The sequence below is a fragment of the Rhodocaloribacter sp. genome (assembly GCF_056451265.1).
Map to the genome: position 1 here is coordinate 57672 of NZ_JBWOPL010000019.1, position 57671 is coordinate 115342.

The 57671-nt window shown below is 65.8% G+C and carries 49 protein-coding genes (1 of these 49 only partly in view); 15 read left to right on the forward strand and 34 right to left on the reverse strand.

The window, feature by feature from the left end:
- Positions 1-275 precede the first annotated feature (275 nt).
- The gene (locus tag AC1HIY_RS02305; RefSeq protein ID WP_479575085.1) at positions 276-881 is read left to right on the forward strand and encodes a carboxypeptidase regulatory-like domain-containing protein; all 606 of its coding nucleotides are present in this window, start codon (positions 276-278) and stop codon (positions 879-881) included.
- A 3-nt stretch (positions 882-884) separates the two neighbouring features.
- Here AC1HIY_RS02305 and AC1HIY_RS02310 read toward each other — a convergent pair whose 3' ends face one another.
- From AC1HIY_RS02310 to AC1HIY_RS02330, 5 genes are all read right to left on the reverse strand, one after another.
- Complete coding sequence (locus AC1HIY_RS02310; RefSeq protein ID WP_479575086.1) at positions 885-4133, reverse strand: carboxypeptidase-like regulatory domain-containing protein; 3249 nt, start codon at positions 4131-4133, stop codon at positions 885-887.
- A 143-nt stretch (positions 4134-4276) separates the two neighbouring features.
- On the reverse strand, positions 4277-4426 hold the full coding sequence (locus AC1HIY_RS02315; RefSeq protein WP_479575087.1) for a hypothetical protein: 150 nt from the start codon (positions 4424-4426) through the stop codon (positions 4277-4279).
- 123 nt (positions 4427-4549) lie between these two features.
- On the reverse strand, positions 4550-5029 hold the full coding sequence (locus tag AC1HIY_RS02320; protein ID WP_479575088.1) for a hypothetical protein: 480 nt from the start codon (positions 5027-5029) through the stop codon (positions 4550-4552).
- Between the two features lie 238 nt (positions 5030-5267).
- Entirely contained in the window at positions 5268-6554 is a 1287-nt protein-coding gene (locus tag AC1HIY_RS02325) for a RagB/SusD family nutrient uptake outer membrane protein (RefSeq protein ID WP_479575089.1), read from the reverse strand.
- 89 nt (positions 6555-6643) lie between these two features.
- Positions 6644-9853: a SusC/RagA family TonB-linked outer membrane protein gene (locus AC1HIY_RS02330; RefSeq protein ID WP_479575090.1), complete on the reverse strand. Its 3210-nt coding sequence runs from the start codon at positions 9851-9853 to the stop codon at positions 6644-6646.
- A 719-nt stretch (positions 9854-10572) separates the two neighbouring features.
- Here AC1HIY_RS02330 and AC1HIY_RS02335 point away from each other — a divergent pair.
- Entirely contained in the window at positions 10573-11109 is a 537-nt protein-coding gene (locus AC1HIY_RS02335) for a dihydrofolate reductase (protein WP_479575091.1), read from the forward strand.
- On the opposite strand, the gene AC1HIY_RS02340 is transcribed toward AC1HIY_RS02335, so the two are convergent.
- Positions 11043-11888, reverse strand: a complete 846-nt coding sequence (locus AC1HIY_RS02340) for a peroxiredoxin family protein (RefSeq protein WP_479575092.1) — start codon at positions 11886-11888, stop codon at positions 11043-11045. The genes AC1HIY_RS02335 and AC1HIY_RS02340 overlap by 67 nt on opposite strands.
- Positions 11889-12096: 208 nt before the next feature.
- Between AC1HIY_RS02340 and AC1HIY_RS02345 the strand changes: the two genes are divergently transcribed.
- From AC1HIY_RS02345 to AC1HIY_RS02355, 3 genes are all read left to right on the forward strand, one after another.
- On the forward strand, positions 12097-12486 hold the full coding sequence (locus tag AC1HIY_RS02345) for a cupin domain-containing protein (protein ID WP_479575093.1): 390 nt from the start codon (positions 12097-12099) through the stop codon (positions 12484-12486).
- Between the two features lie 63 nt (positions 12487-12549).
- Entirely contained in the window at positions 12550-13971 is a 1422-nt protein-coding gene (locus AC1HIY_RS02350; protein WP_479575094.1) for an esterase/lipase family protein, read from the forward strand.
- 62 nt (positions 13972-14033) lie between these two features.
- A complete protein-coding gene (locus AC1HIY_RS02355; RefSeq protein WP_479575095.1) occupies positions 14034-16616 on the forward strand; it encodes a BamA/TamA family outer membrane protein in 2583 nt (860 codons plus the stop codon).
- A gap of 73 nt (positions 16617-16689) precedes the next feature.
- Here the strand turns inward: AC1HIY_RS02355 and AC1HIY_RS02360 are convergent, their stop codons facing one another.
- The 16 genes from AC1HIY_RS02360 to obgE all read right to left on the reverse strand — a co-directional run bounded on the left by AC1HIY_RS02360 (position 16690) and on the right by obgE (position 34332).
- Positions 16690-18363 carry a DEDD exonuclease domain-containing protein gene (locus tag AC1HIY_RS02360; RefSeq protein WP_479575096.1) on the reverse strand — a complete coding sequence of 558 codons (1674 nt, stop codon included), beginning with the start codon at positions 18361-18363 and terminating at the stop codon, positions 16690-16692.
- A 112-nt stretch (positions 18364-18475) separates the two neighbouring features.
- A complete protein-coding gene (locus AC1HIY_RS02365; protein ID WP_479575097.1) occupies positions 18476-19009 on the reverse strand; it encodes a response regulator in 534 nt (177 codons plus the stop codon).
- A gap of 182 nt (positions 19010-19191) precedes the next feature.
- Positions 19192-19635 (reverse strand): hotdog fold thioesterase, encoded by a 444-nt coding sequence (locus tag AC1HIY_RS02370; protein WP_479575098.1) that lies wholly within the window; start codon positions 19633-19635, stop codon positions 19192-19194.
- A gap of 31 nt (positions 19636-19666) precedes the next feature.
- Positions 19667-20680 carry a quinone oxidoreductase family protein gene (locus AC1HIY_RS02375; RefSeq protein WP_479575099.1) on the reverse strand — a complete coding sequence of 338 codons (1014 nt, stop codon included), beginning with the start codon at positions 20678-20680 and terminating at the stop codon, positions 19667-19669.
- A 36-nt stretch (positions 20681-20716) separates the two neighbouring features.
- Complete coding sequence (locus AC1HIY_RS02380; protein ID WP_479575100.1) at positions 20717-21649, reverse strand: MBL fold metallo-hydrolase; 933 nt, start codon at positions 21647-21649, stop codon at positions 20717-20719.
- 51 nt (positions 21650-21700) lie between these two features.
- A complete protein-coding gene (locus AC1HIY_RS02385) occupies positions 21701-22594 on the reverse strand; it encodes a haloalkane dehalogenase (protein ID WP_479575101.1) in 894 nt (297 codons plus the stop codon).
- Positions 22595-22668: 74 nt separating this feature from the next.
- Complete coding sequence (locus AC1HIY_RS02390) at positions 22669-23508, reverse strand: NUDIX hydrolase (RefSeq protein WP_479575102.1); 840 nt, start codon at positions 23506-23508, stop codon at positions 22669-22671.
- A gap of 33 nt (positions 23509-23541) precedes the next feature.
- Positions 23542-24939, reverse strand: a complete 1398-nt coding sequence (locus tag AC1HIY_RS02395) for a pyridoxal phosphate-dependent decarboxylase family protein (protein ID WP_479575103.1) — start codon at positions 24937-24939, stop codon at positions 23542-23544.
- A gap of 68 nt (positions 24940-25007) precedes the next feature.
- Positions 25008-26231, reverse strand: a complete 1224-nt coding sequence (locus AC1HIY_RS02400) for a T9SS type A sorting domain-containing protein (RefSeq protein ID WP_479575104.1) — start codon at positions 26229-26231, stop codon at positions 25008-25010.
- A 177-nt stretch (positions 26232-26408) separates the two neighbouring features.
- The gene (locus AC1HIY_RS02405; RefSeq protein WP_479575105.1) at positions 26409-27353 is read right to left on the reverse strand and encodes a prolipoprotein diacylglyceryl transferase; all 945 of its coding nucleotides are present in this window, start codon (positions 27351-27353) and stop codon (positions 26409-26411) included.
- Positions 27354-27404: 51 nt separating this feature from the next.
- Positions 27405-28718: a histidine--tRNA ligase gene (gene hisS, locus AC1HIY_RS02410; RefSeq protein ID WP_479575106.1), complete on the reverse strand. Its 1314-nt coding sequence runs from the start codon at positions 28716-28718 to the stop codon at positions 27405-27407.
- Positions 28719-28793: 75 nt separating this feature from the next.
- Complete coding sequence (locus AC1HIY_RS02415) at positions 28794-29267, reverse strand: PTS sugar transporter subunit IIA (RefSeq protein ID WP_479575107.1); 474 nt, start codon at positions 29265-29267, stop codon at positions 28794-28796.
- Between the two features lie 282 nt (positions 29268-29549).
- Positions 29550-30641, reverse strand: coding sequence for an RluA family pseudouridine synthase (locus tag AC1HIY_RS02420; RefSeq protein WP_479575108.1), 1092 nt, complete (start codon positions 30639-30641; stop codon positions 29550-29552).
- A 39-nt stretch (positions 30642-30680) separates the two neighbouring features.
- Positions 30681-31826 carry an aminotransferase class V-fold PLP-dependent enzyme gene (locus tag AC1HIY_RS02425; RefSeq protein WP_479575109.1) on the reverse strand — a complete coding sequence of 382 codons (1146 nt, stop codon included), beginning with the start codon at positions 31824-31826 and terminating at the stop codon, positions 30681-30683.
- A 272-nt stretch (positions 31827-32098) separates the two neighbouring features.
- Positions 32099-33247 (reverse strand): DNA-processing protein DprA, encoded by a 1149-nt coding sequence (gene dprA, locus AC1HIY_RS02430; RefSeq protein WP_479575110.1) that lies wholly within the window; start codon positions 33245-33247, stop codon positions 32099-32101.
- 68 nt (positions 33248-33315) lie between these two features.
- Entirely contained in the window at positions 33316-34332 is a 1017-nt protein-coding gene (gene obgE / locus AC1HIY_RS02435; protein WP_479575111.1) for a GTPase ObgE, read from the reverse strand.
- A 192-nt stretch (positions 34333-34524) separates the two neighbouring features.
- On the opposite strand from obgE, the gene AC1HIY_RS02440 reads away from it, so the two are divergent.
- The 4 genes from AC1HIY_RS02440 to AC1HIY_RS02455 all read left to right on the forward strand — a co-directional run bounded on the left by AC1HIY_RS02440 (position 34525) and on the right by AC1HIY_RS02455 (position 37646).
- Positions 34525-35457, forward strand: a complete 933-nt coding sequence (locus tag AC1HIY_RS02440; RefSeq protein WP_479575112.1) for a patatin-like phospholipase family protein — start codon at positions 34525-34527, stop codon at positions 35455-35457.
- Positions 35458-35610: 153 nt separating this feature from the next.
- Entirely contained in the window at positions 35611-36045 is a 435-nt protein-coding gene (gene rnhA / locus AC1HIY_RS02445) for a ribonuclease HI (protein ID WP_479575113.1), read from the forward strand.
- Between the two features lie 71 nt (positions 36046-36116).
- Positions 36117-36590 (forward strand): hypothetical protein, encoded by a 474-nt coding sequence (locus tag AC1HIY_RS02450; RefSeq protein WP_479575114.1) that lies wholly within the window; start codon positions 36117-36119, stop codon positions 36588-36590.
- 399 nt (positions 36591-36989) lie between these two features.
- Positions 36990-37646: a hypothetical protein gene (locus AC1HIY_RS02455; protein ID WP_479575115.1), complete on the forward strand. Its 657-nt coding sequence runs from the start codon at positions 36990-36992 to the stop codon at positions 37644-37646.
- A gap of 23 nt (positions 37647-37669) precedes the next feature.
- Here the strand turns inward: AC1HIY_RS02455 and AC1HIY_RS02460 are convergent, their stop codons facing one another.
- The gene (locus AC1HIY_RS02460) at positions 37670-38242 is read right to left on the reverse strand and encodes an IMPACT family protein (RefSeq protein WP_479575116.1); all 573 of its coding nucleotides are present in this window, start codon (positions 38240-38242) and stop codon (positions 37670-37672) included.
- A 238-nt stretch (positions 38243-38480) separates the two neighbouring features.
- Here AC1HIY_RS02460 and AC1HIY_RS02465 point away from each other — a divergent pair, with 238 nt between their 5' ends.
- The 3 genes from AC1HIY_RS02465 (at position 38481) to AC1HIY_RS02475 (ending at position 42919) form a co-directional block, all read left to right on the forward strand.
- A complete protein-coding gene (locus tag AC1HIY_RS02465; protein WP_479575117.1) occupies positions 38481-40997 on the forward strand; it encodes a DUF5916 domain-containing protein in 2517 nt (838 codons plus the stop codon).
- Between the two features lie 140 nt (positions 40998-41137).
- Positions 41138-41566, forward strand: a complete 429-nt coding sequence (ndk, locus tag AC1HIY_RS02470; RefSeq protein WP_479575118.1) for a nucleoside-diphosphate kinase — start codon at positions 41138-41140, stop codon at positions 41564-41566.
- A 96-nt stretch (positions 41567-41662) separates the two neighbouring features.
- The gene (locus AC1HIY_RS02475; RefSeq protein WP_479575119.1) at positions 41663-42919 is read left to right on the forward strand and encodes an exo-beta-N-acetylmuramidase NamZ family protein; all 1257 of its coding nucleotides are present in this window, start codon (positions 41663-41665) and stop codon (positions 42917-42919) included.
- An 18-nt stretch (positions 42920-42937) separates the two neighbouring features.
- Here the strand turns inward: AC1HIY_RS02475 and AC1HIY_RS02480 are convergent, their stop codons facing one another.
- The 6 genes from AC1HIY_RS02480 to AC1HIY_RS02505 all read right to left on the reverse strand — a co-directional run bounded on the left by AC1HIY_RS02480 (position 42938) and on the right by AC1HIY_RS02505 (position 47910).
- Positions 42938-43540 carry an NADPH-dependent FMN reductase gene (locus AC1HIY_RS02480; protein ID WP_479575120.1) on the reverse strand — a complete coding sequence of 201 codons (603 nt, stop codon included), beginning with the start codon at positions 43538-43540 and terminating at the stop codon, positions 42938-42940.
- Between the two features lie 33 nt (positions 43541-43573).
- Positions 43574-44371, reverse strand: a complete 798-nt coding sequence (locus AC1HIY_RS02485; protein ID WP_479575121.1) for a pirin family protein — start codon at positions 44369-44371, stop codon at positions 43574-43576.
- A 111-nt stretch (positions 44372-44482) separates the two neighbouring features.
- A complete protein-coding gene (locus AC1HIY_RS02490) occupies positions 44483-45202 on the reverse strand; it encodes an aspartyl/asparaginyl beta-hydroxylase domain-containing protein (RefSeq protein WP_479575193.1) in 720 nt (239 codons plus the stop codon).
- A gap of 200 nt (positions 45203-45402) precedes the next feature.
- Positions 45403-45798: a peptide-methionine (R)-S-oxide reductase MsrB gene (gene msrB / locus AC1HIY_RS02495; RefSeq protein ID WP_479575122.1), complete on the reverse strand. Its 396-nt coding sequence runs from the start codon at positions 45796-45798 to the stop codon at positions 45403-45405.
- Positions 45799-45821: 23 nt separating this feature from the next.
- Entirely contained in the window at positions 45822-46571 is a 750-nt protein-coding gene (locus AC1HIY_RS02500; RefSeq protein WP_479575123.1) for a phosphocholine cytidylyltransferase family protein, read from the reverse strand.
- 13 nt (positions 46572-46584) lie between these two features.
- Positions 46585-47910 carry an inositol-3-phosphate synthase gene (locus AC1HIY_RS02505; protein WP_479575124.1) on the reverse strand — a complete coding sequence of 442 codons (1326 nt, stop codon included), beginning with the start codon at positions 47908-47910 and terminating at the stop codon, positions 46585-46587.
- A 480-nt stretch (positions 47911-48390) separates the two neighbouring features.
- On the opposite strand from AC1HIY_RS02505, the gene AC1HIY_RS02510 reads away from it, so the two are divergent.
- Positions 48391-50793, forward strand: coding sequence for a DNA polymerase domain-containing protein (locus tag AC1HIY_RS02510; RefSeq protein ID WP_479575125.1), 2403 nt, complete (start codon positions 48391-48393; stop codon positions 50791-50793).
- 63 nt (positions 50794-50856) lie between these two features.
- Here the strand turns inward: AC1HIY_RS02510 and AC1HIY_RS02515 are convergent, their stop codons facing one another.
- Both AC1HIY_RS02515 and AC1HIY_RS02520 read right to left on the reverse strand, forming a co-directional pair.
- On the reverse strand, positions 50857-52089 hold the full coding sequence (locus AC1HIY_RS02515) for a sialidase family protein (RefSeq protein WP_479575126.1): 1233 nt from the start codon (positions 52087-52089) through the stop codon (positions 50857-50859).
- A 39-nt stretch (positions 52090-52128) separates the two neighbouring features.
- Positions 52129-53262 carry a pyridoxal phosphate-dependent aminotransferase gene (locus tag AC1HIY_RS02520; protein WP_479575127.1) on the reverse strand — a complete coding sequence of 378 codons (1134 nt, stop codon included), beginning with the start codon at positions 53260-53262 and terminating at the stop codon, positions 52129-52131.
- Positions 53263-53500: 238 nt separating this feature from the next.
- On the opposite strand from AC1HIY_RS02520, the gene AC1HIY_RS02525 reads away from it, so the two are divergent.
- A complete protein-coding gene (locus AC1HIY_RS02525; RefSeq protein WP_479575128.1) occupies positions 53501-54079 on the forward strand; it encodes an O-acetyl-ADP-ribose deacetylase in 579 nt (192 codons plus the stop codon).
- Between the two features lie 249 nt (positions 54080-54328).
- Here the strand turns inward: AC1HIY_RS02525 and AC1HIY_RS02530 are convergent, their stop codons facing one another.
- The gene (locus AC1HIY_RS02530) at positions 54329-55738 is read right to left on the reverse strand and encodes a M28 family metallopeptidase (protein WP_479575129.1); all 1410 of its coding nucleotides are present in this window, start codon (positions 55736-55738) and stop codon (positions 54329-54331) included.
- A 108-nt stretch (positions 55739-55846) separates the two neighbouring features.
- Complete coding sequence (locus AC1HIY_RS02535) at positions 55847-56620, reverse strand: TIGR00266 family protein (protein ID WP_479575130.1); 774 nt, start codon at positions 56618-56620, stop codon at positions 55847-55849.
- A 182-nt stretch (positions 56621-56802) separates the two neighbouring features.
- On the opposite strand from AC1HIY_RS02535, the gene AC1HIY_RS02540 reads away from it, so the two are divergent.
- Entirely contained in the window at positions 56803-57084 is a 282-nt protein-coding gene (locus AC1HIY_RS02540) for a TfoX/Sxy family protein (RefSeq protein ID WP_479575131.1), read from the forward strand.
- 16 nt (positions 57085-57100) lie between these two features.
- On the opposite strand, the gene egtD is transcribed toward AC1HIY_RS02540, so the two are convergent.
- Positions 57101-57671, reverse strand: partial view of an L-histidine N(alpha)-methyltransferase gene (gene egtD, locus AC1HIY_RS02545; RefSeq protein WP_479575132.1) — the 3' portion only. 401 nt of this gene lie beyond the right edge of the window; 571 of the gene's 972 nt are visible here — the last part of the coding sequence; the start codon falls outside the window, past its right edge — the gene reads right to left on this strand; its stop codon occupies positions 57101-57103.

A 57671-nucleotide genomic window follows, 5' to 3' on the forward strand; every position in this document is an offset into this window, starting at 1 on the left:
GTTACCTTGTCCAGGGTCCACGACCTTGCGCGAGAGGCTTCCGATGAACCCTCACGCGAGGCGTCCTGCGGCGTGCGACAGAAGCCCGGCCCGGGCGTTCGAAGCAGCCCTGTTCTCAGGTCCCCGCACCGTTGTCCGCGGACCGTATAGGGGCGTATCGCGTATGAGGTGTAATGAAAGAGCAGACCCGACAACTCAATGGGTAACCCGGGCGGAAGAAGCGACGGACGCCTCCTCCGCCCTTACCGTGTATCCCTTTTCCCCAAGGATTCCTTATGCTCAAAAAGCTACTGTTTCTCCTGAGCTTCGTCATGCTCACCTTCTCCGCGCTCGCCCAACAGGGGCAGAGCATCCGCGGGGTGATTGTCTCCGGTGGTCAGGGCGTAGAAGGGGTGACGGTGGAGCTTTCCGGCGCGAAGGCAGACACGACCGTCACCGACGCCGCGGGCAACTTCGAGTTCGCCGACCTCACTCCCGGCGACTACACCATCACCCCTCGAAGCGACAGCCTCACCTTCAATCCGGAGAGCCTGAGCGTCACCCTTTCGGGGGCGAGCGTCCTCCTGCCCGTCTTCGAAGCCGTGGTGGTCACCGCCACCGAAGCATCGCCGCCCGCCCACACATCGACGCTTTTTCAGAATTACCCGAACCCCTTTGCCGCATCTTCCGAGATCCGCTTCGAACTTGCCGCGGCCGGACCCGTCCGGCTCGAAGTCTATGATATGCTCGGGCGGAAGGTCGCCACGCTCGTTTCGGGGGTGCTCGGGCCGGGCGTCCATCGGGCGCGCTTCGAGGCGGGCGCACGCCCGAACGGGCTGTACGTCTATCGCCTGGAAACCCCGTCCGGTCCTCTCACGCGAACGATGACCCTCATGCGTTGACGCTCATCGTTCGAGCGTGAAGTCAAGCGCGCGCTCGACGGTGCGATGGTTGACCTCGTCGATGACGCGGACGATGATCCGGAGCGGGCCTTCGTCGATGCTCCGAAGGTCTACGCCGATGAACTCCTTCGCGGTGGTGGACGCCCCGGCGTATTCGGTATGAGCCGAGGTGCGTTTCTCTCCCCGACGTTCCGGATCGATCACGACCTCGTATTCGACCGCGTAGTGCACCCGGTCGTCCGCACCGAACGCGAGGTGGTATACTTCGAATTCGAGGCCGAGCGCCATGTCGGGCCGGAGCGTGGCAAACGGGAACGGCACGCTCGACGACGGATCGTCCGCGTTCTGGAACCGGACGATGCTGCCCTCCTCTTCGATGTAAACGGGCTTGAGGTCGCTCATCTCCAGCGTGAAGGGATCGCTGTTGAGCGGCATGAGATTATCATATTGCTGAACGCCCGTGCGGAGGTACGCTCCGCGCGACACGTCCTCGCCCGTCTCATCGGCGAGGTACTCGTCCCACTGCATCGCCAGGTGGTAGGGCGTCGTGCTGCCCGTCACCTCCACCATCTGAACGGGGGCCGGCGCGCCGCGCGGCAGATCGGAGGCGAGATAGCGAAGCGTCGTCGGCACGCGGCGACGATAGTCTTCCGAGTTCAGGTTGACCACCATCTCGATCAGGTACTTCTCGGGAGGCGGCGCCGACGAAGGGAGGGTGCGTTTGCGCAGTTTCTTCGAGATCGTCAGGCTGCCGGGGATGTGGCTCCAGTACACTTCGGTGCGCGTCGAGCCGTCTTCGTCGAGGAAGCGGGCGATGCGGCTCTCCACAGGCAGCGTTTCGAGCGCGTCGGTGATGCGGGAGAAGGCGCGCGGCGCTTCGTCTTCCCGCCGCCGGACAGCCTCACGGGCCAGCCGGTCGAACTTAGCCTCGGCGCTGTAAACGAACGAGAGCGCCGAAGCCGAAACCGACCGGTTGTCTCCAAACTCCGTCGCGCGAATGTCCGACTCCTGATATTCGAGCTCTTCGACCTGCTTTTCATAGACCGGATGGTAGAGCGCCAGTTGCGCGTAGAGTCCTTTCCGCAACTCGAAGAGCGCTTCCGCCATCACCTGATTGGCGGGCGCCTGGACGCCGCCGGGATTGCTCAGCGTGGCCGGGTCGGTGTGCCCCACCCCTCGACGTTTGTGCGCGCTCTTCAGGTCGTCCGGCACCAGATCTTCGGGAGAAGCTTCCTGATAGCGCCCGCCCTTGAGCACGAAGACGTAGTGGATGAGGTCGTCCACGTGACGGTACGTCCAGAATTCGTTCATCGGAGCGATGAGCGTGCCGGGCATCGGATAGGCATTCTCCCGGAGGATCTGCGTGGCGCGGGAGACGTCGACCAGGATGGTGTTTTTCGAGTAGGGCGGGCCGTATCGTACGTAGGCTTCGCCCCGGTCGTCAAAGCCCGCCGGCGAGCCGTTGAAAGCAAAGTTTTTCACCGAATACGCCACGCGCGCCAGGTGCTCGGCCACCCGTTCGTTCAGCGGGCTGGCCGGCAGGGGGTCCTGACTGCGCCAGAACGTCGACAGGAAGTCGCCGGCGTCGGAGCGGAGGCGCAGGCCTTGCAGCAACGGGCCGGGGCGTCCTTCGATCACGCGCTCCCGCTCATCGTCGGTCAGAATCGGGAGCATTTGCGCCACGTGCCGCCGTACGATGGCCGCATCGGCCTCGGAGAGCGGCGCCCCGGCGCGTTCGAGGATCGCCAGGTAAGCGAAGGAGGCTTTTTCGTACGACGTTTGATCCTGATGATCGAAGACGCTCCGCACGAAGGTGTCGGCCAGACGCAACTCGAGCTTCTCTTTCTCGGCCAGCCCGTCGAGCCCGCTTCGCCACGCCTCGTGCGCCGCCGCCATGTGGCCGAGGGCTTCGTGCGCGACGCCGAGCCAGTATGCCGCCGAGCCGACATCGTCCAGATAGAAGCCGGGATCCGTCGCCACGACCAGCTGGAGCCGCCGGATCGCCTCGTCGTAGCGTTCCTCCTTCACCGCTGCGACGCCCTTACGAAGCGCGCGATCGAGGTTCATCCCCGGGACGCCGGCCACCTTTCCGTGGACGCGTCCCCATCCGTCCGGGTGATACTCCATCGGCAGGAGTTCCGCCACCCGCTCGAAATACCAGTATCCGAACTTCGTGAGGGCGTACGTATCCTCCACGAGTCCGTCCGTCGTGATGAGCACGTCGGGCTGGTTGAGCGCAATGTAAGAGACCTGCTCGTCCTCGCTCGTCCGGATCCGCCGGGCCGCATATTCCCGAAACTTGAGATACTGCGCGCTCGGCTGTTCCTTGAAATAGATGACCTTGAGGTAGCCGGGAAAGTTCAGCAGCCGTTCGAACGGCAGCGCTGCGGCTTCAAGCACCTCGTGCGGCTTCACCCCGTTGACGCGCGCCGCCGGTCGGTTGCCGGGCACGCCCGCGTACACCGATTCCTGACGCTTCTCTTCCGAGAGCAGCATGAACCCTTCCTCCCAGAGACGATCCCGAACGAGAGCGGTGAGGAAGTGCCGGAGCGACCCGTTATAGGCCTCACGCCGCCTTTTCTCCCACTTCTTCCGCTCCTTCTCGTCGACGGGCGTCATCTCCGTGAACCCGACCCGCCCGCTGTACTTCACGTAATGCCTTCGCTCCCGAAGCTCGAACTCATCGAGGACGAATTGCAGCAGATAGCCGAGCGCCCGGTTCTCGATCATCAGGGGTTCCCGCGCGTGCACGACGAAGCGTTCATCTTCGTCCTTGCCCACGTCAAAATCGAGCACTTCGGGGTTGAGGATCTCACATTTGGAGGCATTCTCCGAGACGCCGAGAAAAAACTTGCGGAAACGGTCGAAGCGCTTCTTCCACGTTTTCTCCGAAAGAGCCGTCACCTCGATCCCTTCACTCTCGATCACGCGGGGCGTGAGCCGGAAGGTGCGTTCGCGCGTTCCGACTTCTTCGAAGCGCATCCGCTCCGTGACCGCGTCATATCCTAGGAAAGACGCCACGACCTCGAGCGACCCCAGGGGCAAGCCGGTGATCGAGAAGAACCCTTCGGCGTCCGTGGAAGCGCCGAGCATGGTGCCGGCGACGAACACGTTGGCGCCGGGCAACGGCGCGCCGGTCACGGCGTCTCGGACGTATCCGGTGAGCGCGACGTCCGCACGTTGGGCTTCCGCCGAAAGCGCCGGGAGAAGCAGGAAAAAGAGGGCAACGAAGGGGAACGTCCGGAGTCTCATAACTATGCCTGAATAGACTTCTCACGCGCGTCTGACCGCCGGTCTTGCGTGAAAAGCGCATCGCAGAAGAGGACCCTGTTTGCCCGAGGCAAATCCTGCCGGGACCTCGAAGATATTTCTGCGTGCCTTCTGCCCGACGGCCGTTACGACCCGTCGACGACCACGGACTGATCGCCGCCGCCGTCGCCGCCGTCGGGGTTGCCGGAGCCGCCTTCCTTATCCGATCCGAAGAAATCACATCCGGACGCGGCAAGCGACAGCACCATCACGAGCAAAAGCAGAAAACGACGCATAGGATTCATCAGCGATTGTGAGCGAAAAGAAAACGGGAGACAGGCCCCGTCGTCGGTCGCGGGAACACCTGCCGAGGTGCTGAAACCCGATTTCTGCTTTATATGGCGTAAATACCGGAAAGTTTACAACTTATCCTCATCCACGACGAGGGGGCGGTCGCGGAAATTGTAAATGATGGTCACCGAGTCCTGATCGGCGTTGGGACGCCGGTCGCTTCGCAGCTTTCCATCGACCCAGAGGCGCGCCCACAACTCGTCGGCCTCCGGCGTAAAGCGACGAATCAGCACGTAGAACTGGTTGTTCTCACTGATGTCGAAGGTGCGCTCGAACGGAAGCGAAACCGTGAAGGTGTCGGACTGAAAGAGACGCACGAGGATGGTGTCTCCCAAAACCAGGCCGGAATCGTCGATAACGGGCTGACGCTGGGACAGGAAGTCAGAGGATACGATGAGTTCGCTCCGGGCGCCGCTCTTGCCCTCGATGCGGAGGCGGGCCTTGTCGGGCGGGTTGCTTCCGAAGAGGCCGCAGCCCGTGGCCGCCAGAAGCGGCAGCCACACCAATAGCCCGAACGGTTTCGCGAGCTGCTGTATGAGGAGGTTCATCGGTTTTCCGGGACGGTGCGTTTTGCGATTCAAACTCATGCGAGGCGGATGCGTCCGGGGAGCGCACAGTGCGCAGCCGCGTTCCGGACCGCGCCCCGTGCAATACGTGAGGTCATAGCCCAAAAACGCGGGAGAGCGGGAGCGGGAGCGAAAGCGCGTGAAGGAACGTCTCCTTCCGGCGTCTTCGCTGCCATGCCTCCACTCTCCCGCGCTTCCGAGCTACGGCCACCCGTAGGCGTTATTTCACCAGCGGGTTGGCTTCGATCTCAACCTTCGTGATCGGAAGGAACGTGCCCGGCCGCGTGGTGGCCGGCGTCCCGCTTTCCCACTCCGGCGATTGCAGGCCGAAGCGATAGAGGTCCGCCAGACGACGGCCCTGCAGGAAGAGGTTCACCGCGCGGGACTCGATGAGGAGATCCTGCGCATCCACCTGTCCGCTGTACGGCGTCAGGTCGTCGAAGGCGCGCACGTGGTTGATGTGCGTGGTGAAGCCGCTCATGTCCCCCTGGGCCAGCGCCGACTCGGCGAGGATCAGGTGCATCTCGCGCGCCGAGACGATCGGGAGATCGGCGTACTGGCGCTGGGCTACGAAGTCTTCGATGAAGGCCTTCAGGTACGGATGGACCTCACCGTCGATCATGTCCGGATAGGTCACCTCGTCCACCTTGTTGCCGGCCGCGTTGCGTTTGACCCACTTGTCGGTGAAGGTAAACTCGAGACGGTCGTTGATCTGACCCGCCATGTAGTTGTCGAGTTGGAAGCCGCCGTCGGTGATCAGCTTGAAGACGAAGTCGCCGTCCATCACGCCCAGCGCCGCCGCCGCTTCGGCCGCGCCCGCGTTCACGAGCGGGCTGCTCGTATTGACGGGGTTGACCTTTTGCCAGACGGCCTTGCTGTAGACGATCCGGGCTTTCATGCCCATCAGGGCGGCTTCGAGGTCGCCGCTCGGGTTGAGCGCCAGCGCCTTGTTCACCGAACCGAGCGCATGATCGTAGAGCGTGATCATGTTCTCCGGCCCGACGGGCGGCCCGGGCTCCGTGCGGTCCGACAACGTGAAGTCGTCGAACATGTCGGCGATGGTCGTGTAGATGATCGCGTTATAGAGATACACCCGGATGAGCGCGTTCGTGCTTCCGGCGCCCGCTTCCTGGAACGCCTCCAGCCGTCCGATGAATTCGTCGGTCATCCACCGGGCCTCGCCCACATAGGGGAAGGCCTGATCGGTGAACTCATTGCCCGAAAAGTCGATGACGCCGTCATCGAGCTGCCCCCAGGCGTCGCGCGAGCCCACCCAGGTGAGCTCGTCGGTGGCGACGGAATAGGGCGCGGTGATGTACGAAAGCGCACGGGTGACGGAGGCTTCCGCCCCGTTGGCCATGGGGTCGGCTGCCGCCGGGTTGCTCAGGTCGTCCTCCACCAGGTTGTTCGGGTTCTCGACGTCGAGAATCCCACATCCGGCGAGGGTCCATACGGCCAGTAGCGCGGCGCTGAGCGTCGGCGCCAGGCCTTTGATCCATTTCTTCATGATATCAGTCGTTTTGCATTCGTGGCTCAGGAAACCGGGGCGAGGAGCAGGAGGCCGAGCCGCCCTCCCTCGCCCGATCCGCACGTCGATTACAGCCCCATCCGAAGCGTGAACAGGAACCGCCGCGGGATCACGAAACCGAAGGCTTCGACGCCGTCGAGGAAGTTTTGCGAGAGCGATCCTCCCGCGCCGCGACCGACGGCGTTCAACTCGGGATCGACGCCGTCGTACTTCGTCCAGATCGCCAGGTTACGCCCGGAGACCGACAACGAGAGGCTGCGCACCCCGAGACGCTGCGTCATCGACCGCGGCAGGTCGTACGACAGGCTCACTTCGCGCCAGCGAATGAAATCGGCTTTCTTGATCGTGTTCAGACCACTGAAGGGCGAGAGCGCGAGATCGGTATTGAGCCACTCGCGCAACGCGTCGAGGCGCACCTGCGGGTTGTTCTGCGGGTTGCCGTTGGCATCGACGCCGCCCGTGATGTAGTTCAACTCCACGCGCGCGGACTGCGGCGTGTTGCGTCCGATGACCGGGTTGGCCTGCCGGAACGCCCCCGTGAGGTTGTTCACGTAGTAGTTGCCGGTCCGGTACTCGAACATGGTCGAGAAGGTGAAGTTACGCAGGAACTTCACCGAACCGCCGAACGAGCCCGACCAGTCCGGCGTGGGCTTGCCGAGGAAGTGGGTCAACTTGCCCGTCAGCAAGTCGTCCGGGTTCGGATCGTCGGCCAGCAGAATGATGCTGGTCGTATTGGGCAGACGCGCGCTGCTCTCGTCGAGACCGCTCAGGAAGTCGAGGATCTGCGATTCCGTGTCGGGCTGGCCGTCGCCGTTGAAGTCCACCGGAAGCGAGCCGGAGGGCACGTCGAGGAGCTTGGCGCCGAAGTTGGTTCCGGGCGCATAGCCTTCGGTCAGATAGTTCCGGTAACGCGGATAGCTGCCGCCGACCTTGATCGGCGGAGCGCCGCCCATGTCGGTCACTTTCTCCCACAGGTAAGCGCCGTTGGCAAACAAGTTGACCGACGTTTCGGACGAGTTATAGACCAGCGCGTTCAACTGCAGTTCAAGTCCCCGTCCCTTGAGCTCGCCGATGTTGTCGAGCTGCGTGGAGCGGAAGCCGCCGGAGACCGGGAACTGCCGGTCGATGAGCGCATCCTTGACGGTCCGGTCCCAGTACGTCGCTTCGAAGCCGAGCCGGTCGCTGAAGAGCCCCGTCTCCATGCCGACTTCCCACTCGGTCGAAATCTCCGGCTTGAGTTCCGGGTTGCCGAGGTTGCTCGGCACGATGCCCGGGCCGTTCTGCGAGGAGAGCGCCGTATAGGTGGTCAACGCGTCGAAAGCGCCGGGCTGCAGCCCCGACTTCCCGAGGGCTGCGCGGAACCGGAGCGACGTGATCGGCCCGATGGGACGCCAGAAGTGCGCGTCCGACGGGATGAACGAGGCCGAGACCTTCGGATAGAAGACCGTGCTGAAATCGGAGCCGAACGCCGAGTTGGCGTCGAGGCGTCCGCCGGCGGTCACGTAGAGGTAGTTGTTGAAGCCGACCTGCTCCTGGAAGAAGACGCCGATGTTGACGATCTCCGAGAAGAACTCAAAGACGTCTTCGACCGAGGCGGCCCCGGCCACGTTGAAACCGGGCCCCGGGAAGTTGACGCCGCTGCCCTGCAGGATGTCGCGGTTGGTCACGAAGCCCTGCGAACCGAAGAGGAACGTCGATTCCAGCTTCTCGGTCAGTTCGTTCCGGAGCGTGCCCTTCACGTCGAAGGTGAGTTCGAGGTTGTTCGTCGTCCGGTTGTCGCGGCTGCCGTCGGGCTCACTGCCGGAGAAGCCGTCGATGTTCCAGCCGAAGGGCCGCACGTCGGTGTCCTTCTGCGTCGTAAAGTCTACGCCGAAGGTGGCGTCGAGGGTCAGCATCTCCAGGGGCCGGTAGTTGGTGCCGAGGCTGCCCACGAACCGTTTGACGTTCTGCTGGAGCACCTGCTGCATCGCCTCGTTGACCGTGGCGAAGGCCACCGTGCCGGTCTGGTTGTTGTACCGAACAAGCTCGGGCTTGCTGAACTGCGCCAGCGAAGAGACCCCGTAGATGTTGTTGTTCGAGTCCATCGTCTCGAGGAACGAGTCCGTATAGCTCGACGTGATGCGGAACTGCAGCTTGTCCGTCGGGAAGATGTTCAGGCTGGCCGTGGCCTGGGCGCGCCGGGCGATGTCCTCCACGCGCGTCGTGACGCCGGGCGGATACCGGCGTCCCTTCTTGCCGCCGAAGGGTCCGTCTTCGCGGAACCACCGGACGCTGGCGAAATAGGTGATCCCCGGCGAGCCGCCGCTGACCGACGCGGAGTACGTCTGGCCGTTGCCGGTCTCGTAGAGGTCTTCCATGAACTCCCGCTCGACGATCTGATAGGGGCGCAGCCCGGACACGTTGAGCCACTTGGCCATCGTATCGGCCTGTGCCTGCGAGCGCGCAAAGCCCGTGTTGGCGTCATAGACCTTCGGGTAAACGCTCGCCGACTGCTGGATGCTGAAATTGAACCGCGGCGGACCTACGCTGCCCCGCTTCGTGAAGATCTGAATGACGCCGTTCGAAGCTTCCGAGCCGTAGAGCGTGGCCGCGGCCGCCCCTTTGAGCACTTCGACGCGCTCGATGGATTCCGGGTTGATGTCGTCGAGCCGCGAGGGCGAACCGCCCGGGTTGAACGTGAGGCCGCCGCCGTTGTTGGCGCGCACGCCGTCGATGTAGATGATGGGCTCGTTGCTCTGAGAAAGGCTCGCCGAACCACGGATGCGGATGCGCGCGCCCTCTCCCGTCTGACCGCCCGAGGGCAGTCCCACGAGACCCGGCTCACGGCCCTGCAGCACGTCCGAAAACGTCTGGATGGGGGCCGACTCCAGCTGCGAGACGTCGATGGTGCCGATCGAGTTGCCGAGTTTACGCTTCTCGACGGGACCACCGGCGCCGGTGACCACGACCTCATCGAGGTTGATGGCCGCTTCTTCCATGAGCAGGGGGAGCGTCTCCGTCTCTCCGTCCAAAAGATCCACCTCGGTGCGAATGGTGCGATATCCGACGAAACGCACTTCGAGGCGGTGTTTGCCCGCCGGCACGTTTTCGATGATGAAGTCGCCGTCAAGGTCTGTCACGGCGCCCATGTTCAGGTCCACGAGCAATACCTGGGCTCCGGGCAACACATCCCCGGTGCTGCTCTCCATGACGGTCCCCTTGATCGTGCCTTGTGCGGCAGCCTGCAAGGGGAAACACAACAGGAGCAGGGCGAATAACGGTAGTATCCGTCCTTTCATCTGGTACCTCCTCTACTTAGTGGGTAAGGAAATTTGCTTTCGCCATAGAAGCGATGCGCAAAGACTTGCCTCGATGTGCCGCCGTCCCGAACGAATATGGCCATTCGGAAGCCACAGAGGTATGCCGGAGCCGTCAGATGTGTCGCGCACACGTACCGGGAGCTATCCCGGAAACCCCGTCATGATCAGATTGCGGTGTGAAGCTGCGGTCTTACGAAGCAATGGTGGGCAACGAAACGCTTCTACAGGTCGAAAGCTAATGAAGCTTTACCTCTAATTCAAAAAAAATTGTCCACGGGTAAAGTCAAAAAAAATGGGACATTGGAATTGCGCGGACCGGAGGAATGTCCAGAGACATCCCGGTCTCGTACCTTTTACGCATAAACGTTCCCGAAAAAGCGCTTTTCGAATCCCTTCTCGGCTCCGCTCCTTTTTGCCGATCAAGGAGCCCCTTTTTCCTCGAGACGATTTTTTTTGTTGAACGGCCGTCCTGAATGGTCGTAACCCGCCCTCGTTTCTCATCGTACACCCGGCATCATCAGCCGCCGTCGCAACCGATCCGGACCGGTCATGAGGCGCCCTTTGATCTTTCTCGATCATGGTTGTCTCGAAGCACGGGGACGCGTCGCCACCGGGCAAAAACCCTCGGCCCTGCTGCTGATCACGACGATGGCCTTTCTCCTTTCAATGCTGTTCTGCCCCCCGGCCTTCCTCCCGACGTGCCTCCGATCATCCTCATCGCCGCTCTCTCCTACGATCGCCTCATCGGCGCGGGTGACGGCATGCCCTGGCGCGTGCCGGAGGAATATCGGCAGTACCTCTCGTTCGTCGAGGGACAGACCGTCATCATGGGGCGGCGTACGTTCGAGATCTTCGGCGACGACCTCACGAGCGCCCATACCCTCGTCGTCAGCCGGACGGCGGAGAAACGGACGGGCGTCGTCGTCTGCGGCAGCGTGGAAGGCGCGCTCGCCCGTGCCCGCGAGATCGGTCGCACGATCTTCGTCGCCGGCGGCGGAAGCATCTACCGACAGACCCTCTCGCTCGCCGACGCCCTCTATCTCTCCTACATCAAAGGGGCGTTCTCCGGCGACACGTTCTTCCCCGAGTTCGACCGTTCGGCATGGGAAGAGGTGAAGCGAGAGGATCATCCCGCCTTCGAGTTCGTCGCGTACCGCCGCCGCGTCGGTCAGGCAGGGTCGAGCCGGGCGTCGAGCGCGCGAAGAAAGGTGGCCGGCTCCGGACGCACGCGGTAATTGTCGGTCTCATCTACCCAGCGCACCACCCCCTCGGCATCGGTCAGGATGACCGTCGGCAGAACCGTATCGGTTGCATACCCGAAGAGTTCGAGTCCGAGCGGCAGCCCGCCGCGCGCGACGATCCCGAGCGCCTCGGCAGCCCGGTTGTCCACGTCGACGAGGAAGTGAAAGGGGAGGTCGAATTTTTGCGCGAGCGCGCGGGTGTGCCCGTGCGGCTGAGGGCTGATGAGCACGACGGAGACGCCCCGACGCACCAGTTCCTCGTATTGCCCGGCAAGCTCTCCGATCTGCGCCATACAGAACGGGCACCAGTTGCCCCGATAGAAAAGGAAGAGTGTGGGTCCGCCGAAGAAACGATCCGCACGCACACGCACGCCGTCCTCGTCCTCTACGGTAAAGATCGGGAGCCGCCGCCCCACCTCGAGCGCCGCGCTCGGCGCACGCCCGAGATCGGAGTACCAGAGGTCATAGACGAGGAACAGCCCGAAGCCCACCAGCGCTGCGCTCAGCGCCCCCGCATCCGACGTCCCCGCCACGTATGCGTACGCCGACAAGCCTACCCCCAGGACGCCGAGCGCCACGAGCGCGGGCATCCGCGCGCGGGTACGGGCCACACGCTTGAACATCATCGCCACGGCCACCAGAGAGACGATCGGCAGCGTGGTCAACGCCGCGCCGAACCAGCCGAGATCGAACCCGGAAACGAAGCGGTAGAACGCGTAGAGGCCGAGCGCGGCGGCAAACGTCAGATACGGCGTGACGAAATATGACTTCAAGCGGGGCAATGCCTTCATGTGGGGACCTCGACGACCTATCCTGCGCGCGATGGAGCTCCGACGGAACCGGCCGTTTTGAGTGATTTTCGGGAAGCCCTCGTTACGGAAGTCCCGCCCCGAAGTTTTCACGCGTGCGCCGGTTTGGCGGATTGCTTCACGCGCCCTATCATGTCCCCGGGTTTCGATCATTTTCCGAGAAAGAACAGCCATGAGCAACGTCACGTTTTACCGATGGGAAGACATGGAGCGCGAGCGCGTCACGGACCGCCTCGACCGGCGGCTCATCACGGGCGAGCGCATGATGCTCGCGCACGTGTACCTCAAGAAAGGGTGCGTCGTGCCCAGGCACCATCACGAGAACGAGCAGATCACGTACGTGCTCGAAGGCGCGCTCCGTTTTCGGCTCGGCGAGGACGAAAGCGAGGAGATCATCGTGCGGGCGGGCGAGGTGCTTCACATCCCCCCCAACGTTCCGCACATGGCCGAGGCCCTCGAAGACACGCTCGACGTGGACCTCTTCAGCCCGCCCCGCCGGGACTGGCTCGACGGGACGGACGCCTATCTCCGAGACGCACCCGACGGCGCATCGAACGCCTGAAACGCGCGGCCACGCGAACCCGCCTGTTGTAACCCGAGACGTCCCCTGGGACACGAAAAGGGCATGAATCGCTACCCTGCATTGATCCTCGCCCTCGTCCTCCTCACCGGATGCGCCGGCTCCCGCCCCACCCCGCATCTGTCCGAGCTCTACGACCGAAGCGCCCGCTTTCACGACGCGCGACGCAACCCCATCATCCTCATCCCGGGCATCCTCGGATCGAACCTGGTTGACAGCGCCTCCGGGCGCGTGGTCTGGGGCTCGTTCACCGGCGACTGGGCCAACCCCACCAGACCCGACGGCGCACGCCTGCTCGCCCTCCCCATGCGTGAGGGCGCTCCCCTTCCGAACCTCCACGACGACGTCGCCCCGAACGGCGTGCTCGACCGCGTCAAGCTGAAGGTCCTCGGCCTGCCCATCAACGTGAAGGCTTATTACAACATCCTCGACGCCCTCGGCATCGGCGGCTACAAGGATGAATCCGGAGACATCAACAGCATCGATTACGGCCCCGACCACTTCACATGCTTCCAGTTCGACTACGACTGGCGGCTGGACAACGTGGAGAACGCCAGGCGGCTCAAAGCTTTCATAGCGGAGAAACGGGCCTACATCCTGCGCGAGTACGTCCGGCGCTATGGACCCGGAGATTACGACGTCAAGTTCGACCTCGTGGCCCATTCGATGGGCGGGCTTCTGACGCGGTACTTCCTCCGGTATGGAGACGCCGACCTCCCCGCCGACGGCTCGACGCCGAAGGTCACGTGGGCGGGCGCTGCGGACGTGGACCGGGTCATCCTCGTCGCGCCCCCCAATGCCGGGTCGCTCAACGCGCTCGATCAGCTCATCCACGGGCGCAAGTTCGGGCTGACGGTCCCCCGTTTCCCCGCCGCCGTGATCGGCACGATGCCCGCCGTGTACCAGAACCTGCCCCGGGGCCGCCACGGCGCCCTCGTCGACGCCGCCGATCCGAACCGGAAGCTCGACCCGCTTGACCCCGACCTGTGGGAAGCGATGGGTTGGGGCCTCGCCGACCCGGATCAGGATGCGACGCTGGCGATGCTCCTTCCCGACGCGCCGGACGCCGCCGCCCGCCGTCGCATCGCGCGCGAGCATCTTCGGAAGAGCCTGGCCCGCGCACGGCAGTTCATGGCCGCGCTCGATCAGCCTGCAGCGCCCCCGGAGGACGTCACGATTTACCTGATGACCGGCGACGCCATCGAAACGCCCGCCATAGCCACCGTCGACCGCCACAATGGACGTTTCTCCATCATCCGGAAAGAGCCGGGCGACGGCACCGTGCTCCGAAGCAGCGCACTGATGGACGAACGCATCGGTTCCGAATGGCAACCCTACCTCCTTTCCCCTATCGCGTGGAGTCAGGTCTACTTTCTCTTTACCGAGCACCTCGAAATTACCAAAGACCCCGCATTTACGGATAACATTCTATACCTTTTGCTCGAACAACCGCCAAAGTCCAGGTGACGGGCTCTCCCGGATCACCGGCTTGAAGCGGTAAGGCTTCCCCCGTCTCAGAGGATGGACTCATGCGACATCGCCCCTTTTACGGGCCGCTTCGAGGCGTCCTCCTCGCAGTTTACCTCTTCTCTGTCGCCGCGACGCCCGACCTCAACGCCCAGCCGACGTCTCAAGCCCGAACGTCCGTCACGCTCGTTCCGGGCGCGCGATACGCAGCGGGCGGCCTCCACCGCCTCTTCATGGGCGACGGCTATCGCGACCTGTGGACGCACCCCGTCGAGGTCCCGGTGCTCGATCTCCATTCGTTCGCCGGAGGCCTCACGCCGCTCCGAAGTCACGTCGGCAGCCAGACGACCTCGCTTCGCCTCCAGGGGGCTGACGGCAAGCAGTATCAGTTTCGTTCGGTGGACAAGAACCCGGTCATGGTCCTCCCCGAAGAACTGCGCCGCACCCTCGCGGGAACGGTCATGCAGGACGGCGTCAGTTCGACGCACCCCTTGAGCGGTGTCCTCGCGGCGGAGGTCCTCGAAATCGCCGGCGTCCTCCACGTCACCCCGCAGCTCTTCGTGATGCCGGACGACCCCGCGCTCGGCTCCTTCCGCGAGGCCTTCGCCGGGATGCTCGGCACGCTCGAAGAACGCGCCGACGAAAACGAAGGCATGGCCCTCCCCTTCGCCGGCGCGCTGAAAATCACCGGCAGCGACCGCCTCTTCGAGCGCATCAACAAGAGCCCGAAGCACCGGGTCGATACACACGCCTTCCTCAAAGCCCGCCTCGTGGACCTCTTCATCGGCGACCGGGACCGGCACCGCGACAACTGGCGATGGGCCCGGTTCACCGACGACTCGCCGGTGTACTGGCAACCCATCTCCCGCGACCACGACCACGCCTTCGAGAAGCTTCAGGGCCTCTTCCCCGCGCTCGCCGCCCTCTACTTTCCCGGCGTTCTCGTCTATGGGCCGGAATACGGAGACCTCTTCCATCTGACCTGGAACGGTCAGGAAGTGGACCGACGGTTCTTCGCCGGGCTGGAAAAGGCCGTCTGGGATTCGGTGGCGGCCGACCTTCAGGCGCGTTTCAACGACGAGGCGCTCGAACGCGTCCTACGGAAGCTCCCCGTCGCCTATCGGGCGCTCGACGGCCCCGACCTGCTCGCCGGGATGAAAGGCCGCCGCGACCGTCTCCCCGAAATCGCCGATGCGTTTTACCGGTTCCTCGCCCATCAGGTAGACATCCATGCGACCGACGCCCCGGAGGCGGCCGAGATCACGCTCCACGACGACCGATCGCTCACCCTCATCCTCCGGGCGCGCAAAGACGAAACGCCATATTTCCGAAGGCGGTTTTTCCGGGACGAGACGCACGAGATCCGCCTCCGCATGTTCGGCGGTGACGACCGCGTGGTGGTGCGCGGCGCCGGCGACCCCGGCATCACGCTTCGGGTCGTCGGCGGCGAGGGGGACGACGTGCTCATCGACTCCTCGCGGGCGGGCGGGCTCCATTTTTACGACGACCCCGCCGGACCACCCGTCACGGAGGGTCGCCCGGTGAAGGTCGACCGCCGACCGTATGAGGAATGGGTCGGCAGCGACCTCGACCGATACCCGCCCCGGGAGTGGGGGCGCCTGTGGAAGCCCGTCGCCTGGCTCTCATACGATACGGACTACGGCGCCTTCATCGGCGGCGGCGCGGCGCGCCAAGTCTTTGGCTTCCGGAAAAGGCCGTATGCCTCACAGATCACCCTCCGCGCGGGCTTCACCACAAACCCCCGCGCCATCCGTCTCGCCTTCGACGGCGACTTCCGAAGAGAAAACTCGGAGGTGTATACGACCGTCAGCGCACTCGTCTCGGGCATCGAAGTGCTCCACTTCTTCGGGTTCGGGAATGCCACCGACCTCGGCGGGCGACGAAGCTCCTTTTTTAACGTGACCCAACAACAGTATCACCTGGAGCCTTCGATCGTCGCGCCGCTCTCACCCGCGTTGTCCGTCTCCGCCGGGCCGACGTTCGCCTTCTCGGACACCGGGAAGAACCCGGGGCGCTACATCTCCACGCAGCCCGAAGGCGTCTACGGAGACGGCGACTTCGCGCAGCTCGGCGCGCGGCTCCACGTGCGGCTCGACACCCGGGACCGCCCCACCGCCGCCACACGCGGTTTCTCGGTCGAGGCCGAAGGAAACGTCTTCCCCGCGCTCCTCGACGTACAAAGCGCTTTCGGCCGCGTGAACCTCGCGGCGACGACCTACCTGAGCGCGCCTCTGGCGATGGACCCGACGCTGGCCCTCCGCATCGGAGGGGCGAAGGTCTGGGGCGCTTTCCCCTTCCACGAGGCGGCCTTCATGGGCGGGCCGTCGTCGCTCCGAGGATGGCGACGGCAGCGCTTCGCCGGCGATGCCTCCCTTTTCGCCAACGCCGACCTTCGGCTCTTCCTCACCCGGTTCTTCGCCGTCCTCCCCGGCGACTTCGGCGTCTTCGGCCTCGCCGACGCCGGACGCGTCTACCTCGACGGCGCCTCTCCCGGGGGGTGGCACACGGCCGTCGGCGGCGGCGTCTGGTTCTCCGTCCTCAACCGCGCCCATACCTTCTCGCTCGGCATCGCCACGAACGAGGAACGCTCCTCCCTCTTCGCCCGCGCCGGCTTCGACTTCTGATGCAACCGCCGGGAATGGGAGCTTGAAACCGTGTCCGATGACGCGAGCGAACGCGAACCCCTGACGCGAGCCCTCACCCCCGCACCTTGCGGATCACCTCGGAGAAGAATGCCTCGAAGGGAAGGTCTGCGTGCCAGTGAACCTGCCGGGCGCTCGCACGATTCACGTACAACCAGTGCGCCAGGAGACGGACCTCCTCCACCTCTTCCCGGAGGTATCGTTCGGGCCGCGGGTGGTCGGGGTCGAAGCGTGCGCGGAGCCTGGTCCGGAGCGCGCCTTCGGCTTCGGCGTCGAGCGGGAGCCGAAGTGTGAACGTCTCGGCGGGTCGACCGAAGCGGATGACGAAAAGCTGCACGGTCCCGGCCTCCGCGCCGGGCATGACGAGCGCGGCATGGTGGTCGAGCACCGGAGCGGCCACACACTGCTGTTTGTCGAGGAGGTGGGTCAGCGTCTCGACGGCGTCGCGGCGGGCGGCGGCCTCCTCGAAGTCGAGCGCGGCGGCGGCGGCGGCCATCTCCTCACGCAGCCGGTCGAGCGCCGTCCGGTCCTTCCCCGTGAGGAAGTCGCGCACGCGGCGAACCTCGTCGGCATACTGCTCGGCGGCGGCCCCGCCCTCGCACGGCGCCCCGCAGCGGCCCATGGCGGCGTAGAGGCACCGATGCCCCCGCGCGAACGTGTCGTCGTCGCATTCGCGCAGCCGGAAGAAGCGGTCGATGACCTCGACGATGACCTCCGCCTGACGCCGTCCCCCCACCGGTCCGAAATACTCCGCGCCGTCGTCGGTGAGGTACGACTGCCGGCTCACGCGCGGGAAGCGGTCCGCCGTGTCGAGACGGATGAACGGGCGGTTGCGATACCGCCGCTGCGCGCGGTTGAACCGGGGCTTTTCCGCCTTGATGAGGCGTGACTCGAGCAAGAGCGCCGCCAGCTCAGAGCCCGTCTCCTCCCACCCCACGTCCCGCACCACGTCGATCATTCGGCGGACGTGCTCGGTGTGCGATTCGATCCCCGTGAAATAGCTTCGGACGCGGCGACGCAGGCTTTTCGCTTTGCCGATGTAGATCGTCTTCCCCTGCCGATCCTTCATGAAATAGACGCCGGGACCCTCCGGAAGGCGGGGCAACACCTCCGTGCGGATCCGGCGGAGATGCGCCGGATCCTTCCGCGCTGCGACGTACGTCCGGTTCTGAAAGGCGAGCAGTTCTTCGAGCGTTTCCAGGCCCGTCTCGAAGGTGATCTGCGAGAGAAAGCGGCGCAGGACCTCCGCCGTCGTCTCGGCGTCTCCGAGGGCGCGGTGCCGCCCGTGAGGGCGGATGCCGTAGAACTCGGCCACGCTGCCGAGGCTCTTCGACCGGAGCCCGCGGAGCAACCGCCGCGCCAGGCGAAGCGTGCACAGCCCCGGATTGCCGATGGCCGCGCGCCCGATCCGGGCCAGCTCGGCATTCAGGAAACTCAGGTCGAAGTTCAGATTGTGCGCCACGAAGACGCCTTCGCCGAGGAAGTCGAGGTACCGGGGAAGCACTTCGGCGGCGGAAGGCTGATCGAAGACCATCGCCGTGGAGATACCCGTCAGGGAGGTGATGCGACGCGGGACGGACTGCCCGGGGTTGATGAGTTGTGCGAACCGCTCCACCACCTCGCCGCCCACCACCTTCACGGCGGCCAGTTCGATCACCCGATCACGCGCGGCGCTCACGCCGGTCGTCTCGGTGTCGGTGACGACGAAAGGGGTCTCTTCGATCCGCATCGGGAACACGGCGGCGGTTCTTGAAAGGGCATCCGTGCTCTATTTTACGCCGCCCGTCGAGAATGGCAAGCGAAAACGAGAGGTATTTTCCGAAAAGGTCTCGGAAGGAGCCTCAGCATGCCGCCTCGTCGCCGTCCCACGGCATCCGCCCGTGATACCGGACGAAGCCGAGCCGTTCGCGCACGGCCTCCCCCACATACGTCTCGCCGTCGAGGAGCCGGTGAATGGCCTCCACGAGGGACGCGCCTGCCTCGTACTTCGTCAGATACCCCTGCGCACCCGCTTCGAGCGCCTGTTCCACGGTGATGCCTTCATCGTGGCGGGACACCACGAGTATGGGCACGTCGGGACGTCGCCGACGCAGGCGTCGGATGAGCTCGATGCCCGTCATGTCCGGGAGCGAGAGCCCCACCGTCACGAGGTCCGGACGCAGACGCTCGATCAGGGCGAGCGTCTGCGCAGCCGCACCCGCCTGCCCGCACACGGCCAGGTCCGGCTCGGCTTCGACGATGAGCGAGAGCCCGCGCCGGGTCAGCGGAAGGTCGTCCACGATGAGGATTCGTTTCGGCGGATGCACCATCGCCGACGGCCCGCCCACGGCTTCGGACAACGCATACGCAAGATTCGTGGGTCGCTTCGCATGCATGATCCCTCGTCTCAGATTCTTCGCGACTATTGAACGGATCCCCACCGGGCGCGCGGATCCGTTGCCTAAGGACGGGAATCGCACACGGATGCGCAGGCGGCGATTCCTTTTTTTCGCTGTAAGCGAATAACTTACACGGCGTGGGGCATTCCCTCCCTTGCCGATAGGAGCGTTGCCGAACCCTATCCCTCCCGGTCGAGAACGGCCATCGTGAGGCGACTCACACAGACGAGCTTCCCTTCCTCGTCGTGGATCAGGATCTCCCAGACCTGCGTCCGCCGCCCCAGATGAAGCGGTCGCCCCGTCCCGACGACCTTTCCCGAGCGCACGGAACGCACGTGATTGGCGTTGACGTCCAACCCCACGCAATACTTTCGCTCCGGATCGACGCACAGATTCGCTCCGGAACTGCCGATGGTCTCCGCCAGCACCACGGACGCGCCTCCGTGAAGCAACCCGAACGGCTGATACGTGCGATGATCCACGGGCATCTCGGCCTTCAAATAGTCCGCCCCCACCTCGATGAACCGAATGCCGATATGCTCCATGATCGTTCCGCCATTCAAGGCATTGAACATCTCCAGCGTGACCGGCACGGTCCATATCTTCTCATTCGTTTCTTCCATATAAAGCCAGGTTTGCCTTTAAACTTTGTCGTCACGACGCCGGAAACCGCACCACCACCTTCCCCCGGCTTTTCCCGCTGTGGAGATATTCCACCGCATCGACGACGGCGTCGAGGCCTTCGAACGGCGTCGGATCGACGGCGATCCGGAGTTTGCCTTCGGTCAGGAGCATGATCAGGCGCATCATGTGCTCGCGCATGTGGCCTGTGAAGTGCGGCAGGAAGAACCCGCGCACGGACGCCGACCTGGCCAGGAGTTGGGTATAGATCCGGGGCCGGCGCACCGTCTCGACGCCGTCGACGTATTCGCTGATGAAGCCGATGGTGAGCAGCCGCCCGTGCACGGCAAGCGCCCGGAGGCTCACGTCGAACATTTTCCGCCCGACGCTCTCGTACACCAGGTCGACGCCCTTCGGGTATTCCTTCTCGAGAACGCTTTGCACGTCTTCTTCGCGATAATTGATGACGCGGTCGCACCCGAGCGACCGGAGCATCTCGGCCTTCTCGGGCGTGCCGCACGTGCCGATGACGTGGTTGCCCGCCAGTTTCGCCAGCTGGACGGCATATTGCCCGGTGCCGCCCGCCGCCGCCGTCACGAGCACCGTCTCGCCCGCCCCCATCTCGCCGGTGACGTGGAGCGCGATCGAGGCGGTGAGGCCGCTCACGACGAGGCTCACCGCCTCGGGCGTCGCCGCCGGTACGGGAATGGCCCGCTTGGCCGGGAGCGTGTGATACTCGCGGTAACCACCGCCCGTCTCGGCGGTGACCACGAAATCGCCGGGCTTGAGGTCCGTCACGTCCGGACCTACCGCCACGACCTCCCCGGCGGCTTCGATGCCGAGGTCGAGCGGCGGCTTCGCCCCGGGGTCATACCGACCCGCCGCGATGTTCACGTCCGTCGCATTGACGCCCGCGATCAGGTTGCGCACGAGGATCTCGCCGGGGCCGGGGGGCGCGAGCGGCTCCTCGACGACCTCTGCCGCCTCGCGAAAATGCGGCGTCAGCCGCGCGGCAACGAGTTTGCGATACGTCTTCGGAAGTTCCATGGTCTACCCGGTTGGTCTGCTTGAAAAAATGATGGGTTATTTTCTTGCCCGGCCGGACATTTTCTTGCGCCAGTACCGGGCGAGGCCATACCAGCTTCCGGCCGGCTGCCCGAAAGCCTCGTACGCACGGAAGGCCTCCGGCGAGAGCGTTTCGCGGAGTTCGGCCAGGACGGTTGCCTCGAAGGCGCGCGCCCGTTCGGCGTCGTCCCGGTCGTCGGTGAGGGAGGCGCGGACGCGCTCGGCCCACCGGTCGAGCGCGCGGTCGAGGGTATGGAGGTGCCACGCCACGTCTTCGGCGGGGCCGAAGTGGGTCAGGAAAAGGCGCTCGGGCTGCCACAGGCGCACCACGTCGAGGCTCACGCGCCACTGTTCGAGGCTGATGTCGGGCGGAGGCGTCACCGGGAGCACGACCGGGTCCCCGGCCACGCGCATCCCGGCCACGTCGCCGACGAACGCCGTGCCGGTGGCCTCGTCGAGATAGCTGACGTGGTGAATGGCGTGACCGGGCGTATACGCCGCCTGAAGCGTGCGCCCGCCGAGTTCGAGCGTCTCGCCGCCCCGGAGCCGGACCACGTTCGCCTCCGGCACGGGGAGGAACGCGCCCCACATGGTGTCCATCGCCTCGCCATAGATCCGCCGCGCGCTCGCGAGCAACCGCTCCGGCGCGATCATGTGCCGCGCGCCGATCTCGTGCACGTACACGTTCACCGAAGGATGCGCCTGCACGAGCGTGCCCGTGCCCCCGGCGTGGTCGAGGTGGATGTGGGTCAGAAGGATCGCGTGCACGTCGGCGAGACCCGCGCCGGCGGCTTCGAGGTTGCGCGCCAGCCCGCCGAGCGACACCGCCGGACCCGGATCGACGAGCACGAGCCCGGCGTCCGTCTCGAGCACCCCCGTCGCGATGAGGTGCGGCTCTCCCAGATATTCGACGTCGACGTACCACGTCTTCGGCGCAATCGTGTTTTTCATGTCGTCGGATGAAGTTCGAAAAGGGATGCGTTCGGGCGCGTGCGTCTCGGCTCACGCGCCGGTGCGCGCCATGAACGCGAGGATGTGGGGGGCTATGCGCTCCCCGGCTTCCTCCTGAAGAAAATGCCCCGCCCCTTCGATGAACGTCTCCGGCTGATCGCCGGCCGTGGGGAGGAGCGTTTTGAAGAACCGGTGCGCCGCGCCGAGGATCGGGTCGCTGTCGGAGAAAAGGACGAAGGCGGGCTTGTGCCACCCGGCGAGGCCGCGACGCGCCTCGACCATCGCCCGAGCCACGGGGTCGTCGGGCGTCATCGGGACCATGAGCGGCCACACCGCCGCGCCTGCTTTCGAGGCGGCGTCGGGGAAAGGGGCGTCGTAGGCCGCCTGCACCTCGGGCGGCACACGGCTCGGGTCCGCCGTGCCGAGCGCCACCAGACGCCCCACCGGCAGATCGGGCGTTCGCGCAACGAAACTCCGCCACTGAAGAAAAGCCTCGCTCTTTCGCTCCGTCCCGTCCGGAAGAAACGTATTGAGGATGACGAGACGGTCGATGCGATCGGGCATCTCGGTGGCCACTTTCAGCCCCACGAGTCCCCCCCAGTCGTGCACGACGAGGGTGAGTCCGCGCAGATCGAGCGCTTCGAGGACGCCGCGCATCGTCTCCCGGTGGAGGTCGAACGAGTATTCGGACGCCTCGGTGAGCTTGTCCGACCGCCCGAAGCCCACAAAATCGAAGGCGACGACGCGATGCTTCTCGGCCAGAGGAGGGATCATCTTCCGATAGAGATACGACCACGTCGGCTCCCCGTGGAGGCACAGGATGGGCGCGCCCGTCCCCTCGTCCACGTAATGAATGCGGAGCCCGTTCACGTCCACGTAGTGCGGCGTGAACGGGAAGCCGGGAAGACCGGCGAAGCGATCGTCGGGCGTGCGAAAGACGGGCATGAGCGGGCCGAGAGGCGGGTTCGTTTTCGGGGTCGGTGGAAGTTCGACGTTTCTCGGGAGAAATGCTTGCCCGATCATGCGAAGCGTCCTTTGCCGAGGACCCGGAAGCGGGTGCGGTGCGGCAGGACGCGCGGCTCCTCGGCGGGATAGAGCGGGTCGCCGGGGAGGACGAGCACGGGCGCGCCTGCGGCGTCCTCGACGATGCGGGGGCGGACGGGACGGATGGGCCGGAGGACGGCGTCGAGGGCGGCGCGGGGATTGCCGGCTTCGGCAAGGAGTTCGAGCGAGGCGAGCGTCGGCGGGGCGAGGCGCATCGCGCCGGAGCGGAAGCGGTCGAGGGCTTCGGCGGGCGCGAGCCACAGCCCCTCGGTCGTCTCCACGTCGTCGAACGTTGCCTCCTGATCGGGCGGAGCCTCGGCGAGGAAAAAGCGCGTGTCGTACTGACGCGGCTCGAAGTCGGGCGTGATCCACCACGCAAAGGGATGGAGCGCCGCCAGGTCGGGCACGGCGTCGGCTTCGGCGAGGAGTTCGGCGAAAGAAGCGCCTTCGCGGAGGGCTTCGAAGACGCGCCGGGCCGTGGCTCCCGAGGGCCGTCGTCCCGCGCGGTCGCGGGCCAGGAGGAGGCCGCACTCTTCCGCCGTTTCGCGCACGGCCGCCACACCGAAGGCCGCCGCCGCCACGTCGTCGCCGAGGCCGTCGAGGCGAGCGGCGGCGCGGACCTCGGGCGGCAGGCGCCGGGCGAGGGCGAAGTCGCCCTCCTCCACACGCCCGCCGGGGAAGACGTGCACCGAAGGCATGAACACGGACTTCCCATGCCGCTTGACGAGGAACACTTCGAAGCCGTCCCCGGCGGGACGACACACGAGCACGGTGGCCGCCGGACGGATCCGGTCGGAAGGGGAGGATTCGGGCATGATGATTCTCGGGAGAGGCAGGGGTGGGAAGCGTCACCCCCGGCGGGTGGGTAAGGTTCGCGCCTCGGCGAGGGCCCGCACGCGGTCGTGGAGGCGCGGCACGTACGTCTCGTGCTCGGGCTTCATGAGCACGCTCCGGAGGATGCGCGCCTGCGGCCGGTCGATCTCGAGGCCGGGGATCCGCGCCCGGAGCGCGGCGCTCTCGACGCGAAGGACGCTCAAGAAGACCGGGTCGTCGGGATCACGCATCGCCTCGGTGAAGAGGCGTTGGCTCTCGTCGTCGATCGTCGACGCCCGGGGCGGCTCGGGGTCGGCAAAGAAGGTCACGATGTCGAGTTCCGGCGTCGTGAACGGGTGGAACGCCGCATCGGCGTCGAGGAGGGCGTGCCACCGTCGGGCGGCGCGCCGTCCGGCGGCGAGGACGGGGCCGAGCCCCTCGTCCGCGCGAAGCGGGAGGAGGCGGAGCGTCAGCCACAGCGCCCCGGCGGCGGCTCCGGCGCGGGAACATTCGAGGCTGATCTCGCCGAGATGGAGGGCGTCGGAGGTGAAGTACGTGTACGGGGAGTCGTGCCGATAGAAACGCCCGACGGACGGGTCGCGGAAAAGGACGGCGCCGCACCCATAGGGCTGGAGGCCGTGCTTGTGGGGGTCGATGGCGACGGAGTCGGCGCGGGAGACGGCGCGGAGGTGTCGGCGCGTCTCGGGGGCGAGCGGCCCGTCGTCGTGGGCGAGGAGCGTGAAGAAGCCTCCATAGGCGGCGTCCACATGCACGCGGCAGTCGTACCGGGCACAGAGATCGAGCGCATCGGCGATGGGATCGACGGCGCCGAGGGCGGTCGTCCCCGCCGTGAGCACGACGGCGCCGACCTCGCCGGCGCGCAGGACGTCTTCGAGCGCGTCGAGGCGGATGCGCCCGCGGGCGTCGGCGGGCACGCGCACGGCAGGCATACGGAGCACCTCGCTCATCCGCCCGTGCGTATAGTGCGCCTCGGCGCTGAAAGCGACGGCCCGGTCCGGGCGAAGCTCCCGCGCCACCCACAGCGCCTCCAGGTTGGCGATAGTGCCGCTGCTCGTGAGATGCCCGAGCGCATCGGCGGGGAAACGGAACATGGCGGCCAGCTCGCGAACGACCTCCTTCTCCATCTCGGCCGTGGGCGGCCCGCCGTCGAGCGCGTGGTTGTTCGGGTTGATGAGCATCGCGGCGACGTATCCCGCCACGGCGGCCGGATGAGGCGGCTTGAGCATCTGCCCCGCGTATCGGGGATGAAAGAAGGGGTAGTTTCCCCGCAGCCGCTCCGCATACGTCTCGAACGCCGCCGCCGGCTTCGCTTCGTCCACCGCGAGCGCCGGGTGCGGCTCATACGGTCCCCATTCGGCTTCCCACGCGCGAACGCGCGCCACCGCCTCCGCAAGAGCGTTTGTCAGATCCATCCTTTCCTCGTCGTTTGATGCGGCGGGAAAACTACGGCGCGGATCGGTCAGATGGGAGCCCGGACGGCTCACTTCCGAAGCACCATCGTGCGCGTGCGCGTGCGGCTCCCGACGACGAGCCGGAAGAGATAGACGCCGTCCGGCAACGAGCCTGCGTCAAACGTGACGCGGTGTTCGCCGGGCGGACGGAAGCCGTCCACGAGCGTCTCCACCTCGCGCCCGAGGAGATCGAAGACCGTCAGCCGCACCGGCGCGGCTTCGCTGAGGACGTACGTCAGGACGGTCGAGCCGGAGAAAGGGTTGGGGTAATTCTGAAGGAGCGTCACGCCGTCCGGCGCATCCGGGTAGTCGTCCGTGGCCGTAAAGAGGGAGGGAAGGGGCCAGTTCGCCGCCACGTAGGCTGCGTTCGCGAAGCTCGTCGGCGCGCACGCGGTCATGCGCGGCCCCCACGGCGCCGAAGCCAGCATCAGATCGACGCCCTGCTCTCCGGAGATGTGGTTGCATCCCCCGAAGCCGTGTCCCTCCATCTCGTGCGCCACGAGGTACTTCGACCACGTCGCCAGCGCCGAGGCTTCCACGGCTCTCGACCAGAGCGTGCCGCCCGTCTGCGGCGCAAGCCTCTCCGGAGGATCCTGCGGGAGAAACATGTTTTCCCATCCATAGAGGCGCCACCCCGTGCTGTCCTTCGGATCGCTCCTTGGAAAGATCACGTACATGAAGTCCGCCCCCACCTTCTCTTTCGTCGCGTGGATGGGCGAGGGATTGGGGCCCAGGGGCGCATAGTCGCCGCTGAAGACGAAATAATTGTCAATGCTCAGGTTGCACGTGACCGGGCACTGATCGGGGATGTCGTGAAAGGTATAGAGCACCGTCAACGGCACGATCTCGGACTCGGTTTTGCCGTTCGCCAGCCACACCGCCTCGCGCTGTTCGATGATCTCCTGCGCCGTGGCCTGAATGGCCTCGTCGTTCCAGACGACGGTCGTATCGTACGAGGGGAAGGCCAGCAGGAGAAAGATGCCGTCCTTCAGCAGGACGGATCGGTCCACGGCTTCCGGCACGGTGACGTCGTACGCGAAGACGGCGTCGCTTTTGTGCGCCGGTCGCACATAGTTTCGCCGCGCCGCCTCGATGATCTCCTCCGTGACGACGCCGCCCGAACCATGCCCGTCGCCCCGCGCGGGATCCGCCATCACCACCGGCATCCGCTCCACCGGCGCAACCATCTGTGCAAACGTGGGAAGCGCCGCCCCCGCGCCAAGTAGGATCAGAAAAAGCAGCTTCCGTATCATCTTTTCCGCATATGCCCGACAACAATGGGGTGCTCGCACCACTCTAAGGCATCGACCCTCGGCCCGCTCGCCATAAATATTCGATCTTTATGACGATTGTATGTCGCCCGCCCGGGCCGAAGCCTTTCCGATTTATACCCTCCGACGGCGCGTTTTGTCCCCGGTCCGAGGCGCGGATCAGGAGGCGGGAGACGGGCGAAGCGCGCCGGGCGCCCCCTCCACCGTCTCGCGGCGTTTCCACGTGCGGATCATGCCGAAGACGCCCGCGGCCATGAGCGCGACGGCGATGACCTCCGCCTGCGTCACCTCCAGACCGAAGAGATCGAAGCGAACGTTGACGCGGATCTGTTCGATGAGGAAGCGTTCGAGCCCATCGAGGAAGAGGTAGACCGAGAAGAGCCAGCCGCTGAGGAAAGGGTGCTTGCGCAAGCGCCAGAGCAGAGCGAACAGAAGCGTGGCGGCGACGAACTCATAGATGGAGGTGGGATAGACGGGCGCCGCCGAGAGATCGCGTCCGAGGATGTTGTTCGGATACGTCTCCGCCCACAGCCACTCCGGCAGCCAGCCGGGACGGGCGGCGAGGTCGGCGGCGACGCCCCAGTCGCCGTCCCCGGCGAGGTGACAGCCGAGACGTCCGATGCCGTAGGCGAGCATGAGCCCCGGCGCGAGCGCGTCGGCGACGGTCCACACGGGCAACCCCTGCTTCCGCACGTACCATGCGATGCCCGCCGCCGCGACGATGAGCCCCCCGTAGAACGTAAATCCGCCCGAGGAAAAGAGCATCCCGAAGGGGTCGCGGAAGAACTCGCCGAGGTGTTCGAGGATGTGGAAGACCTTCGCGCCGGCAAACCCGCCCACGACGGCGATCACGGTGATCGAGCCCACGAGCGCGCCGGGGCTCGCCTTCTCCGTCGCCTTTCGCTTGCGCTTGCCCTTCGTCTCCTTCACGGGGATGCGTACGGCGGGCAGACGCCCCCCGGCATACAGCCGGTCGAGCTCTTTTCGGCTCAACCAGGCCGCGGTGAGGAAGGCGATTGCCACCATCGCCCCGAACGAATAGATCGGGATCGGGAGATTGAAGCCGAAGAGGTCCCTGAAAAGATCACTGATCCTCGGATACATGAGTCTGTCGGAAATGGCCGGAAAAAGCGGGCGTGCGCCGGGAGGCGTTCTTTAGGACGCGCCGGCGGCGATTTTGTCCCGAAGGATCCGGATGAGGTCTTCGAAGGGGACTTCCGTCTGCTCGCCGGAGGCCATCTCCTTGAGCACCGCCTGCCGCCGCTCCAGTTCGTCCTTGCCGACGATGAGCGTGAAGGGGGCGCCCTGACGGTTTGCCTCGCGCATCTGCGCTTTCATCGAGCGTCCCCGGAGGTCGAGGGCCGTGCGGAGTCCTTCGTCCCGGAGCCGTTGCGCCTCGGCGAAGGCCCACCGCGCCGCTTCGTCGCCGAGCGCCACGAGGAAGACGTCGGGCGGCGGGGCGGCTTCGGGCATCGTCACCCCCTGCGCCGCCAGCGCCATGAACAACCGCTCGATGCCCGCGGCGAAGCCCACGGCAGGCACGGGCTTTTTGCTCCCGAGCTCGCGCGCGAGGAGGTCGTATCGCCCGCCGCCGCCGAGCGCACTCTGCGCGCCGAGGTGCGGGCTCTCGAGTTCGAAGGCCGTGCGCGTATAATAGTCGAGACCACGCACCAGGAACGGGTCTTCGAGGAACGGGATGCCGAGATCACCGAGCAACCCTTTGAGCGCCTCGTAATGGGCGCGGCTCTCCTCGTCTACGTATTCGATGAGGCGGGGCGCTTCGGCGAGGAGGCGACGTTCGCGCTCGTCTTTCGTGTCGAGGATGCGAAGGGGGTTCGTCTCCAGCCTCCGGCGGCTCGTCTCGGAGAGGTCGGCGGCGTACGGGCGGAAATAGGCCTGAAGCGCCTCCCGATACCGGGGGCGGCTGCCTTCGTCGCCGAGCGTGTTCAGGCGAAGCGTCATCTCCGTGAGCCCGAAGGCGCGGTAGACAGCCATCATCATGGCGATGACCTCGGCGTCGGCGCGAGGATCTTCGGAGCCGATGACCTCGCCGCCGAACTGATGAAACTGGCGATACCGACCTTTCTGGGGGCGTTCGGCGCGGAAGCACGGGCCGATGTAATAGAGCTTTTGCACCCCGCCGCGCTGGTCGAGATGATGCTGGAGGTAGGCCCGCATCACGGGCGCGGTGAGCTCCGGGCGGAGCACGTAGTGGGTGTCCCCCCGCTCAAAGGCGAACATCTCTTTCGAGACGATGTCCGTCAACAGGCCGACGCCGCGCGCGATGAGCTCGGTCGGTTCGAGGATGGGCGTGCGGATCTCCTGCGCGTGAAAGCGGGCCATCACCTCCCGGATGACCGCCTCGACCGCCTGCCACGCCGCCGAAGAGGCGATCTCCGTGCCGTCGGCCCGGTATTTCTCCGGCAGAATGTCGAACGTCCCGGTGATGTTACGAAACGTTTTTTTCACAGGATCGGAATTCGAGCGTGGAAAGAGGAAGCCGGGGGGCGGGGTCGCCTACCGTCGCCGGGACGCCGTGCGGGGTCAACCGTCGAGCAAAGACAGTTCACCTTCTTCCATGAGCGCCAGCACCTCGTCGGCGTCGCGCGCCTGAAGGAGACGCTTGCGGAAGTCGTCACGGTTCATCAGACGCGAGATACGGCTGAGGATTTTGATGTGCTGGGTCTTGGCGTCTTCGGAGCCGACGAGCAGAAAGAGGATGCGCACCGGCTGGTCGTCGATGGCCCCGAAGTCGACCGGTTGGGCGGTGATGGCCAGGGCCGCGACGGTGCGATCCACGGCGGCGGTCTTGGCGTGCGGCAACGCGAGCCCTTTCCCCACTCCCGTGGACATGACGGCCTCGCGGGCGAAAACGGCCTCGCGCACTTTCTCCAGGTCACGCACCCCCGGCTGCCCTTTCAAGAGGTCGATGAGGTTGTTGAGCACCTCTTCTTTCGTCTCTCCCGGAAGTCCGACCCGGATGGTGTCGCGTTTAAGAAGCTGATGTATTTCCGTCAAACCGATAGCCTGCATTGCTTTCGCTCCCCAGCGGGACTCGCGAGCGAGGATGAAGAACCGGGACAACCGGCCGGGACGACGAAGGTTCGCGCCCGCCGCACCGGCATCGTGGATTGCATAGCTTTTTAATATAGCACGCGCTCCCCATTTCCTCACCCGATGCCGCGCATAATTTTTCGCATGGCGCGAGAATGGCGCCGTCATGCGCTCGTTTCGGTCGCGTCATGGGGCGCGTGTGCGATCGCCGCCACCCGGCTTTCCCCCGACCACCCATACCCGGCCTCATGCGCCTCCCTTCCCTTCCACCCGTCGGAGTTGATCGAGGACGTACTGCATGTCTTCCGGCCATTCGGCGGTGAAATCCATCTCGGCGCCCGTGCGTGGATGGGTGAAGCCGAGCGTATGGGCGTGCAGCGCCTGGCGCGGCATCCGGGCGAACAGGTTTTTGAAGAAGGCCCGGCGATGCGACGTGTCCGGACCGGAGCGGATGCGGTCGCCGCCGTACGTGACGTCGCCGAGGATGGGGTGGCCGATGAAGCGGGCGTGCACGCGGATCTGATGCGTGCGCCCCGTCTCCAGGCGAAACTCCATGAGCGCCGTGTGCGCCATCGCCTCGAGCGTGCGGTAGTTCGTGACGGCTCGTTTGCCGTGCGCGGGGCGCACGACCGCGCGGCGCTTCCGGTCGCGGGGGTCGCGCCCGAGGTGCGTCTCGATGCGGCCCTCCGGCTCGGGCACGCCCCATACGAGCGCGCGGTACCGGCGGCGGATGGTGCGGTTCTCGAACTGCCGGGCCAGTTTCACGTGCGCCACGTCGTTCTTCGCCACCACCATCAGCCCCGAGGTATCCTTGTCGAGTCGGTGCACGATGCCGGGGCGAACCGCCGGGTCGTCCGGCGCGGCGGGCGCTGCGTTGACCACCGAGAGCCCCACCGTCTCATCCTCGAGGCCCTCTTCCTCGAAAGCCTCCATCGAGAGCTCCCGCCCGCCGACGTGATAGAGCAGGGCGTTGACGAGTGTGCCGGTGCGGTTGCCGTATGCCGGATGCACAACCATCCCCGCCGCCTTGTTCACCACGATGAGGTCCTCATCCTCATACACGATTTCGAGCGGGATCCGCTCCGGCGCGAGCGTGATCGGCGGCGGCCGCATCACCCGGCACACGATCACGTCGCCGGCCTGGACGGTGTGCGAGCTTTTCGTCACCACCACGCCGTTGACCGTCACGCGCCCCTCCTTCACGCCGCGTTTCACCTTCGTGCGGGTTGCATTCTGCATGAAGCGCGTGAGGTACACGTCGAGCCGCTCCCCCTCGCGATAACCGGGCGGCGCCTCGAAGGTGAAGATGGTCTCCTGTTTTTCCTCGCGTTCGCTCATGGCATACGGTCGTGGGGAACGGATGATGACGGCGCGTCCTCAGGCCGAAGGCACGCGCACCTTCCCGAAGTCGGCGACGGCTTCGAGCGCGGCTTCGACCTCTTCGGGGCTGTTGTAATACGTGGGCGAGAAACGAAGGAGCCGGTTCCGGAGCGCCGCCGTGATCCCGCGCCGTTTGAGGTGTTCGAAGAGCGCCTCGACGTCGGGATGAGCCACCGTGACGATGCCCGAGGCGCGGGCGGGATCCTCGGAACCGTAGCGTTGGAGGCCGAGCCGCTCCAGCCCTCGGGCGAGCGCGCGTGCGCGGTCGAGCGTCTGCGCCTCGCACCATTCGGCCCCGGCCTCGAAGTGAAGCCCGAGCGCCGCGTGGAGCGCCGCGATGCCGGCGTGGTTCAACGTGCCGGTGCGGAAACGTCGGGCGTCGGGATGGAACGTGAGTTCGTATTCCGTGAGCCGCTCCCAGTCCACCGGCCCGTGCAGCCAGCCCGCCGGCGGCGCGAGGCGCTCCTGAAGCCGCTCGGCGACGTAGATGAAGCCGATGCCGGTCGTCGCCATGAGCCATTTGTGCCCGCCCGAGGCCAGGAAGTCGATGCCGCACGCCTCCACGTCGAGACCGAGCGCGCCGAGGCTCTGAATGCCGTCCACGCAGAAGATCACGCCGTGCGCCCGGCAGAGCGCGCCGAGCGCTTCGAGGTCGGCCCGGAAGCCGGAGAGGAACTGTACGGAGCTGACCGTGAGCACCCGCGTCCGGGGCGTGAGCGCGGCTTCGACGGCTTCGAGGCTGAAAACACCCGCCTCGTGCGGGATGAAGTCCACCGCAACCCCGCGACGCTCGAGGTTGACGAAGGGGAAGACGTTGGCGGGAAACTCGCACGCGGGAACGGCCACGCGGTCGCCCGGCCGCCAGTCGAGCCCCTGCGCGAGCACGCCCAGGCCGTACGACGTGTTCGGCGCGAATTCGACCCGTTCCGGGCGCGTACCGATGAGCCGGGCCAGCCTTGCCAGCGTCTCGTCGATGATGGGGAAGAACTCGAAGTAGTTCTCGATCTTCGTCCGATGACGCTCATGGAGGTACGCCTCCAGCGCGACCATGACGGGGCGGCTGAGCGGACTCATGGCCGCATGGTTCAGGTACACCGAATCTTCGGTGTGGGGAAACTGTTCACGAAGCTCGCTTAAAGTCATACGAAACCGGCGAAGGGTTCATGGATGCGCGCCACGGCGGCTTTCTCGCCCCGGCGCATGGAAACGGGTGCGTCGCTCGCACCGGCGATACGCGCAGAGGGTAAAAATATTCCCCGGTCGCCGGAGGCGCGTAACTATTGGCGTGATCGTACGTCCTAGCTCACAAGACGGGAACTTCGCGCACTCTGCGGGACCGTTTCCGTCCTTGTCTGGCATATCTCCAGATAGCCCGACGCCAAGGTGGGGGCGTCGGGCTTTTTTTTGTCCTCGCCTCACGCCCTGAAGAACTGTTTTCCCGCCATCTGCCGCACCAGTCCCTTGAATTCGAGGCTGAGGAGGTAGACGAGCGCCGTCGACGCATCCAGCCCCGTGGCGGCGCACAGCGTGTCGATGTGGACGGGCGACTCCGAGAGCGCTTCGTATAATTGCCGTTCCACCGGCCCCATATCCGGCGGCGGGGCCGTTTCTTTCGGCGCGGGCGCATCGGTGGGCGCCACCCCCAGCTCTTCGAGCACGTCCTCGACGGTCAGGACAAGCTTGGCATAGCCTTTTTGAATGAGCCGGTTGCATCCGGCCCCGGCGCGGCTGTGGAGTGGGCTCGGCACGGCGAACACCTCGCGGTTCTGTTCGAGGGCCAGGCGCGCCGTGATCAGCGCCCCGCCCTCCTCGAAAGCCTCGGCCACGAGCGTGCCAAGCGCGAGCCCGCTGATGATCCGGTTGCGCCGGGGAAAGTTCGGCGCATCCGGCGCGGCATCCACGGCATACTCGGAGAGGAGCGCTCCCTGCCCGAGGATGTCGCGGGCGAGGCGGGCATGGCGCGCCGGATAGATGCGCCCGACGCCGGAGCCGAGCACGGCGATGGTCCGCCCGCCGGCTTCGAGCGCGCCCCGGTGCGCCGCCGCGTCGATGCCATAGGCGAGGCCGCTCACGATAGTAAAGCCCCGGCGAGCCAGTTCGACGGCCAGCTCATGCGCCACGCGTCGCCCGTAGTCCGTGGCGCGGCGCGTGCCCACGATGGCGACGGCGCGCGCGTCGGCTTCGACGAGACGCCCGCGCACCCACAGGAAGACGGGCGGGTCGTAGAGCTGACGAAGGAGGCGGGGATAGCCGGGGTCCCACGCGGTCACGAGGGTCGCCCCCACCCGTTCCGCCTTTTCGAACTGTGCCTCGACGGCCGCGTGCCCGTCGAACACCGCGATGGCCGCCGCCGTCTGTGGCCCGATGCCCGGCACTTCCGCCAGCGCCCGCCGCGAGGCCGAGAGCGCCGCCGTCGCCGAACCGAAGCGCGCGATCATCGAGCGGATGCGCCCCGGCCCCACCCCCGGCGCCATCGACAGGGCGACGAGGGCGCGCTTTTCCTCATACGTGTCGAGGGAGGCGTTCGCGGGATCGAAAGTCATCGTGCGGGAGGCTTCATCCATGTCCATCTCCTTTCCTCCGGCGAGGTCCGGGAAGATAAGAGCGGGCCGGCTGAGAGGAAACCGGTCGGTCACACCGCCGCTTCCGTCCGACCGGCTTTCACCCGCTCCCACAGCGCTCGCCGGAGCGGGTCGAGCCCGATGCGCGCCACGGCGCTGATGGGAAAAAGCGGGACGCCGTCGGCAAACGGCTCCCGCACCTTCGCCGCGAAGTCCTCCCGCTCGTCCGGAGGCAAGAGGTCCATCTTCGAGAGCGCCACGATGCGGGGCTTGTCGAGGAGTTCGGGGTTGAACGCATGCAGCTCGTCGAGGAGCGTGCGGTATGCGCCGCCGAGGTCCTCCGTGGTGACGGGGATGACGAAGACCAGGACCGCGTTCCGCTCGATGTGTTTGAGGAAGCGGATCCCGAGCCCTTTCCCTTCGTGCGCTCCTTCGATGATGCCGGGGATGTCCGCCATCACGAACGACTCATACGCCCCCACCGAGACGACGCCGAGCGACGGCGTGAGCGTGGTGAAGGGGTAATCGGCCACCTTCGGACGCGCCGCCGAGAGCGCGGAGACGAGCGTGCTCTTGCCCGCGTTCGGGAAACCCACCAGCCCCACGTCGGCCAGGAGCTTCAGTTCGAGTGTGACTTCGCGTTCCTCGCCCGGCTCGCCCGGCTGCGCATAGCGCGGCGTCTGACGGGTGGCCGACTTGAAAAAGGTGTTGCCCTTGCCGCCGCGACCGCCCTGCGCCAGCACCAACCGGTCGCCGTGCGCGAGCACCTCACCGACGACCTCGCCCGTGTTCGTGTCCCGGATCACGGTCCCGACCGGCACGCGGATGACGATGTCCTGCCCCTGCCTGCCGCTCTTGTTGGCCCCGCTTCCGGGGCGTCCGTTCTCGGCGAAGTGGTGGCGGTTGTACCGGAGGTCGAGAAGCGTATAGAGCTGTTGGTCCGCCTGCACGATGACCGAGCCGCCCGCGCCGCCGTCGCCGCCGTCGGGACCGCCTTTCGGTTGAAACTTCGCGCGGTGGAACGAGACTGCGCCGCTCCCCCCTTTCCCGCTCCGCACCGTGATCGTGGCGTAATCGACAAATTTCATACAATAAAACGTGGATTTTCAATGTTTCGAGCCTCTTGTACGCTCCCCTCTCCCCATAGTTTTCCCGGTCCGTTCGAATAGTCCCCCGCACCCATTGACCTTGCCCATCCCTCTGTTTTTCTTAAGGAAGGCAAAGCCGTGCTCTTCCGGCTTGACGTTGCTTTTCTTCCGAACCAACCACGGAGAAAAGTCATGAGGAATATCCTCTCCATCGACGGCGGCGGCATCAAAGGACTCATCCCGGCCATCCTTCTCACGGAAATCGAACGCGGCGTCGGGCGCCCGCTCCACGAAGTGTTCGACCTCGTGGTGGGGACGTCCACCGGCGCTGCTCTCGCCGGAGCCATTGCCATGCCCATAGGGATGGACATGAAAAAGGCCCAGGATCTTTACCGGCTGGAGGGGCCTCGCATTTTCCGAAAAGCCCGGAGCAGGTTCTCACAACTCTTCAAACCGAAGTACCGGGGAAGCAACTTGTACAACGTCCTCGAAAAGTATTTCGGAGACGTCCGCCTGGCCTCGGCGCAGACGATGATGATGACGACCGCATACGACGTCAGCGGCCGGTGGGACGAGGCCGAAGAGCCGGGACCGGTGCTCTTCAAGTCATGGCGGGAGAGCGTGGCGGAGGTCAAGGCAGTGGACGCCATTCAGGCTTCGGCGGCCGCGCCGTCGTACTTCCCCCCGCACCGCGTGGATGTGCCGTGGAAGCCCGGAGCCCGCGCCTGTCTCTACGACGGCGGCCTCTACGCCGGCAACCCGGCCCTCTGTGCCTATGGCGAGGGCCTGCGCCTCTTCCCCGGCGAGGACCTTTTCATCTGCTCCCTCGGCACGGGCGAGCACGAGGCGAGCACGCCCTGCCGCCACGCCGACGGCCTCATCAACGTGGCGACGAAGGTCACCGGATGGATGCTCGACGGCTCCGCGGACTCGGTCGATTACATCGTGGACAAGATCATCCCCTCCGAAATCTACGTGCGTTTCAACCACACCCTCACGCGCGCGGTCAAGATGGACGACGCCTCCGAGGAGACGCTCGCCCTCCTCGACAAGATTGCCCGCACGTTCATCACTGAAAACCCGGAGCGCATTCAGGGCGTCATCGACCGGCTCAAGGCGTCTTGACGCGAGACCCGGGAGAGGCGCCGTCCGCGTACGAAGACAAGCTTTCCCCGACGCCTCTTCGATCTTTCGATGGATTCCCCGCCGGTGGTGGAAGCGTTCGCCCGAAGCCGTTAGTTTCGGTCTTCGAACTTCGAACCCACCGATACGCTTCCTTTGAAACACGTCACGATTTACACCGACGGCGCCTGCAGCGGCAACCCGGGACCGGGCGGCTGGGCGGCCCTGCTCCTGTTCGGCCCGCACGAGCGCGTCCTGGCCGGTGCAGAGCCGCACACGACGAACAACCGCATGGAACTGAAGGCCGTGGTCGAGGCCCTCAAAGCACTCAAGGAGCCCTGTCGCGTCACACTCCACACCGACAGCGCCTACGTCGCCAACGCCTTCAATCAGGGCTGGATCGAAAACTGGGTCCGGAGGGGATGGAAGACGGCGGGAAAGAAAGACGTCAAGAACCGCGATCTGTGGGAAGCCCTCCTCGAAGCGATGAAGCAGCACGACGTGCGCTTCGTGAAGGTGAAGGGACACGCCGACGACGAACTGAACAACCGCGTGGACGCACTCGCCGTGGAGGCCATGCAGAGCCTGTGAGCGACGGCCTCTCGGCGTAACGCGCCGGCCCTCCCCGCACACGAATGAGGTGTTCTACGCGGGAGCACCTCATGGACCATTCGATCCGACATACGGGCGTGAGTGTTGGGCTCATTGTGTTGCTGCTTCTGCAGCAGTGGCCCGTCACGTACGTCTTCGGGATCCTTGTTCAGCAGGCACAGCCCTGTTCGAGCGCTTTCTGCCCGCTCAAGCGACACACCTGCCGGGACGGCTTTTGCCCCATGCGCCGGAGCGCCCCACCACACGTCAGGGGCCGCGCCACGCCGCACGGCGCCCCGCATCCCCCTCCGAAGACTGCCCTCAAGGGGCGCGGCGCTTCGACCACGGCGTTCGCGTTCACGTGCTCATGCGAGCGATTCGGCGACATTCGCGCGGTCACCCTCTCCCTGGACCAGGCCGTCCCCCCGCCGCACGTACGGCCCGTCACGATCGGCACGGACGCTTCTCAGGACTCCCCTGCCGACCCACGCCCCGACGACACGCATCCCGCCGACCTCTTCCGACCACCCGAACGACGCGCTTGACACGCCCTTCTTTGTCGTTCTCCCGGCTTCTCTCGCCGCCGCCGGACAGGCCCGTTCCGCAAACCGGATTCTTCTGGTCTGCCGGCTTCGGACGCGTTCCGCGCACCGCTATGCGGCCCGCTCTTTTCTCATGCCGGGAGCCCCCTTTCAAGCGTTGCCCGGATCCAAACCATGAAAATGATGCGACCCTCGCGGGCCTTCGGCCTGCCCGTTCTTTTCCTCCTCCTGATGCATAGCCTTCCCGCCCCGGCTCAGACGAGGCTCCCTTCCGCCTTCCCCACAACGCGGACGCATCCGTCACCGGTGTCTCCCCCTTCCCCACCCGGCGCCCACCGGCATGACGAAGAACTGCATTTTTCTCACCCGCTCGTCACTGAATCTCCCACGCCGGACACGAAGGTGCGTCTCGATTATGCCTGGAGCACCCTTGACAACCGCACGGACGGGTTCACCGACAACCTGGTCCGGCTGGGCGGGGAATATGCGTTTCACCGCAGCTTCAGCATCGAGGTCGAAGCCCCGTTCGTCCGATCCGACCCGAACGGCGCACGCGCCGTCACGTCGCCCGGCAACGTGGAGGTCTCGTTCAAGTTTGCCAACTACGCATTCGAGGAAGCGGGGCTGTTGCTCGGCTACGGGCTCGAGCTCGGCCTGCCCACGGGTGATGAAGCGAAAGGGATCGGGAGCGACCACATCGTCGATCTTGAACCGTTTTTCTACGCCGGTTTCAAACGAGGCCGGGTCGAGACGGTCGGCTTCGCGATCTTCGGCATCCCCACGAACCAGCGTGCCGACGAGGAGATCGAGACCGAGTTCGGGTATCATCTCTCGGTGCTCTACCACGTCTCCGGGCGCGTGCAGGGGCTTTTCGAATTCGACGGCGTGACGACGTTGAGCGGAGAACGATCCGAAGCCGTCGCCCATGTGACGCCGGGCGTCAAGTTTCAGCCGATGGCGCACCGCCCCTTGCTCATCGGTCTGGGTCTCACCCTCCCCGTGAGCGGCGACCGATCCTTCGACGCGCGGGGGCTCGTCTCGCTCTTTTATCATCTATAGAAGACGAGGCCGGGCCGATTGCGTCATTGCGCCGTCCCGCCGGGCGCCGCCGAGGCGCTCCCGCGCCCGGCGAGCGCCTCGGTGAACGCTTCGACGAACGCCTGCGCTTCCGAGCGTCGCACGCCCACGACCAGTTCGGTGGCCTCGCCATAGTGCGTCTCCATGATCTCGGCGTGAAAGCGCTCGATGGTGTGCATCGCGGGCGAGGTGTCGGCGTAGGCAAACCGGAGGCGGACGGGCACGCGAAGGATGCGTTCCTCGATGACGGAGGCGTCGAGCGCTTCGGAGGCGGCAGCGCCGTAGGCGCGGGCCAGACCACCCACGCCGAGCTTCGTCCCGCCGAAATACCGGGTGACGACCACCAGCGTGTTCGTCAGTCCCCGCGCGTCGATCTGCCGGAGGATGGGCGGTCCGGCGGATCCGCTCGGCTCGCCGTCGTCGTTGTACCGGAAGTGTTCTCCGCCCGTGCCCACGCGGTAGGCCGAGCAGTGATGCGTGGCGTTGTACGCCCGCTTCCGCACCCCGGCGATGCGCGCCTCCGCCGCTGCGACCGTCTCCACCGGAAACGCCTCCGCGATGAAACGTGATCCTTTCACCTTGATCTCGACCCGCGACCCGCTTTTCAGGACGCGACAGGTATCCCGTTCGCTCATGGACCTAACTTACTCCACCCCTGCGAGAAACGTAAGCCCGCCCCCGGCACGAACGACCACCGCCTTTTCGAAAAAAACGTTCCCTTCCGGAATTATTTCCAGACTCATGCGTAATACATGAGATAAATGAAAGCTCTGAATCGGCGCGCCGCCGAGCCGCACCCCCTCTCTGACGCCGCACATGTACGTTGCCCTCCTTCTTTTGACCTCATGGTTCCTGCTCTGGGGCTCCTCTTCCGACGACGACGAGAAGCGCGAGCGCACCTTGAGTGCCCATCCCGTCTCCGCGTCCATCACCATCGACGGTCGCCTCTCCGAAGTGGACTGGGCCGGCGCCCCGGCAGCCGACGCATTCCGGCAATACGAGCCCGACGAGGGCGCCGAGCCTTCCCAGCGAACCGAGGTGCGCGTCCTTTACGGAGACAACGCGCTCTACGTCGGCGCACACCTCTATGACGACGCCCCCGACAAGATCATGGCCACGCTCGGGCGGCGCGACGAGCTCAATCAGGCCGACTGGTTCTTCGTCTCCATCGATGCCTACCTCGACCGGAAAACCGCGTACACCTTCGGCGTCAATGCGGCGGGCGTGCTCCTCGACGGCGTCGTCACCCGCGACGTCGACCGTTCGTGGGACGCCGTATGGGACGGCGCGGCCCGCATCACGGCGGACGGGTGGGTCGTCGAGATGCGCATCCCCTACTCGATGCTCCGCTTCTCGGAAGCCGACGCGCAGACCTGGGGCATCAACTTCCAGCGGGTGATCCCCCGCAACAGTGAGACGGCGGAATGGGCCCTCGTGCGACGAAGCGAACGCTCGAGCGGCGTCGTGGCCCACTATGGACGGCTCACCGGGCTGAACAACCTCCGCCCCCGACGGAACATTCAGGTCACGCCGTACACCGTCTCGCGCCTGCTCTCGGCCCGAGGCGAAGGACCCGACGACCGGATCACCGAGCGCGAGATCGACTTCGGCGGCGACCTCAAGGTCGGCCTCAGTTCGAACATGGTCCTCGACGTCACCTTCAACCCCGACTTCGGCCAGGTCGACGCCGACCCGGCGCAGCTCAACCTGACGGCGTTCGAGACCTTCTTCTCCGAACGGCGGCCGTTTTTCACCGAAGGCGCTCAGGTCTTCAATTTCAGCTATGGACGCGAGGGCAACCTCCTCTATTCCCGCCGCATCGGCGGCGGCGACCCGATCATCAGCGCGGCCAAGCTGACCGGGCGCACGGAGAAGGGCCTGTCCATCGGCGTGCTCGGAGCCGCCACGGGCGAAAACTTCGACCCCACCCGCTATTATGCCGCCACGCGCGTCCGCCAGCAGGTCGGACGCATCTCGACGGTTGGCGGCATGCTCACGATGCACGAACGCACCGCCGCCGCCGGAAGCCGCCGCCGAAGCTTCACCGGCGGCCTCGACTGGGACCTGCGCATGCGGCAGAACACGTACAAGCTCGACGGACAGGTCAGCTTCAGCCACCTGCGCGCTCCCGGCAACGACCTCGACCCCGTCACCGGCTACGCCGCCTCGGCCGGCTTCGACCGCGTGCGCGGCATATGGACGTACAACTTCGGCCTCGAACTCTTCGACGACCGCTTCAACCCGAACGACCTGGGCCGCCTTCGCCGGGGCAACTTTCTCCGAATGAGCGCCGGCCTCGGCCATCAGATCAACGGCAACCGCCCCTTCGGGCCTTTTCGCCGCGCCAGCCTCCGCTTCTTCTCCTGGCAAAAATGGGTCTACGATACCCGAGACAACCAGGGCGCGGGGTTCTTCCTCTCCACAAACTGGCAGACGCGCGGCTTCCAGAGCATCGAATTCCGCATCTTCGGCGACTACCTCTTCGGCGGCGTCGACCCGTTCGAGACACGCGGCCTCGGCCCGTGGAAACGTCCGCGACAGATCAACTTCAACACGGAGTTCCGCACCGACTCGCGCCGCTCATGGCAGCTTAACCCGAGCGGACGCATCACGCTGTACGACCACGCCGGCATCGACTACTCCACCGGTCTGGAGTCGCGGTGGAACGCGGGCAGCCGGCTTCGGCTCTCCGCCGAGATCAACCTGGGCAAAAGCGTGAACCGGACGGCCTGGGCGGCCAACGAGTCTTTTGCCCGCCATCCGGAAAAAGGCTGGGGCATCGGGACCGAACGAGGCTCCCCCGCTTCTCTCGACAACGACGCATACACCTTCTTCACCGGTCTCGACGCCCTCGACCCCGTCTTCAGCGGCCTCGCGCCGTATGAGGGCTTCAAGGATCGCTTTTATTACCCCGTCTTCGGCCGACGCGACACCCGGACGGTCGATTTCTCGCTCCGAAGCACCATCACGTTCACGCCGAACCTGTCCCTGCAGGTCTACGGGCAGTTGTTCGTCGCCAAGGGGCGCTACGACGACTTCAGCCTGCTGACCGACCCCGAGACGCTCGTCCCCCTCGACCAGTACCCCAAACGCTACGACTTCTCGATCAGCAGCCTGCAATCGAACGTGGTGCTTCGGTGGGAATACCGCTCCGGCTCGACGCTCTTCTTCGTCTGGTCGCAGTCGCGGCGTTCGAACGCGACCATCGACCCGTTCGACCTCACGGGCCGTTCCCCCTTCGACGACGACATCTTCTCGCAATTCAGCAATACGTTCGACCTGTTCCCCACGAACGTCTTCCTCGTCAAGCTGAATTACAAGTTTCTCCGGTAAACGGCCCGGGGTTTCACGAACGCTCAACAGGACCCGCTGGAGTAAGTCCCTCCCCTCATCGTATCATTCCGGCTACGGCTTCGCGTCCGTCCTCCGGGGCGGGTGTGGATGGATCTGTGAACGAAAACACGACAACCCTGATGGCTCTCGAAAGAACCCTGGCGATACTCAAACCCGACTGCGTCCGCAAAAACCTCATCGGCGAGGTGATCCGCCGCATGCAGGAGGCGGGCTTCACCATCCGCGCGCTGAAGATGGTCAGGCTCACGAAACGGGAGGCCGAGGGCTTCTACGCCGTGCACCGGGGCCGCCCTTTCTTTGAAAGTCTGACCGACTTCATGTCGAGCGGCCCGTGTGTGCCCATCGTGCTCGAAAAAGAGAACGCCGTGGCCGACTTCCGGGCGCTCATCGGCGCGACCGACCCGGCGGAAGCCGCCGAGGGAACCATCCGCCGCGCCTTCGCCGACAACAAGGGCGAAAACATCGTGCACGGCTCGGATTCGGTCGAAAACGGTCGGCTGGAGGCGAACTACTTCTTCCCCGAGCACGTGATCGTGGCCAACGGCTGATCGCTGTGCGTTGAAACGTTGAGCCGCGGCGGCGCTTGACCCGGCAACGTCTTACGAAGCAGCGAAAGAACGCCCTCCCTCCCATCCCTCGCGCCCATGACGCCTCTTCTCTTCGCCCTCACGCTCCTTTTCACCGGATGCGGCGCGCCTTCACCGGAGGCCCCGTCGCGGGCGGTCGTAAAGACCGGGGCGCAGGTGCTCGTCGAGAGCGGCTTCGAGGCGCTCGACGGCCGGCGGGTGGGGCTCATCGTCAACCACACGGCGCGCGTGGGCGGGCGGCACCTCATCGACCTGATCGACGCCGCGCCGAACGTCGAGATCGGGGCGCTCTTCGGGCCGGAACACGGGCTGCGGGGCGACGCCGACGCAGGCGAAAAGGTGGCCGACGGACGCGACGAACGCACGGGCGCGCCGGTCTTCAGCCTCTATGGCGAGACCCGCCGCCCCACGCCGGAGATGCTCGAAGGCCTCGACGCCCTCGTCTTCGACATCCAGGACATCGGCGCGCGCTTCTACACGTTCATCTCCACGATGGGCCTCTCCATGCAGTCCGCGGCCGAGGCCGGCCTCCCGTTCATCGTGCTCGACCGCCCGAACCCGCTCGGCGGCGAGCAGATGGAAGGCTTCGTCCTCGACTCGACGTACACGTCGTTCGTCGGGCAATATCCGGTCCCGATCACGTACGGCCTCACGGCGGGCGAGTTGGCGCGGATGATCCAGGGCGAGCGCCTGTTGCCGGGCCTCGAAACGCTCGACCTCCGGATCATCGAGATGGAAGGATGGAAGCGGGCCATGCGCTGGCCGGCGACGGGCCTCTCGTGGCAACCGACGAGCCCGAACATTCCCGACTTCGAGACGGCGCTCATCTATCCCGGCGCGTGCTTCTTCGAGGCGACGACGGCGAGCGAGGGACGCGGCACGTATGAGCCGTTCAAACAGGTCGGCGCGCCGTGGGCCGACGCCGACGTCCTGGCCGACACGCTCAATGCGCGCGAGTTGCCCGGCGTCCTCTTCCGCCCCGTCTCGTTCACCCCCGTGGCCATCGAAGGCATGGCCTCGAACCCCAAGCATCGGGACGTCCCCGTGCGCGGCGTCCACTACGTGCTCACCGACGCGCAGGCGTTCCGTCCCGTCGAGACCGGGATGCACGTCCTCCACGCCTTCTACCAACAGGCTCCGGACTCCGTCAAGGCCGACTTTCTGAAGAAGCGATGGCTCGACCTCCTCGCAGGCACCGACCGGTTGTACGAGATGCTCACCGCCGGAGCTTCGCCCGGGGCCATCGTTGCGGCGTGGCGGGAAGAGGTCGAAGCCTTTCGCCGCCGAAGAGCGCCATACCTTCTCTACGATTGAGCCTCGCCCCTCCGGCGCTCACGCCGGCTCGCCTTCCCGAACCATCGCTTCGAGGGCAAAGCGGGGGCAGATGTTGTCCTCGATGTAGTGGATGAGGTTCGTCGCCACCCCCCGCACGAGTTCTTCGACCCGCGCGTCCCGGACCACGCCCTCGGCATCGAAGACGCCGCGCACGCGCGCGACCGACACCGGGCCGGGCAACACGATGCCTCCCACGTGGGAGAGCACGCTCCGGAGGTGTTCGAGCGCCTTGATGGCCCCGATGCTCCCGGCGGCCACCCCGAGCAAAGCGATGGGCTTGCCCGCAAGCACCGACGGGAAGCCGAGGTTGTCGATGAGGAGCTTGGTCACGCTCGAAAAGCTGCCGTGGTATTCCGGCGTGGCGAACATCACCCCCGTCGCGCGGCCTACCACCTCGCGCATATGCGCGGCGTCGGGCGTATCTCCACGCCCCGGGAGGTTGAGTTCCATCCCCGCCGGGTCGATCACGTCCACCGCGACGCCCGCGTGTTTCCGCGCTTCATCGACCGCGAGCGCGAGCGCCTTCGACGTATAATTGCCCGGCCGAACGCTCCCCTGAAGCGCGACGAGGCGGATGCGTTCGTTTCCGTTTTCCGGCATGATGGACTCCGAGTGTGTGTGGAAAGGTTGTTCTCACCGTCGCGGATACAATGGATAATCGACCTCGGTGGGCGCCTCGATGACCACCCATCGCCACGGTTCGTCGTGCGCCGTGCCCTCGATCACGGCAGCTTCGCGCGCGTGGATGACGGCGAAGTCGCCCTTACGCACGTCGGCTTCGGCTCCGTCGCCCGTGCGGATCGTTCCCCCGCCGGAGATCGTCACGACGGCGAGGCTCCGTCCGGCGGCGAGCGGCCGCTCGCCCCGGGCGCCGGGCGCGAGGGTCACGTCATGCATCCGGGCGTCGGCCACGAGCGTGACGGGCGCGTGCTTGCCGAGGATGGTCTTCACCAGAGCGCCGCCCGAGACGTACGAGGGAAAGTCCTCGTGCTCGAAGGCGGCGTACGTGGGCGGGCGCCGGAGCGCCTCCCGGAGATAAGGTTCGAACCATATCTGGAAAAACTCGGTGCGCTCCCCGACGGTCTCTTCCTCGTGCGAGACGCCCGAGCCGGTCTGCATCACCTGCGCCCCGCCCGGGCCGACCCGGCTCCGGTTGCCGAGCGTGTCGTAGTGCCCGAGTTCGCCTTCGAGCACATAGCTGATGATCTCGAAGCCCTGATGCGGGTGCAGACCGATCTTCCCATAGCCTTCGGCGGTGGCCCAGGCCCAGTAAAAGAGCGGCCCGATGCGCTTCTGTCGCCCGGCCTCGTGGGGAAAAGCGATGGGTTTGTATTCGGTGATGCGCCCGCCGTCGAAGGCGCCCCGCCCCTGCGCTTCGGGAGGGATGACGGTGAGCGTGGCGGGCGCGTCGGAGGTGTGCGGGTAGATCATGGCGCGTGTGGGTCAGAGGTGGGAAAGGCGACATTCGTTTGAACGCGCAACGCGCACGCTTTCTCCCATCCTCCCGCCGATTCTCACCGTCCCTCCCACCGGTCGCCCGGATCACTGCACGCGGTTGATGGCGTCTTCGAAGCTCATCTCCCACGCCTCCTCGTTTTTCCGCGCCGACTGCACGATGGGCGAGTACTTGATGAGCGCGATGATGAGCTTGTTCAGCCACGAGGCCGGAAAACGGAGGGGGCGCACCACGTCCATGAAGAGCACCACGCGCACGCCGTCGGTCTCGTTCCACACCTCGTGGTCGTGCGTGTCGTCGAAGAGCAGCCCCTTGCCTTCTTCCCAGTGCCGGACGTCCTCGCCGACGCGGATGCGGCATTGCTCCTTCGGCTCCGGCACGAGCAGGCCGAGGTGATACCGGAGCACGCCCTTGTACGGCCCGCGATGGGCGGGAATGTGCTTGCCCGGCATGAGGATCGAGAAGAACGCCGTCAACATCCCCGGCACGCTCTCGACGAGCCTGGTCGTCTCGGGACACTTCGCGGCGTTGCCTTCCGACTTATAGCCATACCCGTAGAGGAAGAACGTCTTCCAGTTGTCGTCCCGGGTGATGGAGACCTGATCTTTCGAGATATCCTGAAAATTGGGCAGGTCCTCCTTGTGTTCGAGGATCACGTCGAGCTCTTTCCGGATCGTTTGCCAGTTGTCTTCGAGGGTTTTGGCCCACGGGAAATCTTTCGGGTCGAAGAACGTGGCGTTGCCCTGCGGCGAGTACTTGACGATGATCCGTTCCAGCCACTGAACCATCTTGAAGGCCGCCCGCATCGTCGGGCTGAGTGCAGGTTTGAGTTCAGCGGTCTGGAGTCTCGGGGTGGCTTCCTCTCGTTCGCGTGCGCCTTCCTTCCCCTGTTTCCGCTGCGTCGTTTCCATGATGATACCTTTTCGTTGAGATGAGGGCCGGTCCCCTGGTCCGAGAGACGCGGCTGAATGTCACCGGAGAAGACGCGGGGATGCTCGTCCGGCGGTCATTCTTCCTCCGAACCCTTTTCGGGGTCGAAACGGAGGGCGGCGGAATTGATGCAATACCGGAGTCCGGTGGGCTGCGGCCCGTCGTCGAAGACGTGGCCGAGGTGTGCCTCACACTTCGCGCACACCACCTCGACCCGCCGCATACCGAGGCTTCGATCCTCTTTCGTCGCGACGTGTTCCGGGTCGTATGGGGCGAAGAAGCTGGGCCATCCGGAGCCCGAGTCGTATTTCGTGTCACTGTCGAAGAGGGGCGCGCCGCAGCATACGCAACGGTAAACCCCGTCGTCCTTGAGGTTCCAGTAGGCGCCCGTGAACGGTCGTTCGGTGCCTTTCTCGCGGGTGATGCGATATTGCTCTTCCGAGAGCGATTCGCGCCAGTTTTCGTTCTTCATGCTCGGCTTTCCCTCCCGGGGCGTCAGGCCGTGATGGTCTCACGTTTTTCGAGGATGGCCTCGGCGTGGGCGAGCATCTCGGGCGTGTCCACGTCCTGCCAGAAGCCGTCGCCGATATCGAGCACACGCATCCGGTCCTCGGCGGCCAGCCGCGCGACGCCGTCGGAGAGCGAAGCGTCGCCGCGGGCGCGATAGACGTCCTCGAGGGCGTTCATCAGCCCGTCGGTGCACACGAAGACGCCGGTGTCGACGCAATTGTACTCGGGGATCTGCTTGCCGATGGCGAGGATGCGGTCGTTCTCGGCAAGCACCTTCGTGGCGTCGTCCATGTCGAAGATCGTGTCGAGCTTATAGTCGACGAGGAGCGTGGCGCCGCCTGCGACGGGCGTGTGCGCGCCCGCCAGGGCCATCACCTCGTCGCCGAAGACGTGGTCGGCCATGGTGAGGATAAACGTGCGGGCGACGTACGGGCGCGCGGCGAGGACCGAGAGGCCGTTGCTCAACTCATAGTGCGGGTTGAAGGCGAAGACCAGTTCGAGCACGCCGTCATACGCCGCTTCGATGCGCGCGCGCACGTCGTCGGCGCCGTGGCCGAGCACGATCACCACGCGGCGGCATCCGGCTGCTTCGAGGCTGTCGAGCGTGCGCAGGAGCAGAGGGCGACCCGCCACGGGCGTGAGGGGCTTCAACGCCGTCTCCTCGCTCACCCCCCGAAGGCGCGAGCCGAAGCCCGCCGCAAGCACGACGCCCGTCCGCGATTCTTTCTCTGACATGCCTACCTCCGACCTAGTGGTCATATTTTTCATACTCGTAATTCTCGGACAGGTGCGTGACGGGCTCCTCGCCGGCCATCACCCGGAGCGTGTTCTTCAGCCGGAAATGCTGGATGAAGATGTCGTGCTCCTGGATGTGTCCCTGCTCCACGTGCGGGCTCTTGAAATAGAACGAGAGCCATTCCTGAATCCCCTGCTTCCCGGCGCGCCTGGCGAGGTCGAGAAAGAGGGCGAGGTCGAGCACGATGGGCGCGGCGAGGATGGAGTCGCGGCAGAGGAAATCCACCTTGATCTGCATCGGATAGCCGAGCCATCCGAAGATGTCGATGTTGTCCCATCCTTCCTTCGCATCGCCGCGCGGGGGGTAATAATTGATGCGGACTTTGTGGTAGAGGTCTTTATAGAGATCGGGGTAAAGTTCAGGCTGAAGGATGGTGTCGAGCACCCCCGCCTTCGTGACCTCTTTCGAGCGGAAGTTGTCGGGATCGTCGAGGACTTCGCCGTCGCGGTTGCCGAGAATGTTCGTCGAGAACCAGCCCTGAATGCCGAGCATGCGTGTTTTGAAGCCGGGCGCGAGGATGGTCTTCATGAGCGTCTGGCCGGTTTTGAAGTCCTTCCCGGCGATGGGCACGTTGCGTTCGAGGGCGAGTTGTTCGAGCGCGGGGAAATCCGCCGAGAGGTTGGGCGCGCCGTTGGCGTACGGGACCCCCTCCATGATGGCGGCATAGGCGTAGAGTTGCGAGGGCGCGATGGCCGGATCGTTGTCCTTCATGCCCTGCTCGAAGGCCTCCAGGGTCATGTGGCACGCGGCGGGGCGGAGATAGACTTCCGTGGAGCCGCACCAGACCATCACCGCGCGGTCGGCGCCCGTCTCGTCGATCTTCTGCCGGATGTCGTCGCGGAGCATCTGCGCGAGGTCGTACTTCGTGGCGGCCTTCTTCACGTTCGTGCCGTCGAGCCGCTTGGCGTACGTCTTCTCGAAAGCCGCCGGCATCGGCTTGATGGTGTGGAGAAAGTCGGCGAGGGGTTCGAGATCCCGCGGTTCGAGCACGTCGGCGCGCCGGGCAGCGTCGTAGACGTCGTCCGGGAAGACATCCCAGCCGGCAAAGGTGAGATCGTCCAGCGGGGCCAGATCCGCAAAGTCGCGGATGAGCGGGTTTCTGTTCTCGGAGCGTTTGCCGAGGCGGATGGTCTGCATCTGCGTCAGCGAGCCGATGGGCCTGGCCATGCCTCGCCGCACGGCCTCGACGCCCGCGATGAACGTGGTGGCGACGGCGCCCATGCCGGGCAGAAGCACGAGAAGCTTGCCCCGATGCGGGGAAATCGTGGAAATACGCATGGTTTCTCTCTCTATGGGTATAAAAAGGCGAAGCCGGCTAACCGGCACAGGGCTAACCGGCCCTTCTATGTAGCTCGGGTGATGGAATGGCGCGTCTGAAATCCGTGCCCGCGACCCGGGGGCCGCTGGGCGAGGCCAAGATACGGAGAATCCCTTTACATTAACATAATCGTTTGCGAACAATGGCTTAAGAGCGCACGCACCGAAACGCCATTCCGCGTTTCGTCGTGTGCAGGTCTCTGCCGTGCGAACGGCCGGACGCCCGCCCGCTAGGTAGCCCGCCCCGCGCGCCCGTTACGGGCCGCCGCGAAAATCTCCCGGGCGCGCGTGTGAACGAATGCCTTCGGCTCGCGTATGTCCCGTTTCGAAGGGCGGCGTACGGACCCCGGCGCGCCGGGATTCATACGCCCGTGTGCCCGGCGTGCCGCACGGGTCCCGACCGCACCTTCCGCCCCCGTCCGTTCCCGCTCCGACGCCGCCGTGTCCGTTCTTCACACCGACCTCCCGCCGCTTCCCGACGCCGCGCTCTTCGGCAAGGACCCCACACCGCGCATCGTGGACGTCTTTCCCCTCACGAACGACGTCGCCGGGGCGCAGGCCGTCATCCGTGTGTATCACCGGGACGAAAACGGTCGCCTCCTCGAAACGGACGCGCCGCTTTACCCCTTCTTCTTCCTCTCGGACGTCACCCTCCTCCGGGGCTTTCCGAACGCCCGTTTCCGCTTTCAAAAACTCGCGGGCGACAATTATTACCGTTTCCTCGTCGTGTTCACCTCGTGGTCGGCATACTGGGATGCCGTCCGGCATATCGAACGCGCCACGGAGAGCCGGGATCGACGACCGGAGGAACTGTACCTCGTCAACAACCCGGCGCAACAATATCTCCTGCAGACCGGGCGCACGAGCTTCAAAGGCATGGCGTTCGACGACCTCCACCGGCTTCAGCTCGACATCGAGGCCTATGCCGGGAGCGGCTTCCCGAACGCCGCGCACGCCGGGGACCGCGTCATCATCGTCGCCCTCTCCGACAACCGGGGGTGGCGGCGGCTCCTCCACCTCGCCCCCGGCGTGGACGCGCCCGGCGGCGTGGGCTTCGAGACCGAGGCGGAGATGCTCGCGCACCTCGTCCACCTCATCCGCGAGCGCGACCCGGACGTGATCGAAGGACACAATATTTACGCCTTCGACTTCCCCTACCTCATGACACGATGCGAGCGGCTGCGCGTGCCGTTCGCCATCGGGCGCGACGGCTCCGTGCCCCGCGCCTTCCCGTCGAGCATGCGCTTCGCCGAACGGTCCATCGACTTCCCCGCCCTCGAAATCGCCGGGCGGCACGTGGTGGACACGTACTTTCAGGTGATGAGCTACGACGTCTTCAAACGCGACCTCCCCGGGTACGGGTTGAAGGCCGCCGCGAAGTATTTCGGCTTCGCGCCCGAGGACCGCACGTACGTCGACGGCGATCAGATTGCCCGGGTGTGGCGTGAGGACCCGGCCCGCCTCCTCGCCTATGCCCTCGACGACGTCATCGAGACGGAGCGCCTCGCCCGCCACCTCTCCGGCTCGACGTTTTTCCTCACGCAGATGCTCCCGATGCCCTACGGGCAGGTCGCCCGCACCGGCCCGGCGGCGAAGATCGAGTCGCTTTTCGTGCGCGAATACCTCCGCCGTCGCCACAGCCTCCCGAAGAGCGCATGGGGCAGTCAGGTGATGGGCGGCTATACGGACGTGTTCCTCACCGGCGTCGCCGGCCCGATCGTGTACGCCGACGTCGAGAGCCTGTACCCCTCGATCATGCTCCACTACGACGTCCGCCCGAAAGGCGACGCGCTCGGCGTCTTCCCCGGCCTGCTCCACCGCCTCACCGACCTCCGCCTCGAAACGAAGCGCCGGATGAAAGACGCCGAAACCGAGGAGATGCGAAGCGAACTCGACGCCCGGCAGACTTCGTACAAGAACCTCATCAATTCTTTTTACGGAAACCTCGGGTTCAGCCTCGCCCTTTTCAACGACTTCGCCGAAGCCGACCGCGTGGCGGCGACGGGGCAAAAGCTGCTCCGGCAGATCATCGGGCTGATTCGCGGCGAAGGGGGGCGCGTGATCGAGGTGGACACCGACGGCGTGCTCTTCGTGCCGCCCGAAGGCGTCCGGGGCGAAGCGGCGGAGCGGGCCTTCATCGACCGGCTCAACGAGGAGATGCCGGAGGGCATCCGTATCGGCTTCGACGGGCGTTTCAAAAAGATGCTCTCGTATAAAAAGAAGAACTACGCCCTCCTCCGATACGACGACCGGCTCTCGTTCAAGGGCTCCTCGCTCGTCTCCCGCTCGACGGAGCGCTTCGGGCGGCATTTCGTGCGGGAAGCCATCCGGCTCCTGCTCGAAGAGGACATCGCGGGACTGCACGCGCTCTATCTCGCCTATCGGGACCGGATCATGACGCATGCATGGGAGCGCGCCGACGACTTCTCCCGCACGGTGACGCTCAAGGATACGCTCGAACAGTACGAGGCGGACGTGCGCGCCGGGAAGCGCCCCCGCGCGGCGGCGTATGAACTCGCCCGCACGCGCGGCGAAGCAACCGGGCAACCGGTGCGGAAAGGCGACCGCATCACGTATTATATCACGGGGACGGGCGCGAACGTCACCTCCTTCGAGAACGCGCGACTCGCCGAAGCATGGGACCCGGCGCATCCCGACGAGAACACGGCGTATTACCTCAAACGCCTCGACGAATTTGCCCGGAAGTTCGAGCCGTTCTTTACGGATCACCACTTCCGTCTCATCTTCTCCCCCGAAGATCTCTTCGGCTTCTCGCCCGAGGGCATCACGCTCCTCACCCGCGAGCGCGCGCCGGAAGACGTGGAGGATGAGATACCTTTCTGAGCGGCAAGGCGCCGGGGGCCTCGCGGGAGCGGAGATGCGCGGCGTCCCGAAAAACGTCCGGCCTCATCCGTCGAGGCGCGCCACGGCGGTGCGGACGCGGCCCGCCTCGCCCGTTTCGGTCCATGCGAAAACGAGATCGTCGCCGGAGCGGATCATGCGGGGATAGCCGCTCGCGCGCGAGGTCGAGGAGGGTTGTACGAGGACGGCTTCCCCGGCGCTTCCGTCCGGGCGCACGCGACGGGCATAGACGCCGGCCGTGTGCGCCTCCCCCTTGCCTTCGAGCCACGACACGAGGGCCCCGCCGTCTTCGAGGCGAACGACGTCCACGCGGCCGGTGGGGTGGCCGAGGTCGAGGCGGACGGGCGGGCCGAAGGTCGCGCCGCCGTCGCCGGAGAAGGCGGCCTGCACGCGGGGCGTCTCATCCGCCGCGGTGAACCACGCGACCACCACGTCTGCCCCCGCCGCATCCGTCGCCGGGCCGTTGACCGGGCAGCCGGCGATGCGCCAGCCGTCTGCATGAAGCGGCGTCGGCTCGGTCCATGCCCGCCCGTCGTACCGGACGTACCAGATGTCGCGAATCTCGTCCTCGGTGCGGTTTCGGTAGAAGACGATCATGCCGTCGTCCGGGAGCGGGGCTGCGGTGGTGGGGCAGCAGTCGCACGTGCGGTCGTCGAGGAGCGCCTCGGGGCCGAGCGAGCCGTCGGCGGACAGGCTGCGGGCGCGGATGGTCATGACCGCCTTGCCCTCGGCGAACTGCCGTCCGTCGAGCCAGACGGCCCGCATCGCACCGGCTCCGGCGGGCACGAGCGTCACGAAGCCGTGCTCGGCCGCCGAGGCGTCGTCGTGCAGCCACACCGGCTCGGACCACGTCTCGCCGCCGTCGGTGGAGCGGCTCACGCGCACGCCGTAGGCATACTTGCCCTCGCCGTTGTACGCCATCCAGTGCGCCGCCAGGAAGCCGTCTTCCCCCGCTGCGAGCGAGGGCACGTCCGCCCAGTTGACGAACCACCCTTCCCCTTCGGCGATCGTCTTCGGCTCGGACCACGCGCCCGCACCCGGCGCGTACGTGGCGAAGCGGAAGGCGTGCCCGCCCCCTTCGAGCGGATCGATCCACGACGCGTACACCGTCCCGTCCGGCCCGAGCGCCAGCCCCGGCTCCCCGCTGTGCGGCCCGGTGGCGAGATCGAGCGGTTCGAGCGTGAGGTCGAGCGCGAGCCGGTCTTCACCCGGCGCGGCGGCACATCCCGCGAGGAAAAGGGCGAAAAGGAACGTGGCAAAGGCGGTGGTTCGGTTCATTGTTTTCTGGAAAAGCAGGATGAGAGAGACTCCCGGACGTCACGGCGCGCTCACGGAGCGGAGGGCCGCAGCAAACGCCTCCATCTCCGGGCGCGTTCCGATGCTCACCCGGCACCAGTCGAGGTACGGCGGGAACGGACGCCCCACGCGGATGCCGCGCCCCCGCATCTTCTCCCCGAAGGCGCGCACGTCTTCGCCGACGTGGAAGAAGACGAAGTTCGACTGCGAGGGCAGGTAGCGATAGCCGAGTTCGTCGAGGACATCGTAGAGGAACGCCCGCGCGTCGGCGTTCTCGCGACGACTCATCGCGCGGAACGGCTCGTCGACGAAGGCGGCTTTGGCGGCCGCGAGGCCGAGGATGTTCACGCTGTGGGCGGTGGTGAGCGCTTTCAGCCGGGCGACGAGGTCCGGGCGGGCAAGCCCATACCCGACGCGAAGCCCGGCAAGCCCGTAGATTTTCGAGAACGTACGCGAGACGATAACGTTCTCCCCGGCTTTCACGAGGTCCGTCATCGAAGCGTACGCGGGATCGTCCACGTACTCGTGATACGCCTCGTCGACGAAGACGACGGCGCGGCGGGAGACGTCTTCGCAGAAGGCGCGGAGGCGGTCCGCCGGGAGGACCGTGCCGGTCGGATTGTTCGGATTGCACACGAAGACCATCTTCACGCCGTTCGTCGTGCGGCGGTCCATCGCGTCGAGGTCGGTGTCGAACGCGGACGTGAGGGGCACGCGATGCACGCGCGCGCCGACGGCTTCGGCATAGACGCCCATGCGCTCATACGTGGGATATGGCGTGACCACCTCGCCGCCTTCGAGCCCATAGGCGACGCCCGCCACGCGAAGCACCTCGTGCGAGCCCGCCCCGAGGAAGACATGGTCGGGGCTGAGTCCTTCCGCCTCGGCGATCATCGTCGTCAGCTCATGGTAATGCTCGGCAGGATACCGGTTGCCGAGGTCGAACGCCGCCGTGATGGCTTCGCGGGCGCTCGGCGAAGGGCCGAAGGGGTTCTCGTTGCTGTGGAGACGGATGATCTCCGCGCGGGAGTCGCGTACGGCGCGCGCGGGTGTGCCTCCACGGGCCACAAGCGCGCCGGGGCCAAAGACGAAACTCGTCGCCGCGAGCATCCCCGACCGGGTCAGCCACTCGCGACGGTTCATGTGCATGGTCATACCTGTCCTCCGGGATGGGTCGTGCCGTTTCGATGTTGCGCGATCCGGGCAGCCGCTCGGGCGCCCGGCGGGTGGGTTCAGAGCAAGCGCTCCTCCCAAGGTCTTCAATTTCCGGGTCTGCGTCAACTTTTCACTCGAAAAACGATCGGGGGACCGCTCCTCGACGAACGATTTGGAAACGACGCTCGTTTATTGATTCAAACGTCCTTTGAATCACCATATTTCGTCGATGAGCATCATGGATTCCCTTCGCATTGGAAAGACGACGCTTCGTCTCGTGCGGGGCGACCTCACGCGGCAGGCCGTGGACGCGGTGGTCAACGCCGCCAACGCGAGCCTCATGGGCGGGGGCGGCGTGGACGGCGCCATCCACCGGCGCGGCGGCCCGGCCATCCTCGAAGCGTGTAAAACGATCCGAAACGAACAATATCCGGACGGCCTTCCGGCGGGCGAGGCCGTCGTCACCACCGGCGGCGACCTTCCCGCGAGCGCCGTCATCCACACCGTCGGTCCGATCTGGCGAGGCGGCGCCCACGGCGAGGAAACCGTTCTGGCAAATGCGTACCGGAACTCGCTGGAGCAGGCGCGGAAGCACGGCTTTCGGACGGTCGCCTTTCCCTCCATCGGCACGGGGGCATACGGCTTCCCGATCACGCTCGCGGCGCCCATCGCTCTCGGCGCCGTCGCCGAAGAGGTGCGCGCCCACCCGGACGCCTTCGACGAGATCCGTTTCGTCCTCTTCTCCGACGCCGACTACGAGACGTACCGCCTCGCCCTCGAGGCTTTCGCCAGAGCCGCCGGAATCACGGTCTCGTGAACGCGCTTCCTCAGGAAACGTCGGCTTCCGGGAACCGGCGGAAACCCCCGGCAAGACGCCGGGTATGAACGAATAGTCAGCACCGGCACACCCCCTTCCTCTCGCAGAGGATCTCTAAAGAGAGATCAGCAGAAAACCACAGGTGGGTCTGCCGGTGTTCTATGTTCGGTCGCGGGCGCATGCGAGCGCATCCGTCTTTTCCGAAGCGCGTGACCCCGCCCCCGGCCAAAGCCGCTCTTCATCGTCCGCTCAGTTTGCAGGCATCACTTCGGAGCGCGGCAGTTTATCGGGCATCTCGGCGACCACGTACGCCATCACGGCCATTGCGGCGACGGAGAGGTTCATCTCGTGCGGGTCGAGCTTGTCGAGGGTGTCGGCGTTCGTGTGGTGATACCAGAAATACTTCGCCCCATCGACGCGTAGGCCCATGCCGGGCACGCCCCGGCGCATGAGCGGGCCGATGTCCGCGCCGCCGCCGCCGCGCGTGATCTCCCCCGCCCCGATGCGTTCGAGCAGCCGTCCGATGCTTTGCACGCGGGCAAACGCCTCGTCCGAGCCGGTGAAGCCGAAGCCCGTCGGCTTGAAGACGCCCGCATCCGACTCGATGCCGAGGACGTGGTTTGCGACCTCCGAGGCGTGCGCGTCCCGATAACCGACGCCGCCGCGCAGTCCGTTCTCCTCGTTCGTCCACAGCACCACGCGCACGGTGCGCCGGGGGCGAAGGCCGAGCTTTTTCATGAGCCGCACGGCCTGCCACGCCGCCACGCACCCGCCGCCGTCGTCCATCGCGCCCTGCCCGACGTCCCACGAGTCGATGTGCCCGCCCAGGACGACGACCTCCTCGGGCTTCTCCCGTCCCTCGATCTCAGCCACCACGTTCCGCGACGGCGCATCCGGGAGCGTCTGCGCGTCCATCTGCAGGCGCACGACGACCTTCTGTCCCCGGTCCTGCATGCGCTGCATCATCATCGCATCCTCGACCGTCACCGCCGCATGCGGGATCTTCGGCGTGTCGTCGGCATAGCGCATCGCTCCGGTGTGGGGCGTATACAGCGAGACCGGCCCGACGGAGCGGACGAGGCTTGCCGCGGCTCCCACCTTCGCCGCCGCCACCGCGCCCCGCGTCCGGTACTGCACCGTCTGCCCGTACGAGGTGAACGGCACATTGAAGAGGACGATCTTCCCCGCCGCCTCGCTCGCCCGCGCTTCGAGTTCGTCGAACGAGCCGACGACGAGCACTTCGCCGGTGATCCCCTCGGGCGGCGTGCCGATGCTTCCGCCGAGGCCGAGGATCTGCATCTCGGCGGCGCGCGGCTCGATCAGCGTGAGCGACTCCTTGCCGCGCACCCAGTGCGGGACCATCACCGGCTCGCCCCGCACATGCTCCAGCCCGTCGGCCTCCATCTCCCCGAGGATCCAGTCGATGGCGTCTTCGAGGTTCTGCGTGCCGCTGAAGCGCGGCCCGAACGTGTCGACGAGGTAGCCGAGCCGCTCGAAGGCGGAGCTGTCGGCCAGAGCGGCGTCGATGAGGCGATCAGCGGCGGCGCGATAGGCTTCCGCCCGGGCGTCGGGGGAGGCCTGCCGGGCGTGCGCAGCCGTTCCGGCAAACCAGACGGTGAAAAAGAGCGTGACGAGAGCGAATCGTGAGGAGCAACGCATGTCGATCGGGCGTCTGGTGAATCAAATCGCCCAAAGGTACGATCTATCGACCTAAAGAAACGAGCCGTCGCGGGCTTGACCGCCCCGTTTTTCGGAGGAACGGCCGGCTCACCACTTGTCGCCGCCGAGGATGCCGCCGAGGAGGTCGCCGCCGATCCCGCCGACGCCCTTGCGCTCCCCCTTGTTTTTGTTGAACCGCGCCACGGCATGGATCCGGTCGGCCAGGCGCGAGAACGGCAGGCTCTGGAGGTACACGACGCCCGGACCGGTCAGGTGCGCCAGAAACAGCCCTTCGCCGCCGAAAAGGGCGTTCTTGAAGCCGCCGACGAACCGGATGTCGTAGGCGACGGAGGTCGAGAAGGCCGCGAGGCAACCGGTATCGACCCGAAGCGTCCGGCCGGGCGCGAGCTCGCGCCGGAGGATGGTCCCGCCCGCGTGAAGGAAGGCCAGGCCGTCGCCGGTGAGCCGTTGAAGGATGAATCCCTCGCCGCCGAAGAGTCCCGCCCCGAGCCGCTTCGTGAAAGCCACCTCGATGTCGACGCCCTTCGCGGCGCAGAGGAACGCGTCCTTCTGGCACAGAAACGAGCCGCCGTGTTCGGCCAGATCCAGCGGCACGATCTTGCCCGGATACGGCGCGCCGAAGGCGACCTTTCCCGTGTCGCGGCCGGTGTGCAGGAAGGTGGTGATGAAAAAGCTCTCGCCGGTGAGCATCCGCTTGAAGCCTCCGAAGAGGCCGCCGTCCGCGCCGGTCTGCATCTCGATGCCGTCGCTCATGTAGAGCATCGCGCCCGCCTCGGCGCGCACGCCCTCGCCCGGATCGAGCGCCACCTCGACCACCTGCATGTCGTCCCCGATAATCGTGTAGTCGATCACGTCTGCCATCTTGACCTCCCTGAAGGTTGTTTGGTGGAAATAGTCCCGTCGATGACGCGAGGGGGTCACCCGCCGTCGGTACTCATGAGGTGTCCGTGAAGACGCAGAATTGGACCAATGGAACCACGCGTCCGTACGACTCCCCGGTTCAAAGGATACGCCCCTCGCTGCTCCACCAAACCTGATAGGCCATGCGCTCCGCAACGCCCGTACACGAACTGAAGAACATCGGCCCCGTTTCGGCGGGGTGGCTCGCGGAACTCGGGCGCCGCACCCGCGCCGACCTCGAAGCGATGGGCGCAGTGATGGCGTACAAGATTTTAAAGCATCATCATCCGAGGGACGTGAACCTGAACCTGCTCTACGCGCTCCACGGCGCGCTTACCGATACGCACTGGGCCGCCCTCCCGCCCGAGGTGAAGGCCCGTCTCAAATCCGAAGCCGCCTCTCCCCTGACGATCGGGCCGGGCTGAGCGCGCCGGAGCATGCTCACCGCACTTCGAGGCACTGCACACTGAAGAGCCGCTCCGGATCGGTCCACACCTTTACGACCCTGAACCCGGAAGCCGCCGCCAGCGCGGCAAATCCTTCGAGGCTGTACTTGTACGAATACTCGGTCAGGATATGCTCGTGCTCCCGAAACGGGATGCGCGTGCTCCCGATCCGCACACACTGATCGGACAGGCTCACGAGGCGCATCTCTATGCGCCCGTGCTCCGCATCGTAAAAAGCCAGGTGTCCGAACCGATCGAGGTCGAAGTCGGCGTCGAGTTCACGGTTGATATGGGCGAGGATATTCTTGTTAAAAGCCGCCGTGACGCCCTTTTTGTCATTGTACGCCGCCTCGATGATCGCCGGGTCTTTCTGCAGATCCACGCCGATGAGGAGCGCCCCGCCCGGTCCCGCGACTTCGGCTACGTGCTCCAGGAAGGCGCGCGCCTCCCCGGGTTCGAAGTTGCCGATCGTGGAGCCCGGGAAATACACCACGACGCGTTCGACCGAACCCTCGACTTCGGGAAGCGCAAATCCGGACGTATAGTCGGCGCACACCGGGAGCACG

Bases quoted from the DNA above. Each gene is read 5' to 3' on its own strand.
- ndk (WP_479575118.1), top strand. From the start codon at position 41,138: ATGGCTCTCGAAAGAACCCTGGCGATACTCAAACCCGACTGCGTCCGC.
- AC1HIY_RS02520 (WP_479575127.1), bottom strand. From the start codon at position 53,262: ATGACCATGCACATGAACCGTCGCGAGTGGCTGACCCGGTCGGGGATG.
- AC1HIY_RS02390 (WP_479575102.1), bottom strand. From the start codon at position 23,508: ATGCCCGAATCCTCCCCTTCCGACCGGATCCGTCCGGCGGCCACCGTG.
- obgE (WP_479575111.1), bottom strand. From the start codon at position 34,332: ATGAAATTTGTCGATTACGCCACGATCACGGTGCGGAGCGGGAAAGGG.
- AC1HIY_RS02325 (WP_479575089.1), bottom strand. From the start codon at position 6,554: ATGAAGAAATGGATCAAAGGCCTGGCGCCGACGCTCAGCGCCGCGCTA.
- AC1HIY_RS02320 (WP_479575088.1), bottom strand. From the start codon at position 5,029: ATGAACCTCCTCATACAGCAGCTCGCGAAACCGTTCGGGCTATTGGTG.
- AC1HIY_RS02525 (WP_479575128.1), top strand. From the start codon at position 53,501: ATGGATTCCCTTCGCATTGGAAAGACGACGCTTCGTCTCGTGCGGGGC.
- AC1HIY_RS02425 (WP_479575109.1), bottom strand. From the start codon at position 31,826: ATGACTTTAAGCGAGCTTCGTGAACAGTTTCCCCACACCGAAGATTCG.
- AC1HIY_RS02345 (WP_479575093.1), top strand. From the start codon at position 12,097: ATGAGCAACGTCACGTTTTACCGATGGGAAGACATGGAGCGCGAGCGC.
- AC1HIY_RS02485 (WP_479575121.1), bottom strand. From the start codon at position 44,371: ATGATCTACCCGCACACCTCCGACGCGCCCGCCACGCTCACCGTCATC.
- AC1HIY_RS02540 (WP_479575131.1), top strand. From the start codon at position 56,803: ATGCGCTCCGCAACGCCCGTACACGAACTGAAGAACATCGGCCCCGTT.
- AC1HIY_RS02355 (WP_479575095.1), top strand. From the start codon at position 14,034: ATGCGACATCGCCCCTTTTACGGGCCGCTTCGAGGCGTCCTCCTCGCA.
- AC1HIY_RS02375 (WP_479575099.1), bottom strand. From the start codon at position 20,680: ATGGAACTTCCGAAGACGTATCGCAAACTCGTTGCCGCGCGGCTGACG.
- AC1HIY_RS02500 (WP_479575123.1), bottom strand. From the start codon at position 46,571: ATGTCAGAGAAAGAATCGCGGACGGGCGTCGTGCTTGCGGCGGGCTTC.
- AC1HIY_RS02505 (WP_479575124.1), bottom strand. From the start codon at position 47,910: ATGCGTATTTCCACGATTTCCCCGCATCGGGGCAAGCTTCTCGTGCTT.
- msrB (WP_479575122.1), bottom strand. From the start codon at position 45,798: ATGAAGAACGAAAACTGGCGCGAATCGCTCTCGGAAGAGCAATATCGC.
- AC1HIY_RS02395 (WP_479575103.1), bottom strand. From the start codon at position 24,939: ATGGATCTGACAAACGCTCTTGCGGAGGCGGTGGCGCGCGTTCGCGCG.
- AC1HIY_RS02490 (WP_479575193.1), bottom strand. From the start codon at position 45,202: ATGCGGGCGGCCTTCAAGATGGTTCAGTGGCTGGAACGGATCATCGTC.
- AC1HIY_RS02315 (WP_479575087.1), bottom strand. From the start codon at position 4,426: ATGCGTCGTTTTCTGCTTTTGCTCGTGATGGTGCTGTCGCTTGCCGCG.
- AC1HIY_RS02310 (WP_479575086.1), bottom strand. From the start codon at position 4,133: ATGAGACTCCGGACGTTCCCCTTCGTTGCCCTCTTTTTCCTGCTTCTC.
- AC1HIY_RS02330 (WP_479575090.1), bottom strand. From the start codon at position 9,853: ATGAAAGGACGGATACTACCGTTATTCGCCCTGCTCCTGTTGTGTTTC.
- AC1HIY_RS02370 (WP_479575098.1), bottom strand. From the start codon at position 19,635: ATGGAAGAAACGAATGAGAAGATATGGACCGTGCCGGTCACGCTGGAG.
- AC1HIY_RS02465 (WP_479575117.1), top strand. From the start codon at position 38,481: ATGTACGTTGCCCTCCTTCTTTTGACCTCATGGTTCCTGCTCTGGGGC.
- dprA (WP_479575110.1), bottom strand. From the start codon at position 33,247: ATGGATGAAGCCTCCCGCACGATGACTTTCGATCCCGCGAACGCCTCC.
- AC1HIY_RS02440 (WP_479575112.1), top strand. From the start codon at position 34,525: ATGAGGAATATCCTCTCCATCGACGGCGGCGGCATCAAAGGACTCATC.
- AC1HIY_RS02420 (WP_479575108.1), bottom strand. From the start codon at position 30,641: ATGAGCGAACGCGAGGAAAAACAGGAGACCATCTTCACCTTCGAGGCG.
- AC1HIY_RS02475 (WP_479575119.1), top strand. From the start codon at position 41,663: ATGACGCCTCTTCTCTTCGCCCTCACGCTCCTTTTCACCGGATGCGGC.
- AC1HIY_RS02400 (WP_479575104.1), bottom strand. From the start codon at position 26,231: ATGATACGGAAGCTGCTTTTTCTGATCCTACTTGGCGCGGGGGCGGCG.
- AC1HIY_RS02450 (WP_479575114.1), top strand. From the start codon at position 36,117: ATGGACCATTCGATCCGACATACGGGCGTGAGTGTTGGGCTCATTGTG.
- AC1HIY_RS02350 (WP_479575094.1), top strand. From the start codon at position 12,550: ATGAATCGCTACCCTGCATTGATCCTCGCCCTCGTCCTCCTCACCGGA.
- AC1HIY_RS02385 (WP_479575101.1), bottom strand. From the start codon at position 22,594: ATGCCCGTCTTTCGCACGCCCGACGATCGCTTCGCCGGTCTTCCCGGC.
- AC1HIY_RS02480 (WP_479575120.1), bottom strand. From the start codon at position 43,540: ATGCCGGAAAACGGAAACGAACGCATCCGCCTCGTCGCGCTTCAGGGG.
- AC1HIY_RS02530 (WP_479575129.1), bottom strand. From the start codon at position 55,738: ATGCGTTGCTCCTCACGATTCGCTCTCGTCACGCTCTTTTTCACCGTC.
- AC1HIY_RS02405 (WP_479575105.1), bottom strand. From the start codon at position 27,353: ATGTATCCGAGGATCAGTGATCTTTTCAGGGACCTCTTCGGCTTCAAT.
- AC1HIY_RS02365 (WP_479575097.1), bottom strand. From the start codon at position 19,009: ATGCATGCGAAGCGACCCACGAATCTTGCGTATGCGTTGTCCGAAGCC.
- AC1HIY_RS02380 (WP_479575100.1), bottom strand. From the start codon at position 21,649: ATGAAAAACACGATTGCGCCGAAGACGTGGTACGTCGACGTCGAATAT.
- AC1HIY_RS02305 (WP_479575085.1), top strand. From the start codon at position 276: ATGCTCAAAAAGCTACTGTTTCTCCTGAGCTTCGTCATGCTCACCTTC.
- AC1HIY_RS02535 (WP_479575130.1), bottom strand. From the start codon at position 56,620: ATGGCAGACGTGATCGACTACACGATTATCGGGGACGACATGCAGGTG.
- AC1HIY_RS02515 (WP_479575126.1), bottom strand. From the start codon at position 52,089: ATGAACCGAACCACCGCCTTTGCCACGTTCCTTTTCGCCCTTTTCCTC.
- AC1HIY_RS02360 (WP_479575096.1), bottom strand. From the start codon at position 18,363: ATGCGGATCGAAGAGACCCCTTTCGTCGTCACCGACACCGAGACGACC.